Origin of the sequence: Vibrio barjaei (assembly GCF_001639065.2) — a bacterium.
Lineage (GTDB): Bacteria > Pseudomonadota > Gammaproteobacteria > Enterobacterales > Vibrionaceae > Vibrio > Vibrio barjaei.
Map to the genome: position 1 here is coordinate 57,672 of NZ_LQXO02000034.1, position 57,671 is coordinate 115,342.

52 protein-coding genes (2 of these 52 cut by a window edge) are annotated in these 57,671 nt (G+C 42.2%); 26 read left to right on the forward strand and 26 right to left on the reverse strand.

The window, feature by feature from the left end:
• On the forward strand, nt 1-1,267 hold the final stretch of the coding sequence (gene ppc / locus AWH66_RS16820; protein ID WP_063603980.1) for a phosphoenolpyruvate carboxylase. Its footprint begins 1,367 nt before the window's first position; the window shows 1,267 of its 2,634 coding nt (coding positions 1,368-2,634); its start codon lies off the left edge, out of view; it ends in the stop codon at nt 1,265-1,267.
• Between the two features lie 385 nt (nt 1,268-1,652).
• Nucleotides 1,653-2,192 carry a PadR family transcriptional regulator gene (locus tag AWH66_RS16825; protein ID WP_063603935.1) on the forward strand — a complete coding sequence of 180 codons (540 nt, stop codon included), beginning with the start codon at nt 1,653-1,655 and terminating at the stop codon, nt 2,190-2,192.
• A 122-nt stretch (nt 2,193-2,314) separates the two neighbouring features.
• Here the strand turns inward: AWH66_RS16825 and metF are convergent, their stop codons facing one another.
• The 3 genes from metF to AWH66_RS16840 form a co-directional block, all read right to left on the reverse strand.
• On the reverse strand, nt 2,315-3,205 hold the full coding sequence (gene metF / locus AWH66_RS16830) for a methylenetetrahydrofolate reductase (protein WP_006071160.1): 891 nt from the start codon (nt 3,203-3,205) through the stop codon (nt 2,315-2,317).
• A gap of 337 nt (nt 3,206-3,542) precedes the next feature.
• Nucleotides 3,543-5,969, reverse strand: a complete 2,427-nt coding sequence (locus tag AWH66_RS16835; RefSeq protein ID WP_063603934.1) for a bifunctional aspartate kinase/homoserine dehydrogenase II — start codon at nt 5,967-5,969, stop codon at nt 3,543-3,545.
• Nucleotides 5,970-5,977: 8 nt separating this feature from the next.
• Nucleotides 5,978-7,147: an O-succinylhomoserine (thiol)-lyase gene (locus tag AWH66_RS16840; RefSeq protein ID WP_063603933.1), complete on the reverse strand. Its 1,170-nt coding sequence runs from the start codon at nt 7,145-7,147 to the stop codon at nt 5,978-5,980.
• 259 nt (nt 7,148-7,406) lie between these two features.
• On the opposite strand from AWH66_RS16840, the gene metJ reads away from it, so the two are divergent.
• Nucleotides 7,407-7,727: a met regulon transcriptional regulator MetJ gene (gene metJ / locus AWH66_RS16845; protein ID WP_063603932.1), complete on the forward strand. Its 321-nt coding sequence runs from the start codon at nt 7,407-7,409 to the stop codon at nt 7,725-7,727.
• Between the two features lie 65 nt (nt 7,728-7,792).
• Here the strand turns inward: metJ and AWH66_RS16850 are convergent, their stop codons facing one another.
• Nucleotides 7,793-9,052 (reverse strand): malic enzyme-like NAD(P)-binding protein, encoded by a 1,260-nt coding sequence (locus AWH66_RS16850; protein ID WP_063603931.1) that lies wholly within the window; start codon nt 9,050-9,052, stop codon nt 7,793-7,795.
• A 286-nt stretch (nt 9,053-9,338) separates the two neighbouring features.
• Complete coding sequence (gene rpmE / locus AWH66_RS16855) at nt 9,339-9,557, reverse strand: 50S ribosomal protein L31 (RefSeq protein ID WP_006071169.1); 219 nt, start codon at nt 9,555-9,557, stop codon at nt 9,339-9,341.
• A gap of 283 nt (nt 9,558-9,840) precedes the next feature.
• Here rpmE and priA point away from each other — a divergent pair, with 283 nt between their 5' ends.
• From priA to rraA, 7 genes are all read left to right on the forward strand, one after another.
• Complete coding sequence (priA, locus tag AWH66_RS16860; protein ID WP_063603979.1) at nt 9,841-12,042, forward strand: primosomal protein N'; 2,202 nt, start codon at nt 9,841-9,843, stop codon at nt 12,040-12,042.
• A 271-nt stretch (nt 12,043-12,313) separates the two neighbouring features.
• Nucleotides 12,314-13,321, forward strand: a complete 1,008-nt coding sequence (gene cytR, locus AWH66_RS16865; protein WP_006071173.1) for a DNA-binding transcriptional regulator CytR — start codon at nt 12,314-12,316, stop codon at nt 13,319-13,321.
• Between the two features lie 82 nt (nt 13,322-13,403).
• The gene (locus AWH66_RS16870; RefSeq protein WP_063603930.1) at nt 13,404-13,952 is read left to right on the forward strand and encodes an SPOR domain-containing protein; all 549 of its coding nucleotides are present in this window, start codon (nt 13,404-13,406) and stop codon (nt 13,950-13,952) included.
• A 229-nt stretch (nt 13,953-14,181) separates the two neighbouring features.
• Nucleotides 14,182-14,715: an ATP-dependent protease subunit HslV gene (hslV, locus tag AWH66_RS16875; RefSeq protein ID WP_006071177.1), complete on the forward strand. Its 534-nt coding sequence runs from the start codon at nt 14,182-14,184 to the stop codon at nt 14,713-14,715.
• A 46-nt stretch (nt 14,716-14,761) separates the two neighbouring features.
• Nucleotides 14,762-16,096 (forward strand): HslU--HslV peptidase ATPase subunit, encoded by a 1,335-nt coding sequence (gene hslU / locus AWH66_RS16880; RefSeq protein ID WP_071487860.1) that lies wholly within the window; start codon nt 14,762-14,764, stop codon nt 16,094-16,096.
• Between the two features lie 111 nt (nt 16,097-16,207).
• A complete protein-coding gene (locus tag AWH66_RS16885; RefSeq protein ID WP_063603928.1) occupies nt 16,208-17,125 on the forward strand; it encodes a 1,4-dihydroxy-2-naphthoate polyprenyltransferase in 918 nt (305 codons plus the stop codon).
• Nucleotides 17,126-17,204: 79 nt separating this feature from the next.
• Nucleotides 17,205-17,714 carry a ribonuclease E activity regulator RraA gene (gene rraA / locus AWH66_RS16890; RefSeq protein WP_063603927.1) on the forward strand — a complete coding sequence of 170 codons (510 nt, stop codon included), beginning with the start codon at nt 17,205-17,207 and terminating at the stop codon, nt 17,712-17,714.
• A gap of 155 nt (nt 17,715-17,869) precedes the next feature.
• On the opposite strand, the gene AWH66_RS16895 is transcribed toward rraA, so the two are convergent.
• From AWH66_RS16895 to AWH66_RS16905, 3 genes are all read right to left on the reverse strand, one after another.
• The gene (locus AWH66_RS16895) at nt 17,870-19,036 is read right to left on the reverse strand and encodes a nucleotide sugar dehydrogenase (protein WP_063603926.1); all 1,167 of its coding nucleotides are present in this window, start codon (nt 19,034-19,036) and stop codon (nt 17,870-17,872) included.
• Between the two features lie 168 nt (nt 19,037-19,204).
• On the reverse strand, nt 19,205-19,765 hold the full coding sequence (locus tag AWH66_RS16900; RefSeq protein ID WP_063603925.1) for a sugar transferase: 561 nt from the start codon (nt 19,763-19,765) through the stop codon (nt 19,205-19,207).
• A complete protein-coding gene (locus AWH66_RS16905; RefSeq protein WP_240495632.1) occupies nt 19,762-20,706 on the reverse strand; it encodes an NAD-dependent epimerase/dehydratase family protein in 945 nt (314 codons plus the stop codon). Before AWH66_RS16905 ends, AWH66_RS16900 begins: the two co-directional genes overlap by 4 nt.
• A gap of 217 nt (nt 20,707-20,923) precedes the next feature.
• Here AWH66_RS16905 and AWH66_RS16910 point away from each other — a divergent pair, with 217 nt between their 5' ends.
• The 3 genes from AWH66_RS16910 to AWH66_RS25980 all read left to right on the forward strand — a co-directional run bounded on the left by AWH66_RS16910 (nt 20,924) and on the right by AWH66_RS25980 (nt 25,006).
• The gene (locus AWH66_RS16910) at nt 20,924-22,807 is read left to right on the forward strand and encodes a nucleoside-diphosphate sugar epimerase/dehydratase (protein ID WP_063603923.1); all 1,884 of its coding nucleotides are present in this window, start codon (nt 20,924-20,926) and stop codon (nt 22,805-22,807) included.
• A gap of 7 nt (nt 22,808-22,814) precedes the next feature.
• Nucleotides 22,815-23,933: a glycosyltransferase gene (locus AWH66_RS16915; protein WP_063603922.1), complete on the forward strand. Its 1,119-nt coding sequence runs from the start codon at nt 22,815-22,817 to the stop codon at nt 23,931-23,933.
• 404 nt (nt 23,934-24,337) lie between these two features.
• Nucleotides 24,338-25,006 (forward strand): glycosyltransferase family 4 protein, encoded by a 669-nt coding sequence (locus AWH66_RS25980; protein ID WP_167360966.1) that lies wholly within the window; start codon nt 24,338-24,340, stop codon nt 25,004-25,006.
• Between the two features lie 174 nt (nt 25,007-25,180).
• Here AWH66_RS25980 and AWH66_RS16925 read toward each other — a convergent pair whose 3' ends face one another.
• The 16 genes from AWH66_RS16925 to AWH66_RS16990 all read right to left on the reverse strand — a co-directional run bounded on the left by AWH66_RS16925 (nt 25,181) and on the right by AWH66_RS16990 (nt 41,871).
• Entirely contained in the window at nt 25,181-25,729 is a 549-nt protein-coding gene (locus AWH66_RS16925; protein WP_143081527.1) for a hypothetical protein, read from the reverse strand.
• 263 nt (nt 25,730-25,992) lie between these two features.
• Nucleotides 25,993-26,553, reverse strand: coding sequence for an alginate O-acetyltransferase AlgX-related protein (locus AWH66_RS26300; RefSeq protein WP_167360967.1), 561 nt, complete (start codon nt 26,551-26,553; stop codon nt 25,993-25,995).
• Nucleotides 26,554-26,697: 144 nt separating this feature from the next.
• Nucleotides 26,698-27,594 (reverse strand): MBOAT family O-acyltransferase, encoded by an 897-nt coding sequence (locus AWH66_RS26075; protein WP_206360057.1) that lies wholly within the window; start codon nt 27,592-27,594, stop codon nt 26,698-26,700.
• Nucleotides 27,595-27,599: 5 nt separating this feature from the next.
• Complete coding sequence (locus tag AWH66_RS26240; RefSeq protein WP_206360056.1) at nt 27,600-28,169, reverse strand: MBOAT family O-acyltransferase; 570 nt, start codon at nt 28,167-28,169, stop codon at nt 27,600-27,602.
• A 154-nt stretch (nt 28,170-28,323) separates the two neighbouring features.
• Nucleotides 28,324-29,145: an SDR family oxidoreductase gene (locus AWH66_RS16935; protein ID WP_063603919.1), complete on the reverse strand. Its 822-nt coding sequence runs from the start codon at nt 29,143-29,145 to the stop codon at nt 28,324-28,326.
• Nucleotides 29,146-29,577 (reverse strand): hypothetical protein, encoded by a 432-nt coding sequence (locus AWH66_RS16940; protein WP_063603918.1) that lies wholly within the window; start codon nt 29,575-29,577, stop codon nt 29,146-29,148. It lies immediately after the preceding gene.
• Entirely contained in the window at nt 29,565-30,665 is a 1,101-nt protein-coding gene (gene rfbG, locus AWH66_RS16945) for a CDP-glucose 4,6-dehydratase (RefSeq protein ID WP_063603917.1), read from the reverse strand. The genes AWH66_RS16940 and rfbG overlap by 13 nt, the downstream gene beginning before the upstream one ends.
• A complete protein-coding gene (gene rfbF / locus AWH66_RS16950) occupies nt 30,665-31,438 on the reverse strand; it encodes a glucose-1-phosphate cytidylyltransferase (protein WP_063603916.1) in 774 nt (257 codons plus the stop codon). Before rfbF ends, rfbG begins: the two co-directional genes overlap by 1 nt.
• A 6-nt stretch (nt 31,439-31,444) precedes the next feature.
• Entirely contained in the window at nt 31,445-32,335 is an 891-nt protein-coding gene (locus AWH66_RS16955; protein WP_063603915.1) for a glycosyltransferase family 32 protein, read from the reverse strand.
• Nucleotides 32,335-33,237 (reverse strand): glycosyltransferase, encoded by a 903-nt coding sequence (locus AWH66_RS16960; protein WP_063603914.1) that lies wholly within the window; start codon nt 33,235-33,237, stop codon nt 32,335-32,337. The genes AWH66_RS16955 and AWH66_RS16960 overlap by 1 nt, the downstream gene beginning before the upstream one ends.
• Entirely contained in the window at nt 33,234-34,898 is a 1,665-nt protein-coding gene (locus AWH66_RS16965) for a methyltransferase domain-containing protein (protein WP_063603913.1), read from the reverse strand. Before AWH66_RS16965 ends, AWH66_RS16960 begins: the two co-directional genes overlap by 4 nt.
• Nucleotides 34,899-36,140 (reverse strand): ABC transporter ATP-binding protein, encoded by a 1,242-nt coding sequence (locus AWH66_RS16970; RefSeq protein WP_063603912.1) that lies wholly within the window; start codon nt 36,138-36,140, stop codon nt 34,899-34,901.
• Nucleotides 36,140-36,934: an ABC transporter permease gene (locus AWH66_RS16975; protein WP_063603911.1), complete on the reverse strand. Its 795-nt coding sequence runs from the start codon at nt 36,932-36,934 to the stop codon at nt 36,140-36,142. The genes AWH66_RS16970 and AWH66_RS16975 overlap by 1 nt, the downstream gene beginning before the upstream one ends.
• A complete protein-coding gene (locus tag AWH66_RS16980; RefSeq protein WP_063603910.1) occupies nt 36,928-38,310 on the reverse strand; it encodes a phosphohexomutase domain-containing protein in 1,383 nt (460 codons plus the stop codon). The genes AWH66_RS16975 and AWH66_RS16980 overlap by 7 nt, the downstream gene beginning before the upstream one ends.
• Entirely contained in the window at nt 38,310-39,710 is a 1,401-nt protein-coding gene (locus AWH66_RS16985; RefSeq protein WP_063603978.1) for a mannose-1-phosphate guanylyltransferase/mannose-6-phosphate isomerase, read from the reverse strand. Before AWH66_RS16985 ends, AWH66_RS16980 begins: the two co-directional genes overlap by 1 nt.
• A gap of 808 nt (nt 39,711-40,518) precedes the next feature.
• Complete coding sequence (locus tag AWH66_RS16990; RefSeq protein WP_063603909.1) at nt 40,519-41,871, reverse strand: MBL fold metallo-hydrolase RNA specificity domain-containing protein; 1,353 nt, start codon at nt 41,869-41,871, stop codon at nt 40,519-40,521.
• Between the two features lie 262 nt (nt 41,872-42,133).
• On the opposite strand from AWH66_RS16990, the gene rfaD reads away from it, so the two are divergent.
• From rfaD to waaA, 11 genes are all read left to right on the forward strand, one after another.
• Nucleotides 42,134-43,078, forward strand: a complete 945-nt coding sequence (rfaD, locus tag AWH66_RS16995) for an ADP-glyceromanno-heptose 6-epimerase (RefSeq protein ID WP_006071225.1) — start codon at nt 42,134-42,136, stop codon at nt 43,076-43,078.
• A 195-nt stretch (nt 43,079-43,273) separates the two neighbouring features.
• The gene (locus AWH66_RS17000; RefSeq protein ID WP_063603908.1) at nt 43,274-45,043 is read left to right on the forward strand and encodes a bifunctional glycosyltransferase family 4 protein/polysaccharide deacetylase; all 1,770 of its coding nucleotides are present in this window, start codon (nt 43,274-43,276) and stop codon (nt 45,041-45,043) included.
• 1 nt (nt 45,044) lies between these two features.
• Entirely contained in the window at nt 45,045-46,124 is a 1,080-nt protein-coding gene (locus AWH66_RS17005) for a glycosyltransferase family 9 protein (protein ID WP_063603907.1), read from the forward strand.
• Between the two features lie 11 nt (nt 46,125-46,135).
• Nucleotides 46,136-47,164 (forward strand): lipopolysaccharide heptosyltransferase II, encoded by a 1,029-nt coding sequence (waaF, locus tag AWH66_RS17010; RefSeq protein WP_063603906.1) that lies wholly within the window; start codon nt 46,136-46,138, stop codon nt 47,162-47,164.
• Nucleotides 47,161-48,405, forward strand: a complete 1,245-nt coding sequence (locus AWH66_RS17015; RefSeq protein ID WP_063603905.1) for an O-antigen ligase family protein — start codon at nt 47,161-47,163, stop codon at nt 48,403-48,405. Before waaF ends, AWH66_RS17015 begins: the two co-directional genes overlap by 4 nt.
• Entirely contained in the window at nt 48,395-49,216 is an 822-nt protein-coding gene (locus AWH66_RS17020; RefSeq protein ID WP_063603904.1) for a glycosyltransferase, read from the forward strand. The genes AWH66_RS17015 and AWH66_RS17020 overlap by 11 nt, the downstream gene beginning before the upstream one ends.
• Nucleotides 49,217-49,362: 146 nt before the next feature.
• Nucleotides 49,363-50,139, forward strand: a complete 777-nt coding sequence (locus tag AWH66_RS17025) for a glycosyltransferase family 25 protein (RefSeq protein WP_240495633.1) — start codon at nt 49,363-49,365, stop codon at nt 50,137-50,139.
• Nucleotides 50,140-50,205: 66 nt separating this feature from the next.
• On the forward strand, nt 50,206-51,204 hold the full coding sequence (locus tag AWH66_RS17030) for a glycosyltransferase family 2 protein (protein ID WP_083400063.1): 999 nt from the start codon (nt 50,206-50,208) through the stop codon (nt 51,202-51,204).
• A complete protein-coding gene (locus AWH66_RS17035) occupies nt 51,185-51,595 on the forward strand; it encodes a GtrA family protein (RefSeq protein WP_240495634.1) in 411 nt (136 codons plus the stop codon). Before AWH66_RS17030 ends, AWH66_RS17035 begins: the two co-directional genes overlap by 20 nt.
• Nucleotides 51,596-51,609: 14 nt before the next feature.
• The gene (locus AWH66_RS17040; protein ID WP_063603902.1) at nt 51,610-53,028 is read left to right on the forward strand and encodes a hypothetical protein; all 1,419 of its coding nucleotides are present in this window, start codon (nt 51,610-51,612) and stop codon (nt 53,026-53,028) included.
• 3 nt (nt 53,029-53,031) lie between these two features.
• The gene (gene waaA, locus AWH66_RS17045; protein WP_006071243.1) at nt 53,032-54,309 is read left to right on the forward strand and encodes a lipid IV(A) 3-deoxy-D-manno-octulosonic acid transferase; all 1,278 of its coding nucleotides are present in this window, start codon (nt 53,032-53,034) and stop codon (nt 54,307-54,309) included.
• 39 nt (nt 54,310-54,348) lie between these two features.
• On the opposite strand, the gene AWH66_RS17050 is transcribed toward waaA, so the two are convergent.
• Nucleotides 54,349-55,092 carry a 3-deoxy-D-manno-octulosonic acid kinase gene (locus AWH66_RS17050; protein WP_143081529.1) on the reverse strand — a complete coding sequence of 248 codons (744 nt, stop codon included), beginning with the start codon at nt 55,090-55,092 and terminating at the stop codon, nt 54,349-54,351.
• 75 nt (nt 55,093-55,167) lie between these two features.
• On the opposite strand from AWH66_RS17050, the gene AWH66_RS17055 reads away from it, so the two are divergent.
• Together AWH66_RS17055 and AWH66_RS17060 are read left to right on the forward strand one after the other, a co-directional pair.
• Nucleotides 55,168-56,220 carry a glycosyltransferase family 9 protein gene (locus AWH66_RS17055; RefSeq protein ID WP_063603900.1) on the forward strand — a complete coding sequence of 351 codons (1,053 nt, stop codon included), beginning with the start codon at nt 55,168-55,170 and terminating at the stop codon, nt 56,218-56,220.
• Between the two features lie 214 nt (nt 56,221-56,434).
• The gene (locus AWH66_RS17060) at nt 56,435-57,220 is read left to right on the forward strand and encodes a glycosyltransferase family 2 protein (RefSeq protein ID WP_240495635.1); all 786 of its coding nucleotides are present in this window, start codon (nt 56,435-56,437) and stop codon (nt 57,218-57,220) included.
• Here the strand turns inward: AWH66_RS17060 and AWH66_RS17065 are convergent.
• On the reverse strand, nt 57,189-57,671 hold the 3' end of the coding sequence (locus tag AWH66_RS17065) for a glycosyltransferase family 9 protein (protein WP_063603899.1). Its footprint extends 552 nt past the window's final position; 483 of the gene's 1,035 nt are visible here — the last part of the coding sequence; the start codon falls outside the window, past its right edge — the gene reads right to left on this strand; the stop codon is at nt 57,189-57,191. The genes AWH66_RS17060 and AWH66_RS17065 overlap by 32 nt on opposite strands.

Below are 57,671 nucleotides of genomic sequence, written 5' to 3' on the forward strand. Positions count from 1 at the left end.
CCGTGTTATCGCGTCACAATCTCGCGAAGCCTTCGGTGCCTATGTGATTTCTATGGCACGTACTGCCTCTGATGTACTGGCCGTACACCTGATTCTTCAAGAGTGTGGCTGTAAGTTCCGTATGGACGTGTGTCCGCTCTTTGAAACGCTAGACGATCTGAATAATTCTGAAGCTGTTATGAAGCAGCTGTTCGATATCGACTGGTATCGCGGCTACATTCAAAACCATCAAATGGTAATGATTGGTTACTCAGACTCCGCCAAAGATGCCGGTGTTATGTCGGCGGGCTGGGCGCAGTACAGCGCTATGGAATCCTTGGTCGAAGTAGGCGAACAGGCCGGTATCGATATCACACTCTTCCATGGTCGTGGCGGTACCATCGGTCGTGGTGGTGCACCTGCACACGCAGCCCTGCTGTCTCAACCACCTAAGAGCCTGAAAGGCGGCTTACGCGTAACTGAGCAAGGCGAGATGATCCGCTTTAAGCTTGGTTTACCAGAGATTGCCGTAAACAGCTTTAACTTATACGCCAGCGCGATTCTAGAAGCTAACCTTCTGCCACCACCAGAGCCAAAACAGGCATGGCGTGATCTAATGGAAGTGCTCTCTGAAGTGTCTTGTGAAGCTTATCGTAAGGTAGTTCGTGGTGAACCTGATTTTGTTCCGTACTTCCGTCAAGCTACCCCTGAACTTGAGCTGGGCAAACTACCACTAGGTTCTCGTCCTGCGAAACGTAACCCTAATGGCGGCGTAGAAAGCTTACGTGCGATTCCTTGGATTTTCTCATGGAGTCAAAACCGCTTAGTTCTGCCTGCATGGTTAGGTGCCGGAGAAGCAATTCAATACTCCATTGATAAAGGTCACCAAGCTCTGCTGGAAGAAATGTGTCGTGAATGGCCATTCTTCTCGACTCGTCTTGGCATGTTAGAGATGGTGTACACCAAGTGTAATATGGAAATCTCACGCTATTATGACCAACGCTTGGCTGCGCCAGAGCTATTACCATTAGGTGATAAGCTTCGAACTCAACTGCAGCAAGACATCAAAGCAGTACTTAATGTAGAGAACCATAACCACCTAATGCAGAGTGATCCTTGGGGTCAAGAGTCGATTCGCTTACGTAATACCTATGTCGAACCACTCAATATGCTTCAAGCTGAGCTGTTGTATCGCACTCGTCAAAGCGAAGACACTGAGGTTGAACTAGAAGAAGCACTCATGGTAACTATCGCTGGCATCGCAGCAGGCATGCGAAATACCGGTTAGGCGATATATTATTTTACAAAAAAGACAAAAGGTCGCACATTGCGGCCTTTTATTTTTAGTGGCATACTTATTGAGAGTTTTGTTAGTTTTTTGAAGTGGTATCACGTTCTATTCCACTTCTTGCTTATAGAATTCGATATACTTACTTACCACTGTTCGATAAAACAAAAATACTATTATATCGACAGTGTGGGTCACGTGATCACGTGGCTTCCTAGGTGACAAAGGCTTAAAACAAGGTTACACGTGCCAACAAGATTGGCATTGCTCTTTTGCGCGAGTTTCCTGGAATCATATTTAAATTCCAAGGCGCTTTCGCAGTCGTACATCTGCGACGTGGAGCAACATAATTATTATTACGTTATTGACCATTTGGACTTAAGACATGTCACTACCACACGTAATCCTTACTGTTCTTAGCACTCGCGATGCGACCGGCTATGACATTACTAAGGAATTTTCTGCGAGCATCGGTTACTTCTGGAAAGCAAGCCATCAGCAAGTTTATCGTGAGCTAAACAAAATGGCGGACAAAAAACTGGTTACTTGCAAACTTGAACCCCAAGAAGGCAAACCAGATCGTAAAGTTTACTCAATCACTGACTCAGGCCGTAGCGCGTTAGGTGAATGGTTTGAGCAACCAACTGTGCACCCAACCGTGCGTGATGAATTCTCTGCGAAGTTAGCGGCCTGTGCGGTACAACCATCTGCTGCATTCCGCATTCAACTAGAAGAGTTGATCGAAGAGTCGAAAAAGCTTGTTGCGCACTACCGTGAAATTGAAGCGGCCTACTACGCAACACCAAACACATTAGACAAACACGCTCGACTCGAGCGTCTAACACTGCGCCGTAACCTACTTGCTCGTCAAGCTTGGTTAGAATGGGCAGAAGAAGCGCTGTCTGAATTAGAAGCGTTAGCGTAAAACAAGTAGACAAGCTAGGGTTGCTATCGACCTAGTTTGGTTCTTGAGTTCAAAAAAGCGTCAGGAGTATCGTAATACACCTGACGCTTTTTTGTTGTAATTGAGGAAGTCTTAAGAAATCACTAAACCTGAGGACGTACACCTAATGTATGGCATAGTGCGTAAGTCATTTCAGCACGGTTTAGCGTGTAGAAATGAAAGTCCTTGACCCCTTCACGGCTCAATACACGAACCATATCAATCGCCTGACTCGCACCTACTAACTGGCGAGTCACAGGGTCGTCATCCAAACCTTCAAACTGCTTCTGCATCCAACCTGGTACTTTTACTTTGTTCATGCCAGCAAAGCGTGACGCCTGCTTAAAGTTTGAAACAGGTAGGATACCCGGAACGATTTCCACATCGATACCAGCGGCCACACAACGGTCGCGGAAACGCAGGTAACTTTCTACATCAAAGAAAAACTGAGTAATCGCACGGTTTGCACCTGCATCCACTTTACGCTTGAGGTTCAGTAGATCCGCTTGAGCACTTTTCGCTTCTGGATGCACTTCTGGGAAAGCCGCTACCGAAATATCGAAATCATGACGCGACTTTAGCAGTTCAACCAGATCCGAAGCATACATATCCGGTTGGCCACCACCCGCTGGAATATCACCACGTAGCGCAACAATGTTCTTGATACCGTTGCTCCAATAATCCTCAGCAATATCGATAAGCTCATCACGAGACGCATCAATACAGGTCAGGTGCGGCGCTGCGACAAGTCCAGTCTCTGATTTAATTTCTTTGATAATTGAGTGAGTACGGTCTCGCTCGCCAGAGTTCGCCCCATAAGTCACAGAAACAAACTTAGGCTGCAGCGTTTTTAGACGGTGCACAGACTTCCAAAGGGTTTCTTCCATTGTTGGCGTGCTCGGTGGAAAGAACTCAAATGAAACGTTGATATTGTCAGAAAGCTCAGCAATATTCTGGTTCAAAGCATCGATGTGTCCAGCGTGTGTGTATCCCATGGTTCTCTCCCTAAATACCAAGATTGGTTATCCCATCCAACCTTAGATAAAACCTGTCTGTCTATATCTGAATTTTATGTTTTGACGTTTAGACGTCTATATGTCTACAGAATGAAATGAATGGCATTTAAAGTCAATAGAGTCATTATGAATTTTTTTCATGTGCTTAGTTAAGGAAACTAAAGCAGAGTCGCGCGTTTCAGGAGTTCTTCACTTTCGAGAAGGTGGTACATACTGGGGTAAAAAGGGACATAAGGAAAAAGTAACAAATAAAAAGGCTAGCGGTTACCGCTAGCCTAGAGATAAAACGAATTCAAAACCAACAATTTGCTGTGCGTTAGAAGAAACTCGACATTAGGTTTAAATCTGACTGAATCGCACCGGCAGTTACTTCACGTCCAGCTCCCGGACCACGAATCACTAAGGGGTTATCTTTATACCACTTACTTTCTATAGCAAAGATATTGTCACACGGCAGCAGATTAGCAAGCGCATGCTCTTTAGACAAAGCTTCAATACCGACACGAGCTTTACCTTGGCGATCAAGGCGCGCTACATAACGCAGCACTTTGTCTTCACGCTGAGCCTTCTCTAGACGTTCTTGTAAAATTTCACTCAGTAGCTCTGCCTTTTCAAAAAAGCCATCCAGAGACAACTCCTTAAGCTCCTCCGGAACCAGTGACTCCACCGCTACAGCATCAGGCTCAATATCTAACCCAGATTCACGAGCAAGAATAACCAACTTACGCATCACATCTGAGCCATCCAGATCGGCGCGAGGGTCCGGTTCGGTCAAACCTTGTTGCCAAGCCAAATCCACCAGCTCACTGAAAGGCACGCTGCCATCAAATTGCTGGAACAACCAAGATAACGTCCCGGAGAAAATACCGGAAATCGCCACAATATCGTCACCGCTTTCACGCAGATCGCGAACCGTATGGTTAATCGGTAACCCTGCACCTACCGTCGCGTTATATAGCCAGTGACGTCCTGTTTTCGAGAATGCATCTTGCACTGCGTGATAACTAACACTTGGTGCAGAACCCGCTACTTTGTTGGCCGAGATTAGATGCATGCCATTTTCCGCAATATTCTGGTACTGCTCTGCTAATGCAGGACTCGCCGTCACATCAAGAACAACAACTTCATCGTAACCTTGAAGATTAGCAAGCTGTTGTAACCAAACATCGCCTTGGTACGCCACAGCTTCATCCTCGTAGCGCTCCAGCACGGTTTGCTCATTAATGCCTTGGTCATCAAGCCAATACGTTTGACTATCCACCACGGCAACTAAGTTGAAACTCATTCCACGGCGCTTTTCTAGCTCGCTTTTCTGCTCTTTAAACAACGCCAGCCAACTAGAGCCAATATTACCCTTGCCACATAAGGCGACAGCAACACGTTTTTGAGCTTGGAACAGCTGGGTGTGTACTGACTTAAGCAGAGGTTGAATGTCAGACTTTCTCAATACAGCAGCAAGACTTAACTTAGATTCTGCTTCGGAGAAAAACTCTACCGGCGCATGTTTAAGTTGCTGATAAAAACCAAAACAATGGTTGGCATTCTTAGTCACGCCAGCCCCTACAGCGGCCAGCATGGAATACCCTTCTCTTAGCTTAATCTCCGCTTCAATTGCTAGGTCTTGCAACTCATTGAGTGCCCCCGACGCAATTTCTGCAGTATAAGCAAGGCGCAAACGTGCTTGATCAGACTGCGCTTCAAACGCTAGTGGCTCAAGCTGTGCTCGCTTCAAACCATTCAGCACTTCGTTTTGCGCGCGAGCAAAATCATGACCACTGGCGAATGCGAGGTCAATCAACAGCACTTCATCTAACGAGGTAATGATCTTAGCACCGCGCCCAGACGCCAGCACTCGTTCTATACGGGTAGAGCCTGACTCAGGTTGATAACTGCAACGTAAGTTCAAATCCATAACGCTTTGCGCCACAGGTTGAAGCGTGCGGCTATGTAGCACAGGGGCGGCCAAACGAGCCAACTCACTGGCTTCATCCAGCCTTAATAATGGTAGAAGACAGGCATCGCTCACCACACGGGGGTCAGCGCTATAGACCCCGGCAACGTCACTCCAAATTGTCACGCAAGAGACTTCGGCAAGTGCTCCAATCACAGTCGCCGAATAATCAGAACCATTTCGCCCAAGCAACACCGTCTCACCTTCATCGCTTTGCGCCATGAAACCGGTAATCACAATACGATGATGAGCATGCTGAGCCAACACGTCTTTAATCAAGGCATAAGACTTCGCACGATCCACTTCCGGCTGCGTGCCAAATTCTGCTCGTAAGAAAGCGCGAGCGTCTTGCGCCACCGCAGGCAAATCAGATTGACGTAAAAGCGCCGCCAGTAATCTAGAGGACCATACTTCACCGTGACCAAGTACGGCCGCACGCTGCGCCTCACTCAAGGGATAACCCAGTTCACCTAATGTACTAAACTCATCACTGAGCAGCGATTTAAGCTGTTCAGCTTCATCACCTCGCAACAGTTCATCAATGAGCTCGATTTGGAACTGTCTTAAAGACTGAAGATGTTCGTGAGCAATACGACCGTCTTTATTGAGCGCATCGAGAAACTCAATTAAACGGTTTGTGGTTTTGCCTGCAGCAGACACCACAATAAGATCTTCATTGTGTGAGTAATCTTTAAGAATAGAAACGACACGACGATAACACTCAGGATCCGCCAAGCTACTGCCGCCAAATTTATGTAGTTGCTTCTTCGCCGGAGCGGGTGTGGTACTCATAACTCAACTTATCCTTGGAACGTTATCGCTTTATCAAATGCTTGCTGTAAATCGTCAATCAGATCGGAGGCATCTTCCAGCCCCACAGACAAACGCAGTAATTGCTGAGAAACGCCCGCCTCTTCTAAAGCTGCTTCTCCCATAGCTCGGTGTGTCATAGAAGCGGGGTGACAAATCAAACTTTCGACACCACCTAGTGATTCAGCCAGTGAGAACAACTTGAGTTCACCCACAAAGTACTTCAACTGTTCAAAGCTTCCTGCAAACTCAAAGCTCAACATAGAGCCAAAACCAGACTGCTGTTTCTTGGCAATGTCATGCCCAGGATGTTCAGGCAAGCTTGGGTGATAAATCACTTTGACCAGTGACTGCTGTTTTAAGAACTCGAGAATATGTTGAGAGCTCTCTTCATGCACACGCATGCGAGCACTTAACGTACGAATACCACGTAGCGTCATATAACTATCAAACGGTGTCCCCGTTGCTCCAATACAGTTGCCCCACCACGCAAGCTCTTCCGCGTGTTCTTCTGTTTTGGTGATCACAACGCCACCAATCACATCAGAATGACCATTAATGTATTTGGTGGTTGAATGGATAACAAAGTCAGCGCCCAGCTCTAAAGGCTTTTGGTACACGGGTGTCAGAAAGGTATTATCAACCGCCACTAGTGCACCAACTTGTTTGGCTTTTTCGCAAACAGCAGCGATATCGACGACACGAACCAACGGGTTGGACGGCGTCTCAAGTAAAATGAGTTTTGGTTTCGCTTCAAGTGCAGCAGCTAACGCCGCCTCGTCGCTTTGGTCGACAAACTGAACTTTAAAATCACCCTTTTGCGCACGAGTATTGAATAGTCGGTAACTACCGCCATAGCAGTCATGTGGAGCCACAATAGTGTCTTCAGGCCCTAAGAAAGCCGACGCCCACAGGTTCAGCGCAGACGTACCACAGTTAGTAACAACGGCTCCTTTACCAGATTCGAGCTCATACAGTGCTTGCTCCAGCAAACCACGATTTGGGTTTCCAGAGCGGGTATAGTCGTAAGTAGGCACTTCTCCAAACGCAGGGAAACCATAGTTAGTAGAAAGGTAAATTGGCGGTACCACAGCATGGTGCTGGGTATCTGATTCGATACCAGTACGTACGGCTATTGTCGCTGGCTTCCGATTGCTCATAGAAACTTCCTTTATCAAATCGCATTGGGCTGAAGGGCTGTTATTCAGTGTCTACTTTTGTCAGTGAATATGGAACCAACAAAAGCGGCAAACATTAAAAAATTAACATTGCGTTAAAATGAATGTCCACTTTACTTTCCATTTTGTGAGACGTCAACACTTCTAGACGTCTATATGTCTTTGCTTATGGCAGTAAATCCCGCTAAAATTGCAGCATTCTTATTACTACTACTTATGATTAACATAGCGAAGGTGTGCAATGGCAGATTGGAACGGCGAATACATTAGCCCATACGCGGAGCACGGTAAAAAAAGCGAACAGGTAAAAAAGATCACGGTGTCTATTCCGTTGAAGGTGCTAAAGGTATTGACTGATGAACGTACTCGTCGCCAAATCAATAACTTACGCCACGCAACCAATAGTGAACTATTGTGCGAAGCCTTCCTACACGCCTACACAGGTCAACCGCTTCCAACCGACGAAGACTTGAGAAAAGACCGTCCAGACGAAATTCCAACAGAAGCTAAAGAGCTGATGACAGCAATGGGAATTGAGTTTGAAGCGTTCGATGAAGAGTAAATTCTGACAAGAATGAAAAAAGACGGCATGAATGCCGTCTTTTTTGTTTGATCGTGTATGAGAAATTAAGCCATATAATTTTCTGGCATCTCAATTCGCGCAACACCTGAATCGACTGCGGCTTGAGCAACCGCTTTGGCTACACGTGGCAGCAAACGTGGATCCATTGGTTTTGGAATGATGTACTCTTTGCCAAAAGTAAGTGATTCTACACCAGCCGCTTTAAGCACCTCTTGAGGCACTTCTTCTTTGGCAAGCTCACGAATCGCCTCAACCGCTGCTAGCTTCATTTCGTCATTAATTTCACTTGCACGTACATCAAGTGCACCGCGGAAGATAAATGGGAAACACAGAACATTGTTTACTTGGTTAGGGTAATCAGAGCGCCCCGTTCCCATAATCAGGTCATCACGTACGTCATGAGCAAGTTCAGGTTTGATTTCTGGATCTGGGTTTGAGCAAGCAAACACAATTGGCTTGTCCGCCATCAGCTTCAGAGCTTCTGGTTCAAGTAAGTCAGGGCCCGACACACCTAGAAACAGATCCGCACCTTCAATGACGTCTTCCAAGGTACGCATGTCGGTGTTGTTAGCAAACAGCTCTTTATACTCGTTCAAATCGTCGCGACGAGTATGAATTACACCTTTACGGTCAAGCATGTAGATCTTCTCACGCATCGCGCCACATTTAATCAATAGCTCCATACACGCGATAGCTGCAGCACCAGCACCAAGACATACAATGCGCGCTTCTTTCAGATCTTTACCTTGTAGTTCAATCGCGTTCAGCATACCTGCAGCCGTTACAATCGCGGTACCGTGTTGGTCATCGTGAAACACCGGAACATCACAGCGTTCAATCAGGCGACGTTCAATCTCAAAGCAGTCTGGGGCTTTAATATCTTCTAGGTTGATACCACCGAAGGTATCAGAGATGTTTGCTACCGTATCAACAAACTCATCAATCGTGCGATGTTTCACTTCGATATCAATAGAGTCTAGACCAGCAAAACGCTTAAACAGTAACGCTTTACCTTCCATAACAGGTTTCGACGCCAGTGGGCCTAAGTTACCTAGCCCCAAAATCGCAGTACCGTTAGAGATGACCGCAACCATGTTGCCTTTGGCTGTGTACTTATAAACATTTTCAGAGTTTTGTGCGATTTCACGCACTGGCTCAGCCACACCTGGGCTGTATGCTAGGGCGAGGTCAGCTGCTGAGTCAGCAGACTTAGTCAGAGCAATTTCAATTTTTCCAGGGACGGGGTTGGCATGATAATCAAGCGCCTGTTGGCGAAATTCGTCGATTTTTTGGTCATCGGACATGGTGGCAATCCTGCTTATTCTACGAGTATTAAAGACTGAATGTGTGAGTATAAACCGCTTTGTAATTATTAGCTTTGCTTCTAAAGGGTTACAGACTCAACAGAGTGGACAACACGAACGGGGATACTGACGCATGGTCTGTGTGACAGTGGTTCGTCACTCTGATTTATTAATACTACGCTAGATAGTTAGAATTTTGAATGGATTGTATACAGAATTGTTTTATTTTTGCCTCAAAACAAAAAGGACGCCGAAGCGTCCTTTTCTAGAATCTGCAAAAGTAAGATTACTTCTTGCTAGATAGAGCACCGAAACGCTTGTTGAAGCGATCAACACGGCCGCCTGTATCAACGATACGTTGCTTACCAGTGTAGAATGGGTGGCACTTGTCACATACGTCTAGGTGGATAGAATCTTTACCTAGAGTAGAGTTGAATTCGAATGTGTTGCCGCAAGAGCAAGTTGCTGTTACTGCTTTGTATTCTGGGTGGATACCAGCTTTCATGGGGAAACCTCAAAGTTTAGGCCGTGTCGCCATCCGATTCTAAGCCGGACACCACACGTAGTTTAATAAAAGACTTATGATATCGCTGTTACTGCAATAAATGTAGAATAAGCCATACCATCAAGGCGCAGTATAGTAATGAATAGTGCCTTTAGGATCAACTAAAATTGCCACTTTTTTCGCCACCTTTAGGTGGATTGACTCAGTTTATTCAATTAACGGTTTCTCCTAACGGACATAGCTAGGTAGAATGGCGCTCTCTTTGAACAATATCGATTCCACTATGCGCCCAAACGTAGCTCGTGTTGCACTGCCAGTGCCGCTGGATAAACAGTTCGATTATCTGGTCCCAACGCACCTTTTCCCTGTGGAGGGTGGGCGAGTATCTGTGCCTTTTGGACGCCAAACCTTAGTCGGTATTGTCACTCAATTCAGCCACCAATCAGACTTCCCTATTGATCAGCTCAAACCCATTAAAGCCGCACTTGATGCTAGCCCCGTATGGCCAAAACCATTGTTCGAGCTAATCTCTTGGTGTAGCCAATACTACCAACACCCATTGGGCGACACGTTAAACAACGCTCTCCCCTCGTCGTTACGCAAAGGGAAACCCGCAGAGTTCGCAGCTACCGTTGAGTGGCGTATTACAGAAGCAGGCAAAAATCAGCTCATGGCAGGGTTTGGACGTGCTGTGCAACAAGCAAAAGTCATGCATATGCTGGAGTCCGGCCCTTGTGCTCATCAGGCGTTCATTGATAATGAAGTCAGCTCTAGTGTCTTAAAAACACTTACGGAGAAAGGCTGGATTGAATCGCATGAGAAGCTAGCCCCTACTCCACGTTGGCCAGAAACGATGACTAACCCGCCGACAGAGCTGAGGCTGAATGCTGAACAAGCTGTAGCGATCGCGTCAGTGAATAGCCAAACCGAATTCGGCTGCTACCTGCTGGAAGGGGTGACAGGTTCGGGGAAAACCGAAGTTTATCTGCAAATGATCGCACCAGTACTTGAGCGCGGCCAGCAAGCGCTCGTCTTAGTGCCAGAGATTGGTTTAACACCACAAACCATTAACCGCTTTAAAAAGCGTTTCAACGTGCCTATTGAAGTAATTCACTCAGGGCTTAACGATACCGAACGGTTGAATGCATGGTTGAGTGCTCGTGATAAAGTCGCGGGTATTGTTATTGGCACACGCTCGGCGTTGCTCACACCATTTGCTGATCTCGGCATTATTATCGTCGATGAAGAACACGACACATCATATAAACAGCAAGATAGCCTGCGTTACCACGCTCGTGACGTAGCCGTCATGCGTGCCAATAAAGAACAGATTCCAATTGTACTTGGTTCTGCAACACCATCGATAGAAACTCTGCAAAATGCACTGAGTGGTAAGTACCATCATTTGATTTTGAGCCAACGAGCAGGTCTTGCTGTGCCAACGACCAACAAGGTTATCGATGTCAAAGGGCAATACTTAGAAGCAGGCTTGTCCGCTCCCCTTATTGCTGAGATACGTCGCCACTTAGAGCTGGGTAATCAGGTAATGCTGTTTCTTAACCGTCGAGGTTTCAGCCCAGCATTGATGTGTCATGAATGTGGATGGACCGCTGAGTGCCGTCGCTGCGACGCCTACTACACCTACCATCAATCTAGTAATGAGATTCGCTGCCACCACTGTGGTTCACAGCGACCCACTATTCACCAGTGTGAAAGCTGTGGCTCCAATCAGCTTGTTACCGTTGGTGTGGGTACCGAGCAGCTTGAAGCACAGCTTGAAAGTCTGTTCCCTGATTTTAATACCATTCGAATTGATAGAGACAGCACTCGTCGTAAAGGCAGCCTTGAGAGTGCGCTTGAGGCGATTAAAAAGAATGAATACCAAATACTGATTGGTACGCAAATGCTCGCCAAAGGTCACCACTTCCCGAACGTGACCTTAGTAGCATTATTAGATGTGGATGGCTCGCTATACAGCAGCGATTTCAGAGCGTCAGAAAGACTGGCACAGCTCTTCATCCAAGTAGCCGGCCGCGCAGGCCGAGCGAGTAAGCCCGGTGAAGTGCTGCTGCAAACGCACCACCCTGACCATCCTCTGCTGCAATCACTACTGCATAAAGACTATCGTCATTTTGCAGAAACCGTGATTGAAGAGCGTAAGTTAGCTATGCTGCCACCGTTTAGCTTCCTAACTTTGATTCGTGCCGAAGCTAACAACAGCAATGACGTTGAGGCGTTTTTACGTCAAGTGAGACATTCACTTGAGGCGCATCCGTTATTTGATCATCATTCGATGGTGTTAGGTCCTACACCAGCACCTATTGCTAAGCGAGCAGGGAAAGCGAGATGGCAATTGATGCTTCAAGTACCCATGCGTCCATTGATGCAGAAAATCGTCACCAGCGCTAAGCCCGTCATCGCACAACTGCCACTAGCAAAGAAAGTTCGCTGGTCGATGGATATCGAGCCACAAGATCTCAGCTAAACGGTAAGAATTGATTAATTTCAAAACTATAACTAGCTCTAGTTGTGATAAGCTTCACAATTGCAATGCAAAATATGTTAATCAGCCCGTAACTTTCCGTAGATAAATGAATAATATTTATTAATAGTTCATCATTAAAGCAAACGTTTCATTCGCGCTATTTATTAGATAAATGAAACATTTAACCAAGTTATAACCCGTTAGATTGCATAACAAAACATAATAAGTCGCAGTCTAATTAGTCACACTGAAAATAAGAGGACTCACGTTTATGGCGACAATGAAGGATGTTGCCCAGCTTGCAGGCGTCTCAACGGCTACGGTATCAAGAGCATTGATGAATCCCGAGAAGGTCTCATCATCTACTCGAAAGCGAGTCGAAGATGCCGTTCTCGAAGCTGGCTATTCTCCTAACTCTCTGGCGCGTAACTTACGTAGGAATGAATCCAAGACGATCGTTACCATAGTGCCAGACATCTGTGACCCGTACTTTTCGGAGATCATTCGTGGTATCGAAGATGCGGCAATGGAACATGGGTATTTAGTCCTACTAGGAGATAGCGGACAATCGAAAAAACGTGAAACCTCGTTTGTGAACTTGGTCTTCACTAAGCAAGCGGATGGCATGCTTTTACTCGGCACCGACTTGCCTTTTGATATAAGTAAGCCAGAACAGAAAAACTTACCTCCCATCGTTATGGCCTGTGAGTTTGCCCCTGAACTTGAGCTCCCTACCGTTCATATCGACAACCTGACCTCAGCCTTTGAAGCGGTAAACTATTTGTCGCAATTGGGCCATAAGCGTATCGCACAGATTTCAGGACCTGACACCGCATTTTTATGCCGCTTTAGACAGCAAGGTTACCAGCAAGCATTGCGAAGAGCCGGGCTGCAAATGAACCCTGCTTATACGGTGAAAGGTGACTTTACCTTTGAAGCAGGTGCGCGTTTGATTCGCAGCCTACTTGCCCTGCCGGAGCCTCCAACAGCCATTTTCTGTCATAACGACATCATGGCCATTGGCGCGATGCAAGAAGCGAAGAAACTGGGACTGCGAGTTCCTCAAGATCTTTCCGTAGTTGGTTTCGATGACATTCAGTTCGCTCAGTACTGCGATCCGCCGCTTACTACAGTCTCACAACCTCGTTATGAGATTGGCCGTCAAGCCATGTACATGATGTTAGAAGTACTGAAAGGAGCTGATGTTCGAGCGGGATCGAGGTTACTTGATACTGAACTTGTGATCCGCGACAGTGCTGCTCCTCCAAGAATCCTATAGTTAGCACGATACTGACTTGCAACTTGACCTTGTGGTATTTACCATGAGGTCAGTTATTTAATTCAATTTAGAACCTATCTTCGTGGCAAACCGAGACTATGTAAGGCGTGGCAAAGGCACCAGTCGCCGACCAGCAAAAAAGAAACCTTCCGGCAAAAAACCATGGCGCAGTGGGCTATTGGCGATCGTGCTCGCGGGCGTTTTTGGCTATGGTCTTTACACATTAAGTAATGACCCAGAGCCACCAAAACCAACACCAGCAGCGACAAAGCCAGTCACCAAGCCAAAGTCTAAACCTGCTAAGCCAATTCCACCTCCGCCAGAAGAGAAGTGGGACTATGTCGATACCCTGCCGCAGCGCGAAGTTGAAGTAAAAGCGAAAGAGCAAGTGGTTTCGAAAATTCCGTACATCATGCAGTGCGGCGCCTATAAAACCATGGCTCAAGCCGAAGCACGTAAGCTTGATATAGCTTTCCAAGGGCTCTCAAGTACCATTCGCAAGAAAGAAGGTAGCAGTTGGTTCCGAGTGGTTTTAGGCCCTTACCCACTCAAACGTGACGCTGAGCGAGACAAACACAAATTGCAACGCGCTAAAATAGAGCCGTGTGCGATTTGGAAGGATTCGCAGTAGCTTACTCCTAAACGCGACAGTTCCTGCCTCCTGTGAAAGCAGGGGGCTACTTTCCCCACGCACCAAGCCTATAGAAGATTCCTGTATGCGCAGGTGAACAACCAGTGGAATAACAAAACCTATAGAAAGCAATTCTCTCTTAGGATAACCCCACTTCCCCTTGAAATCCCTTTTCCTCGTCCACATATCCCTTTCATACCCGAATTGAAACCAATATGAGGCAAACGTCGTGACTACTATTGTATCTGTACGCCGAAATAACAAAGTCGTGATCGCTGGTGATGGACAAGTATCCCTGGGCAACACTGTAATGAAAGGGAACGCTCGCAAGGTTCGTAGACTTTATAATAACCAAGTATTGGCAGGCTTCGCTGGCGGTACGGCTGACGCGTTTACTCTTTTTGAGCGCTTTGAAAGCAAACTACAAATGCACCAAGGCCATCTAACCAAGGCCGCCGTTGAACTGGCGAAAGATTGGCGTAGTGATCGTGCGCTGCGTAAACTGGAAGCGTTATTGGCCGTGGCTGATGAAACCGCATCACTGATCATCACTGGTAACGGCGATGTGGTTCAGCCAGAAAATGACCTTATCGCGATTGGTTCAGGCGGCAACTTTGCTCAAGCAGCAGCAACGGCATTACTTGAAAATACCGATTTAGATGCACGTGAAATCGCAGAGAAATCCCTGAAAATCGCTGGCGATATCTGTGTATTTACCAACCATTATCACACTGTTGAAGAACTAGAAAGCGACGCAAAATAACGTCCAAAAAACAAAATAGTGTCTGAATTTTTGTAAGGAATTAATTATGTCTGAGATGACTCCACGCGAGATTGTTCACGAACTAAACCGCCATATTATCGGTCAAGATAAAGCAAAGCGCTCAGTAGCGATTGCACTACGTAACCGCTGGCGTCGTATGCAGCTTGAAGAGAGCTTGCGTGCGGAAGTATCACCGAAAAACATTCTAATGATTGGCCCAACAGGCGTCGGTAAAACCGAAATCGCTCGCCGCCTAGCTAAGCTTGCTAACGCACCGTTCATCAAAGTAGAAGCAACTAAGTTCACCGAAGTGGGCTACGTGGGTAAAGAAGTTGAAACCATCATTCGCGACCTTACTGACGTCGCGATTAAGATGACGCATCAACAAGCCATGGAAAAAGTCACCTTCCGCGCTGAAGAGCAAGCAGAAGAGCGCATTCTTGATGCCCTACTTCCACCAGCTCGTGATGCTTGGGGCCAAAACGAACAGCAAGATGAGAGCTCTTCTAACACTCGTCAGGTTTTCCGTAAAAAACTGCGCGAAGGTAAGCTAGACGACAAAGAGATCGACATCGAAACCGCAGCCCCACAAATGGGCGTTGAAATCATGGCACCTCCTGGCATGGAAGAAATGACCAACCAGCTGCAAAGCATGTTCCAAAACCTGGGTGGTGATACCAAGAAAAAGCGTAAGCTGAAAATCAAAGATGCCTTCAAGGCACTGACTGAAGAAGAAGCCGCTAAACTGGTAAATCAAGAAGAGCTTAAAGAGCAAGCGATCTATAACGTTGAGAACAACGGTATCGTATTTATCGATGAGATCGACAAAATCTGTAAGCGTGGCGAAGCCTCAGGCCCTGATGTGTCTCGTGAAGGTGTGCAGCGTGATCTACTGCCTCTGATAGAAGGCAGCACAGTATCAACTAAACACGGCATGGTTAAGACTGACCATATCCTGTTTATCACATCTGGTGCATTCCAAGTGGCGAAGCCATCAGATTTGATTCCTGAACTGCAAGGTCGTCTCCCTATCCGCGTAGAACTGGAAGCACTGAGCAGCGATGACTTCAAACGCATCCTAACCGAACCTAAAGCGTCATTAACAGAGCAATACATCGCTCTTATGAAGACTGAAGAAGTCGATGTAAGCTTTACGGAAGACGGTATTCAGCAAATTGCTGATGCAGCTTGGACCGTCAACGAAACCACAGAAAACATCGGTGCTCGCCGTCTACATACTGTTATGGAGCGCTTGATGGATGAGATTTCGTTTGATGCCACAGATAAACCAGGCTCAAAGCTCACTATTGATTCAGGCTACGTAAAGTCGAAGCTTGGTGAGTTTGTAGAAGACGAAGATTTAAGTCGCTTTATTCTTTAGATTTAAGCAATCTTAAGTTTGATGAGGTGTCATCTCCAAAAAGGCGGTGACACCTTTTTTTGTGCTACATTTCCCGTATACTAAAACGAACTGAAATTAGAATGCTTGGCTATGAATCAATCTGTTCGTATTTGGCTCGATGCAGCCAGACCTAAAACACTACCACTCGCTTTAGTCTCCATTATCACAGGCAGTGCACTCGCTTTCTCTACTGGCAACATGTCTTGGAGTGTCGCTATACTCGCTCTGCTTACCGCGACCCTGCTGCAGATTCTCTCTAACCTAGCCAATGATTACGGCGATGCAGTCAAAGGCACCGACAACGACAACCGCTTGGGTCCGATGCGGGCGATACAGTCAGGTGAAGTGTCACAGCAAGAGATGAAGAAAGCCATCGTGCTGAATATCATTCTGACTGTGATTGCAGGACTAGGTTTAGTCTTTCATGCGCTGGATTCAATGCAAAACATTTTGGCGTTTATCGGACTCGGTGTATTAGCTATCATCGCTGCCATTGCCTATACCGTCGGCAATAAGCCCTACGGCTACGTAGGACTTGGCGACATTTCAGTTTTCATCTTCTTTGGCCTGCTTGGTGTCTCTGGTACCTACTTTTTACACACTGGCCATATTGACTCTCTACTCTTCTTACCTGCTGTCGGCTGTGGATTACTCGCGGTTGCCGTACTTAACGTCAACAACATGCGTGACATCGAAAATGATAGCGCCTGCGGTAAGCGTACTGTCGCGGTGAGACTGGGTGAGCACAACGCTAAGGTTTACCACTTCACACTGTTATTATTCGCAGTCATCGCCTTTGCAGCTTATCTCGTTCTACAACAATCACCTTTGTGGATCAGCCTGCCTTTTGTCATCAGTCTTATCGTTGTCATTAAACACGGTAGAGCGGTTTGGCACGCAACACAGCCTGCGCAAATTGCCCCTATGATGCCGATTGTGGTGAAGTGTTCATTAGTCACTAATATCCTGTTTTCAGGAGTGGTTATAGCTCAAACTCTGATGACTTAATTGAGCCTTGTCATTGCATTGACCTATTCACCCGATATACTCGATTTATACCTTTTGTAAACTGCAAAGAAGAGTCGCCATGGAATACAGTACTTCAGCCCTATGTGATATCTACCTAGACCAAGTAGACGTTGTTGAACCAATGTTTAGTAACTTTGGCGGCCGAGCCTCATTTGCAGGTCAAATCACTTCGGTTAAATGCTTTGAAGACAACGGGGTTATCCGTGAGATCTTAGAACAAGACGGCGTTGGCCGTGTTCTCCTTATTGATGGGGGCGGTTCACTACGCAAAGCCCTGATTGATGCCGAAATTGCACAATTGGCAGAAGATAACGAATGGGAAGGTCTCATCGTTTATGGCTGCGTGCGCGAAGTGGATGAGCTGGAAGACATGAACCTCGGTATCCAAGCGCTTGCTTCTATTCCGGTAGGTGCTGCTCAATCCGATGTTGGGGAAGTGGATGTGCCAGTTAACTTTGGCGGTGTAACCTTCTTACCGGAAGATTATGTATATGCAGATAATACTGGTGTAATACTTTCTCCAGAGCCGTTGGATGTGAGTTTTGAAGATGAAGAGGCGGTTGAATAACTGTCATAGTACTTATCAGAATAGTGCTCGCTGAGGCAAGCTCCCTACCCGCGCAGGGATGACGGCAAGGTTGCTCGGTGACCATCGGTGGTAAATAGCAAATATAAAAAAACGAGAACTCTAGGTTCTCGTTTTTTTATTCAAATCAGTAACAGTTAGTCATTACCAAATAAGTCACGCGTATACACTTTGTCAGCAACATCAGCCAACTCAGGCAACATACGATTCGAGATAATCAAATCGGCTTCTTGCTTAAACGCATCGACATCTTGAATCACGCGAGAGTGGAAGAAGTGCTCTTCTTTCAGTACAGGCTCATAAACAATGACTTCAATACCTTTCGCCTTAAGACGCTTCATAATGCCCTGAATACTTGACGCTCGGAAGTTATCTGAACCTGACTTCATGATAAGGCGATATACACCAACAACCTTAGGCTCACGCTTCAAGATAGATTCAGCAATAAAGTCTTTACGAGTACGGTTAGCATCAACGATCGCACCAATGATGTTATTTGGTACTTCTTGGTAGTTAGCTAGCAACTGCTTAGTATCTTTTGGTAAACAGTAACCACCATAGCCAAAAGATGGGTTGCAGTAGTGGCCACCTATACGTGGATCCAGCGCAACACCTTCAATGATTTGGCGAGTATCCAATCCAAGTGCTTCAGCATAAGAATCTAGCTCATTGAAGTAAGCAACGCGCATTGCAAGGTAGGTGTTTGAGAACAGTTTCACCGCTTCAGCTTCAGTTGAGTCAGTAAATAACACATCAATGTTCTCTTTTTGAGCCCCTTCCACCAATAGGTCAGCGAACACTTTTGCACGTTCACTGCGCTCACCGATAATAATGCGAGACGGGTTCAGGTTGTCATAAAGGGCGCTACCTTCACGTAAAAACTCTGGTGAGAAGAACACGTTCTCAGTACCCAGCTCTTCACGAACACGAGCGCTGTAACCAACGGGTACGGTGGACTTGATAACAATGACCGCATCAGGATTAATCGCCATCACATCTTTGATCACCGCTTCAACAGAGCTAGTATTAAAGTAGTTAGTTTGCGGATCATAATCTGTCGGTGTAGAAACAATCACATAGTCCGCACCAGAATATGCTAACTCTTTGTCCAGAGTAGCCGTAAAATTTAAGTCGTCACGCTTCAAAAATGCTTCAATTTCACTATCAACAATCGGCGATTGTCCATTGCACAGCATGTCCACTTTTTCCGCGTTAATATCAACCGCTACTACCTCATGGTTCTGAGCCAGCAACATCGCATTTGATAGGCCTACATAGCCTGTTCCTGCAACCGCTATTTTCATAGTTTCATCTTACAAATTGATTATCATTTTTAGCTGGTTATCTAAGGCATCATTATTTATGTGGACACACTTAGTAAAGTCACCAGTTTCTCTAACTCTGTATTATTGACAGCGAGCGCTAAGCAATCAAGTAACACTTTGTCTCACTTGTTATTTAGACGTGCTTGGCTAACGTATACGATCTCCAGCACCCTTACCAATGGCTGTTGCGATAATTAGCCTAACGTACTGAGATAGTGAGTGGTTGCTTATCATTCTGGCATCTACTTGTGCTAACTTTTTCGGCTCAGACATATCGATGCCATTTACCTGAGCCAACCCAGTAATGCCAGGCAGTACTTTATCCACACCTAACTCGCGTCTCTCTTCAATAAGTTCTTCTTGATTAAACAAACAAGGCCTAGGACCTACAAAACTCATTTCACCTTTAAGCACATTAACCAGTTGAGGCAACTCATCAAGCTTAGTTTTTCGAAGAATAGACCCCAACTTAGTGACCGATCGAGCATCTACCATATGCGTCGCTACCGATTGTGTTGATACCACCATCGTTCGGAATTTGTACAAGGTAAAAGCTTTTCCTTCTTTACCAACTCGCGTCTGGCTGAAAATCGGAGAATCACTATCCATTCGGCCAACAAGATAGACAACAAGCATCACTGGCCATAAGAGACATAGCCCTGTTATTGCAAATACAAAATCTAAAAGTCGTGTTAAAGGTGTGTTCATTGCGCTTCGCTATCCTTTACTAATTTTAATATACCTTGCTTAAAAGAATATGGAGGGGTCCAGTTCAAAGTCTGCTTTGCATGGCTGATGTCAAACTGAAGGCTACCAAACATTCGTTCAGCAATATTCTCCTTCCCTAGTACTTTAAGCAATCCACCTAAAATAGAGGTGGGAATAGGGAGCAGCTTGATGCGATTTTCATAGGCATTAGCCAACTCTATTATCAGCTCAGTAGTAGAGACATCATCATCGTCCGAGACCAAAAATGTCTGATTAGCTGCTGAAGGGTGCTCAAGACAACAGCCAATAATATCAACCAAATTTTCAAGGGAGATAAGGCTTCGCTGATTATTGATGGCCCCGAATGGCAAAGGCAGAGCGGTTTGACTCAATTTCATTAAAGCAGCAAAGTTCGCTTTGACTCCGGATCCATAAACCAAAGGGGGACGTATGATCACAATTTCCATACCAGTCTCTTCCGCAAGTCTGGCTAGCGCAATCTCAGCTTCATACTTACTAATCGCGTATGGATCGATAGGAGACTTAACAACAAACTCCGTCATCGGATGTCCTAGTTCACTGCGTTCGCCATTCACTTTAGCAGTGCTGATGAATATGAATCGCTTTACACCTGCGGCCGCGGCTTGTTGAGCCAATCTAATTGTCGCATGTGTGTTCACTTCCCTATATTCGTTTATCGGACTCTGAGCCGTATCATTCAGAATATGCGCACGAGCAGCGCAATGAACAAGCACTTCTACTTGTTGTTCACGTAAAGCTTTCTCTACTTCAAACGAGGTAGATAGATCTATTTCGATTGTATCGTTAGCACAACCCTTTCGTATCATTGGTATTGGAATATACCTAGGAGATTGCTTTAACGTCCTCACCAGAGCTTTACCCAAAAAGCCAGAGGCTCCAGTAACTGCTATATTATTCACACCCGCCTCGCTCATTGACTACTTTGCTGAGTATTATGCCTCAAAATCAGGAATTTGCTTAACTAAGTCCTAAATCATTGAAGTTAAATGCATTTGTGAACCACTTCGTACTTCTACCTGCCCCGTAACTGCTATCATCTAGCTAGTTTGGCTGACAACAGGTAGAATATAGGAAAACATCATAACCAAAACACACTCGTTAGCGGCTAGGTTTATCATGCTATCTCACACGCCTTTCAATTTTCTCCTCTCGGCTGACAGAAAGCTAAAGCGAGCAATAACAATAACATACGACATTATTGCTATTGTTTTTTCTTTATATTTGGCAATCGCACTACGCCTAAATGAGTACTTTTTTGAACTACATGTTTCAGAAGTTCTCAGCCTTGTTAGCACCGTGATTGTTACCATTGTATGTTTCATAAATTTAGGCATGTACCGGGCAGTATTGCGTTATATGATGCTGCCTGCGTTGAGCAATATTTTCTTTGCTGTTTTCCTTTCGGCAATGACCCTTGCCCTCTCTGGTTTCTTTTTTCACACCTTTATTCCAAGAAGTGTTCCTTTTATCTATGCTGGCTTAGCTATTTTAACGCTTGGCGGACCACGAGTACTCATTCGTTCTGTGTATTATCAAGTCTACAAACGTAAAAAACCTAACGTCTTCATCTACGGCGCAGGAGCTGCAGGCCGAGATCTTGCGAGTGCACTAATTCAGGGTACTGAATTTCACCCAGTAGCTCTTCTTGATGATGACCCAGAAAAAGTTGGGCAGATATTTTACGGTGTGCGTGTTTACCACAGCTCTGACTTTGATGATTTAAAGGGGCTATATAGTCCAGTAAAAGTACTATTAGCTGTAAATAACATAGGAAAAGGTGAGCGCTTAAGATTACTCGAAAAGGTATCGCACTGGCCGGTAGAGATATTGTCCGTTCCATCGGTGGAAGATATAGCGATGGGGAAAGCAGACTCGACAGAGGTCAAGGATTTGGATATCGCGGACCTGCTTGGCCGTGAAGCTGTTGAACCTGACATGACACTTATGGCAAAGAACATTGAGGGAGCCAGTGTCATGGTAACAGGCGCTGGAGGCTCGATTGGCTCGGAGCTTTGCCGCCAAATCCTTCGCCTGAAACCTCGTTCACTGGTTATATTTGAGCTTAACGAATATAACTTGTATAAGATCGATCAAGAACTAAACAGTATCAAAGAACGTTTAAACCTCGATGTAGCTATTATTTCAGTATTAGGGTCAGTCCAACGCCAGAATCGTTTAGAAAAAACCATGTTAGCTAACAAGGTAAATACCGTTTTTCACGCAGCTGCCTATAAACATGTACCACTTGTCGAGAGCAATATTGTTGAGGGGGTGCGTAACAACGTATTTGGTACCTTATATTGCGCTCAAGCAGCGATTAACTGCAATGTGCGACATTTTACCCTGATCTCTACTGATAAAGCGGTTAGACCAACAAACGTCATGGGAGCAACGAAGCGTATGGCTGAGTTGGTTCTACAAGCACTCGCTGACAAACAGCATGGTACCACCTTCACCATGGTGCGTTTTGGTAATGTACTAGGTTCATCAGGGTCTGTGGTACCACTGTTTAAACAACAAATTCGTAAAGGAGGGCCTGTTACAGTGACCCACCCAGATATCATTCGTTACTTTATGTTGATTCCAGAGGCAGCACAACTAGTTATTCAAGCCGGTGCTATGGGTCATAATGGGCAAGTATTTGTCCTAGACATGGGAGAGCCCGTGAGAATTCTGGATCTTGCCAAACGGATGATACACTTGATGGGCATGAGAGAGCACATTGATGAATGTGGTCAGGAAGGCGATATCACTATCAAGTTTACTGGTTTGCGCCCTGGCGAAAAACTGTATGAGGAACTGTTGATTGGTGACAATGTGGAAGGTAGTGGACATAAAAAGATCATGATGGCCAAGGAAGAGATGCTAACGTGGACCCACATGGAGCCGCTTTTATTAGAGCTTGATACTTACTGTCATAATTTTGATGAAGAATGTATCATACGTATCCTCTTAGATGCGCCAACTGGATTTACCCCCAACAAAGAACCAGCTAATTGAGAACCAAATGAAAGTACTACATGTTTACCGCACTTGCTATCCTGAAACTCGCGGTGGAGTAGAGCAAGTTATCCGCTACATTACTCAAGGATGCCAACAGTATGGTGTAAAAAGCAAGGTACTTTCAGTATCCCACAACGAAAGTTATTCTGTAGACGTGCAGGGAACAGAGGTTATCCTATGCAAGGCAGATATGGAGATCGCTTCAAACAGCTTTTCTTTTCAACTCTTTTCAGAGTTCAAACGACTAGCTGAATGGGCCGACATTATCCACTTCCATTACCCTTGGCCTACTGGCGATCTGCTTTCACTTATCAACAAAGAAAAGCCTTCATTAGTAACCTACCATTCGGATATCATTAAGCAGAAGTGGTTAAAGAAAGTTTATAAACCCCTCGAGACTTTTTTCTTGTCTAACGTGGATGCCATCGTTGCCACATCACCGCAGTATCAGGCTCAAAGCGCCAACCTACTAAAATACAGCAAAAAAAACCATGTAATACCACTAGCTGTGGACCCTGAAGACTATATGTCTCCCAACACAAACTGGAGTAGCGACGATCAATATCGTTTTCTGAAGAGTGATTATTTTCTTTTTGTAGGCGTTTTGCGGTATTACAAAGGACTGCACTACCTATTGGACGCTGCAAAAAAAACGAATGCTACAATTGTTATCGCAGGTGACGGGCCACTCTACGGAGAGCTGAAGCAGAGAATTGCCAATGAAAGTATACAGAACGTAATACTAACTGGTTATATCAGTGATTCAGAAAAACTTAAGTTGCTAGCAAATTGTAAAGCTTTTGTCTTCCCGTCTCATATGAAATCAGAAGCCTTTGGCGTATCACTTATAGAAGCTCAAATGCTAAAAAAGGCAATAATTAGTTGTGAGATATCAACTGGCACCAGCTACGTAAATATTCATGGCGAAACGGGATTAGTTGTTCCTCCAGGAGATGCCGAAAGCCTGACAAGTGCAATAGAAGAACTCAATAAGGATTCTCATAAAAGAAGTAAACTCGGCCAAAACGGCTTTAATAGGGCGCTATCACTATTCACGATAGAAAAGCAGGCACAACAATATCACCTACTCTACTCAGCAATTTCAGGAAAGTCTAAGCATTGATGAAGATAGGAATAGATGCACGTCCTTTGAGCCATAAGCTCACTGGTATTGGACGTTATACATACAACGTTCTATTAAATCTAATTGAGCTCTATCCTGATGTGGAATGGTTCTTATACTCTGACCGCCCACTACTAATGGAGTTTGATTATCCAAACGTACGCTTGCGTACGGGTAAAAATACCAGCTCTTTGACTAGTACGATATTTTCTCAATCAATTTTTCCATTTTGGGCAATAAATGACAAGCTGAACACATTTTGGTCGCCCCGTCACCACTTACCTCTTTTACTTTTTTTCATAAAAAATATACACAAAGTAGTGACAATACACGATATAGTCTGGATAAGACACCCAAAGACAATGTCCAGATTTAGTCTGATTTTGGAAAGGTTGCTGTTTCCAATGTCTGTTAAAATAGCCGACATAATTATTACCGTCTCAGAATTTACAAAAAGCGAACTTTTAGGAGAGTTTAGCTCTACATGCAATAAAACATACCCTATTCCTCTGCAAAGCTTTATTAAAGATACAGATATCATTAATAAGCCACCAAGACTAATAGAAGACAGTTATATTCTCTTTGTGGGTACTCTAGAGCCGAGAAAGAACTTAGAAAATCTACTTCGCGCTTTTCGCATAGTGCTCAAAAATAATGGCGATCTGAAGTTAGTAATAGTCGGCAAAGATGGCTGGGGAGACACTAAGATATCTGACCTAGTAAAAGAGCTTGGGTTAGAGGAGTTCATCATTATCACAGGCTTTGTCTCCGACAAAGAACTTTTGTCTCTGTATATGCACTGTGATATCCTTGCGATGCCCTCGCTCTATGAAGGTTTTGGACTTCCAGCATTAGAGGCGCTATCGCTAAAAAGAAAAGTCGTAGTAAGTCAAAAAAATGCGATAGCTGAGACTAAGGGTGACAATGTTTTCATCACTGATTTAGACGACAAATCCATCGCCAATACACTTGAACGAGCCCTAAGTCACTCCTCGAACAACTATGCAAATGTAAGCAATGATTGGGCTATGGTCGCAGAAAGTACATTTAAAAGATTGAAATCAGAGCATTAACTTTTTAAAGTTCACTACCTAATAGTTTTCTTATATTAAACGAAAACTATTAGGCCTTACTCTTTAATAAAATCTTGAACCTCTCCAGTGCATATATAAATAAAATACCTATTAATAAATACTATAGAAAGCACCTAAGCTAATTAATATCACAAAAGACAAACCAATTTTACGCTATTTCAAATCATCTACCTTCTCGCCTACGGCGAGACTTTTCAATGTAAATATACTACAACCACGAGAATTACTAAAATCAATTCTCAAATAGTTGATACCCAATGGAGAAATAATATTTCCCAAAGAAATTTGATTAAGACCTTCTTGTATTTCCACTCTTAAACTTGAGTCTTCTGTGAAATGCTCTTCCTGTGTTTTCCAGAAAACTTGTATTGGATATGACTTATTAGCACTAAGTTCATCAATACATTGAAAGTCTAATTGTAAGTAAGAACTGCTTTGATTATTAACTATAGGTTTGTCAACCTCATAAATCAATAAAGGGTGTTGTCCAGATAGCTCAAACTCTATTGAATTTTCAGAATTGATAGAGTGAGATTTTGTCAATGATAAAGAAGAAAGAGAAGACAATGTAAGATCATGATAAGCATAAAGCGGTGGTTTTACAGTGAATACTTCCTCTAAAGAGGATCTTTCCACTATGGTATAAAGAACAAGATCCGGCTTCCAATTTAATATTAGTTCCGGATAATGTAGACTTCCCAACAACCTGTGACCAATGCTGCTTTAGTACACTACTAAAAGTACCTGTCATATACGGTAATAATGCATCACCAAATGAATCACTTAGCCATAGCACTTTCATATTATTGAGGGCATCTTCGTTCTCAATTAAATTGAGGAGGTGATTGTTCCCAAAGTTATTCTGACTTCCGGAATATATAATATTACCTTCATTGTAACTATACACTGTATGCTTTATATTTTTATTGATGCCTGTAAATACTTCAATATCACTAGTTACTGCCTCAATGCCAAGAAACCTTGATAAATCCCCCCCCCTTTCTTAAATTAGTGTAAGAAACTTTGCTCCAAGATGCGGGTGGGATATTTATGTGAACATCTTTTACCAATTTATCTAAATAATTCTCAAATGCTACACTTGCCCCATAATTATTCCAATGTGTATCTGTCCGGTAATATGGGTCTGCAGTATTCCTCGCATGTCTCAGATCATCGATGGAGTTGACATATATAGGACTGTTGTATAGGTGGTGCGATAAGGAGTAGTTGGGGGTTCTAGCCCACAAGGGTAGTTTGTCAGAATAAACCGTACTTTTATTTGGACCTAATATGATAGAAAAATTTTTAACTCCTTCTGTTCTAAAAAACGAGTCCCATTCTTCTAATGATCTAATGATACTTTTGGAACGTTCGATTACTTCAACATGATCTGAGCCAAGTCGATTATTCGAAATTGTTGATGCGTATTGGTCGCCCAAAAATAGCCAATTATCATAACCTACAACAACAGAATCAGGGTTAGTGCTGATTCCAAGCTCTACCAAAATTGGATTAATTCGGGACAATATATTATCTAGAGAAAAAATTGTTTTACAGAGCGTGAGTTTAGTTCGCTGAACATATTAGAATTCAGATAAAAATTAAAAGCTGGTAATATAGCCAACGTAATAAAGACTACAAATATAAATCTAATTATCATCATATAGTACTTAGAAATTAAAATAGAGAAACACCGAACTGGTTGAAGTAACAATCATATATACTGACAATGAAAACATGACACCACAAAGCAATAACTTAGTATTGGTTAATTTGTCTCCAATCAGCTCGACAGAGTTTTTCTGCGCGATGATAATAAAAGATAACATTATTAACAAAACCGCACTTAAATTTGCTGCCAATCCGAATGGAATGAATTTGCTTAGTATATCTACGTTTGTTCCCAACCAAGACAGTTGACTTGCTGGAACACTACTTCTATCTGACAACATCGAAGATATATCAAACATACCATTAATAACATTGAGTGCAATATCTATATTTTCAGCTCTGAAAAATATCCAAGTAAAACTGACAAAGAAGAATGTAATTGTCCACGCTAGATAGGAATTTAAATTTCCACCGTATCGTTTCCAGGTTCTATGGACTACCAATGCTCCACCATGCAGAGCTCCCCAAAGCACGAACATCCAACTAGCACCGTGCCATAGACCTCCGATTAGGAATGTAATGAATAGATTGAAGTACGTACTATTACCTCCCTTTCTTGAACCTCCTAATGGAATATATATGTAATCACGTAAAAACCGTCCTAATGTAATATGCCAACGTCTCCAAAACTCCTGAATATCTAACGATTTATACGGAGAGTTAAAGTTAATAGGCAATCTAATATTAAATAATAGCGTGGCTTCCATAGCCATGTCACAATAACCACTGAAGTCAAAGTACAATTGAAATGTATAGCTAAGACTAGTCACCCAAGCATCATAAAATTCAAGCTGAGAACCCGAGGAAAATCCAATGTCAGCCCAACTTGCGAACGAATCAGCTATGACCACTTTTTTAAATAAACCAAGAGAGAAAATTAAAATACCAAGACTAATGTTCTTTAGCTAGGTTTAAGGTTATGCTTTGACTCAAATTGTACCATCATTTCTTTATGATGAACGATGGGCCCGGCAATCAATTGCGGGAAGAATGTAACGAAGAGAGAGTAATTCAGAAAGTTATATTCTTTTGCTTCGCCTTTATTGCAATCGACCAAGTAAGCTATCTGTTGAAATGTGAAGAAACTAATGGCCAGCGGAAGTATTATATAGTCAACAGACCATTCTAGATTAAAAATATAATTAACATTATTAATTAAAAAGTTTGTATATTTATAATAGCAAAGTAATATCAAATTAAAAGCTATTCCAACACAAAACACAGCTTTTCTCTTAGACGATTCAATATCATCTTTCATTCTAAATAACATTGAGCCTAAGAAATAGTTAACCAGCATAGATATAACTATAATACTCAAATAACTTACTTTCCAATATCCATAAAAGAAAAGGCTAGTTATAACTAACCAAACCTTGCCTTCTGTATATTTTTCATACTTCAACAGGGTAAAATATATGACAAAACTTATTAGCAAAAAAAGGAAAATAAATTGCCAAGAACTAAATAACATTGTGAGTAAACTTCCAAAACTTTACATACCTGAAACCATGCCAACACAATAAAATAAAGCTCTAACATGATTCCAGAGCATTATATATGAAGACTCAAGAACAACAAACCTTCAATAAATTAGGCTTTGTATCTTGAATGAAAAAGTCCACATATCAATTTCTTGACATCAAAGTACTGAGCGCATCAAACCAGTGCCTCGTATAATAACCAAACTCTGTTTCGAGCCTATAGTTTACCGCAGACTCATTACTAGATACTGGAGCGGGCCGAACGAAATTAGCCTTCGGTGACGGTTTGACTATCTTACCATCTGATATAAGATCAACAATTCTTTTAACATAATCATATCGTGTAGCGACACCTTGATTTACGCAATTTATCGTACCAATAATGTTTTTATTTAAACAAAACTCCAAGCAATCTACTAGAGTTGATACTGATGTAGGATTTCCTACTTGGTATATACTTGAAGTAATTACATCTTTATTAAGAACTTCTTTCTTAATTGCTGAAATAAATCCTTTATCACTTCCAGGATCAAACAGCCATCCAGTTCTAACCACTAGGTTATTTGGATCTTTAAGAATTTCCTGTTCGGAAATAAGCTTATGTGTATGGTGGATTGTCGTAGGTTTAACTTCATCACCTTCGGTATATGGTGTGTTTTTATATTCACCATATACACCAGTGCTCGATATGTAGATGATTCGCCCTTTAAACTGATCAATTAAACACTTTGTCAATTTCACATTTGCTCTATAAGAATCATCTTGATGAAGCTCACAACGGTCGACATTTGTTAAAGCAGCACAATGAATTACAACATCTAACTCTTGCAATACCTCATAGGAACTATTATTTAAAATGTTCTCGTATTCCAACTCAGTAACTGAGTACTGAGAGTTTCTCAATTGCTTAACAAGGTATGACCCAAGAAGGCCATTGTACCCCGTCACACCTATTTTAGTTGTCATTTACCAAAGCTCCAACTCTTCTAGACTTAGATGCGATGCCTCTTCAGGATCATGAGCAAGATCTGCGATATTAAGCAATAGATTCGTACCTTCTGTTGCTCCACGAAAAGCCACCCAAATCCCTGGAGGAACAGTGAGACGGCAGTAGTCGGCATCTGCACCAATGGTAATAGAGCGACGATGTCTTTTATCAGAACTGTAGCAGTAAAAAGTGATAGCTCCCACGGGAACTATCAAATTCATTGTCATTTTATTGTGACATTTCCAACCTTTTACACAATCGAAGTCAACCATCGAAAAATAAGCTTCACCAAAGCCAGTGAAAGATTCTTCGGAGGCCTTCAAAGCATGCATAACATCCCCGTTAGGTACTGAAATTCTTCTCAAAGGCTCTACATCAAGAACTAGATCTGAATATACTACCTCGTCCATATCAAATTTCTCTCGGTTGCAAGTTGTTCGTATCGCTCTATTTGGGCATCAGTTAATATACTGGCATTTTCTTTATTACTATAAAAGTCAGCATACCAAGAGCCTACAAAGTCTACGCATTCTTTATAATACAAGTTAGGTTCCCATTTTAGGTGGAACAGAGCTTTGTCACAGTTTAGTTTTAATAATCCTGCTTCATGGAAAGGAATATTGTCTGTCACTTCAAACGGTAAGATATCCTCATTAAAGTTCCAATGCTTGCTTAAGTCTTCTATCAACTCAGTAACTTTACGATTTTGCTCAGATCTAGGTCCAAAGTTAAATGATTCACCGTTGGGTAAGCTTGATGTTTGATATAAATGTTGACCTAAGTGTAAATATCCACTTAATGGCTCTAATACATGTTGCCAAGGTCTTGTTGCATTCGGAGAGCGAATCTGCACTGTTGAATCTAAATTCCAGTTTTTAAAACAATCAACAACAATTCGGTCCTTAGCCCAGTCACCTCCTCCAATAACGTTACCAGCGCGAGCGCTTGCTATTGAGATAAACCTATGGTTTTTGAAAAAAGACTCTGAGTAAGAATGAAATATAACTTCGGCCGCTCCTTTAGATGCGCTATAAATATCTTTGCCTCCGACGGCGTCAGTTTCTTTATAGCCCCAAACCCATTCAACGTTCTCATAGCACTTATCAGAAGTAATTATTATTACCGCGCATTTTTTCGAAATACTGCGGATGCTTTCAAGAACATTGGCCGTGCCTAACACGTTAGAGGTTATGGTATCAATAGGCTCTTCGTAAGACGTAGATACTATTGGCTGAGCCGCCATATGAAATAAAAAATCAGGTTGAAAATCGAGAATTTTGGAACGTAGCTCATCTAAGCTTCTAATATCAATAAAGTTATGATCGATCTTATCCGCTAATCCGAGTTCCTCAAACATTGAAGGTTGAGTAGGTATATCTTTTGAGACACCACAAACTTGAGCTCCAAGTTTCAGAAGCCAAGACGTTAACCAAGAGCCTTTAAAGCCAGTGTGACCAGTTACTAGTACTTTTTTACCTTTGTAAATATTAGCGAACATTACCATACCTTCCACGCTGCTTCGTTGTTGTCCCACATTTCCTGCAATTGTTGCTTGTCACGCAACGCATCCATCGGTTTCCAAAAACCCTGATGCTTGAAGGTCATCATATGGCCCTCTGATGCTAAATTTCTTAATGGTGCTTGTTCAAATACACAAGTCTCATCTTCATCCAAGTAATCAAATACCATCGGTTCACAAACAAAGTATCCAGCGTTAATCCAAGAACCATCGCCCAACGGTTTTTCTTGAAAACTATTTACTTTCCCACTCTCAGAAATATCGATAGAGCCGAATCGACCCTCAGGCTGGTAACTTGTCATAGTAATACCGCATTCAGATTTTCTATGAAAATCCACCAACTCATCAATATTAATATCTGCTACTCCATCGCCATAGGTAAGTAAGAAAGTCTCATTGCCAATATGCTTTTGAGCTCTCTTAATTCTAGCACCTGTCATTGCATTCAATCCAGTATCCACTAGTGTTACATTCCAATCTTCACTCTTATTTGAGTGAACAGTCATATCACCTGTTTGTGTATTTATCGTAACATCACTTTGATGAAGAGAATAATTTAAAAAGTACTCTTTAATATAGTAACTCTTATACCCTAAAAGAATGACGAAGTCTTTTATACCATACTCAGAGTACGTTTTCATGATATGCCACAGGATTGGTTTCCCTCCGATCTCGACCATTGGTTTAGGTCGAACATCAGTTTCCTCTGCCAGTCTAGTACCAAAACCACCCGCTAAAATTACTGCCTTCATATTTCCTCACGAATTCTTAATTGTCTGAATTATTTTCTTTGGTGCCACCACCAATAGCCTGCCTAGATTAACCAAAACTCTTTTATACTTGCTTGATTCTTTTGCTTGTCCCCTATATACATTTAGTTCGACAAGTTCATTTAAAAGTGGACTGGTATGTAGGTTTGCTCTCCCTTTTAAGTATTCTGAATCCGCATCGTGCCACGAGCAGCTGAAGTGATGGCAGATCGCAGTATTTTTTGTATAACTATTTATTGTAAATGTTGAGTTACCATCGTTATCTTGGCAAGGAGTAAGTGGACTTAAATAATCTTGAGGATATACTTTTACACCCGATATTATCGTAGGCTCATTTAGACTAGGTGAGGTGCCCATTCCATCTACATTATGTCCATTCCAACTAAAGTATAAGGACGTCATCTGAGGTGACATAAAATAGAATATTTTCCTTCTCCAAACAGAGACATTACCTAAACCTTCGTACGTTTCACACATGAACTCAGCCAAAGGACTACCTTTGATACAGCCCATTGAGTGGCCGGTATACCACCCCCCCTCTTTATTATCGATGCCGATAAAAGAGTGAGTTTTATCATCGAGCTCTGATACCATTTTATCTAATAATTCGCCCGAAATGACTTCAATATCTGCATCGAGATAAACACCACCATGTTCTCGAAGAACCCACCACCTGAAGTAATCGCTCAGAAACGCATGGTCCCTTGCTTCAAACATTAACTGAGAAAACTTACAGGCATCCAAAGGCAAGTTTTCTGCATTCCAATGCATTATTTTGTATTCTGGAAGCTGTTCTTCCCAAGTCTTCAAATATCGCTCATACGGGTCTGGTTTTCCATCAAAACCGAAATAAATTCTATGTAAAATCTTACTGGTCATTAAAACCTCTCCTTAACTTTTTTAAGGAAATAAACTGGGTTTGTAATCATTACTTTAAGAGCTTTTTTCACAGAAAGCTGACCACTTTCATCTCTAAACCTGTATTTTGATGCAATATTTTCTTCACCGCAAACATTGATTTTAGCAAGATAATCACAGTACTCATGGAACCTCATAGGTTTCCTTCTGTGTTTTTCAGACTCAGGGTCTACTTTTTCAACATTAAGATTTGAGAATAAATGGTAAATGCATGTGTTTTCGCTTACGTTCATCTGTACACCCGTCGTTGTGAACTTAGGTGAGAAGTAATCCTGTGGATAGATCTTTACCCTGCCAACAATAATTGGCTTTTCTAGTTTGGTCAAAAAACCTTTAGTCTCTTCTAGGCCGTGCTCTCGAAAATATAAACTCATCAATTGAGGGCCTATTAGTCCCCTTTCTTGTCTCCAATGCCATAAAGGCCCAGATAAAGTTTCACTGTACATATTATACATAAAATCAACTAGATCTGACCCTTTTTTGGCGGCCATAGTCTGTGCTGTTGGATGACCATTATGAAACTCTTCTACACCAACGAATGCATCGTATTCATCAGAATTTTCTAATTCACGAACCAATCGATCAAAAACTTCACCATTTAACACTTCACAATCTGCATCAAGGTATACGCCTCCATATTCTTTCAGCGCATTCCACCTTACGAACTCACTCATAAAAACAGGGTCATTCTTATAATGAGACCTCTTCATCCAATCATTTGCGCCAAAGTCTACGTTTGACTTATTCCACTTTTTTATTTCATACTGGGGTAGCTGCTCTTCCCACGTTTTCAAATAATGTAGAAACGGGTCTTCGTAAGGAGGTAAATGCTCAAAGTAGCAACGGTGTAATATTTTATTCATCGGACATTCCTAAATAGACGTGCTATAAAATCAATGAGTTTTATAGATTTCCTTTCTTTAAAAATATTGAGTTCGTTAGTAATTCTCTTAGAGTTTTCGCGCTCAATGTTATTCAAACTTTCCAATTCAGCAATTTTACTTCTAGCAGTATCTAAATCAACTTTATATGTCGATAACTGTGTCACCAATCGGTTGTTCTCAGTTTCCTGTTCTAAATAACGGTTATCTTTTTCGTTCAAACAATGTTGAAAGGTAGTTGATAATAGCCTAATCTCTTCAATAAAGTACGAAAGCAAGCTATTATTTTCAATTAGTTCACTGTTTTTATTAATGCAACGCTCCTCTTCTAAATCTTTAATAATACGAAGAAAAAGTGTTTTATCCTCATAGTTTCTAAAGTTATTTTCAAGAACGTTACATATAGAATTCGGGACACTATTCAAGTTTAATTTAAATGTTCTTACTGGATCAGGTTCACTTACCTTACCAGAGAAGATCTCTATCACAAATAGAACAAAAGAGGCAAATATAGTACTAGGATTTGAGCAATCTTTCATTTCACTGCTAATTGCTCCATAATCAATTAATCTAGCTTCTAAATTGTCAGAAACTATTATATTCCAAGGTCTAAGATCATTAACATAGAGCCCAAGTTTCTCTAGTTCAGACAATTCACCTAGAATATCATCAAAGACTTTCCACCTCTGTTCATTAGTAAGATCTCCGATGACATCACTCAAAAGTTCCCCATTGTAAATTGTTCTTTTTAAGTACATTTTATTAGAATCTTCTTCAAAGCTAATCAACTTTAGAGCTTCAAATCCATTGTTATTTAAATAACTAAGCTTATCCTTTTCATTCAACAGTTCGGTAACATTAATATTGAGGCTATCTAATCTTTCCTTATCAAAGACCTTCATTATGTAATTATCAGCTAAAAAGTAGGTACGACTAGCACAATGAGCCCCATACTCAAACTTATGCGATTGCGTCAGAACTTTGTTAAAACGCTCAACACCATTACGATCCAATGTATAAAAGTTACTTGCAAAATACATCGGCCGAGAAATATGAGATAAGTGAGTTTCGAAACTTGATATTAGCTTTGTGAACCTGTATCTATTAAGGGTCTGTCTCTCATCTTTTGGTAAAGCCTCAGCCCAATACACAGGCTCTTCTTTTACAGCCAGTTCAAAAAAGGAAAATTTGGTTTTTTCGGCCAAAATCCCTAATAGTTCTTGAACAAATGATAGACCTTTCTCAGCAATTAAATGATGAAATAGTGAAAATCCTAATACAATATCAAATTGGTCTTTTTCAATTCCATTAATAAATTCAATTGCATCCGCTTGTAAGAACTGAATATCGTACTGGCTATTTTCATTAGCGAGAAACTTACAAACATTAATATTCTCTTCAAGAAAATCAACACCTGTGACATCATAACCAAGTTCAGCAAGGCTTAAACTAAAAAAACCCTGGGCACACCCTAGGTCAAGGATTTTTATCTGCTTACCTTCATCCCCATTTAATGATTTGATTATCTCGGAAATTTCTTCTAACCGATCTAAACAATTTCTGGATGTCACATCATACTCTTTATGTCCAAAAATAGGCTGGTAAACCTCTGGTAAGGATTTAATCAATTCTTTAATTTTCATCTATTCAACCAATTCTTTGAAATTTGCTTTTAAATCAATAATCCCCCAAAACTCATCCATATTCGTTACTTGGATAATTATGGAATCATAACGCCTATCTAAAGGAATCAATTCCCCCCCCTCCTGACTGGAAAGTCCAAGGGATAGCATATAACTGCCCTCATTTAAACTAATTGGCAAATCAAATTCGTACTCATTTGTTGTATTAGTAGTCGCGCTGATAGCCTCTCCATTGATAATTTTTGAATTAATGCCATATAAGAACTCTCCGGAAATTGATTTTATGAGAAAACCTACTACTAATTCACCTATGTCATCAAGAAAATCTGCTGTAAGCTTTACTTTAAGTCTTTCATTTGTTTTAAAATTATTGGTTTCAACATTGTTACTATTACTTAACTTATAGTCACTTATTTTAGCTCTACGATCTCCCCAACGATACTCTTCTTTTCGATAACCTACTCTATCGTGATATTTCTCATCCTCTTCTATCAACGCCAAATCTTTGATTTTCTCTTTTTTTCCAAATAAAGCATCCAAGTATTTATTGATAACATAATCTGACGCTCCGTAAGCATCAACTTTGCCATCTTTTAAAAATAGTGCTTTATTACAATGCTTAGTAATATCACCAGCATTGTGGCTTACTAAAAGTAATGTTGTACCTTGCTTTCTAAAATCTGAGATACGTTCATAACACTTCGCTTGAAAATACGCATCACCTACTGATAACGCTTCATCAACTATAAGGATATCAGGTCTTGCCATAGTAGCGACAGAGAATGCGAGCCTAACCATCATTCCGCTAGAATATGTTCTAACTGGTTGGTCAATATACTCTCCAATCTCAGCGAATTTTTCAATTTCATCAAACACACTAGAAATAAATTCGTTACTATAGCCCAAAATATTCCCTGCCATATAGACATTCTGCCTCCCAGTGAACTCTGGATGGAAACCCATTCCAAGCTCCAGAAGCGCAGAAACCTTCCCTTCTAAGCTAACCTTGCCATGGGTAGCATGAGTTGTGCCAGTAATGATTTTAAGCAGGGTACTTTTTCCAGCTCCATTTACACCAACTATTCCTAGAGACTCTCCTGGTTCTACAACAAAGCTAATATTTTTTAATACCGGAATAGAATTATGTGAATTTATTCCGGTAAATAGCTCAAACAGCCTCTTGTACTTGCTATCATAGGATTTGTACTCCTTTGTCAAGTCATCAACTATTATCTTTCCCATTACAACTCGTCCACTAATTCTTTATTACAGCGTAAATAAAACAAATAACCAAATATACCAACACCGATTGTTATGATCAGTACTGGTGTAAGAAATGAATAGTCTGGCATTTTATTGTGAAGGAATATTTCTTGATAACAGTGAATGATTCTAGCCATTGGGTTTATGTATATATGTTCTTTAAAGGCCACTGGTAATATTTCTGCAGAGTAAACAATAGGGGTCGCCCAAAAACCTAACTGTAAGACTACGTCAATAAATTGTCCAACATCACGAACAAATACATTGAGAAGCCCAATAAAAAGCCCCAATGCAGCACTAAATGCCAACTGCAATATTAATACTGGGAACATATACATTAACGAAAAAACATTAAACTTCCCGATTATCAATAGAAAAAATATAAACAAGGAAAATATTATTGCAAAGTTAACGACGGCAATTGACGATACAATTATAGGTAGACAAATCCTTGGAAAACTCTGTTTCTTAAGCAAATTGCTGTTTTCAATAAACATACTTCTACTGCGTAAAAGAACTTCGCTGAATAACCCCCAAGTGAGCAAACCAGAACATAAGTAAATACTAAATGCATATTCTCCTAGCTCCCCCGGTAATCTAGCCTTCATGAGATTAGAAAATACTAAAGTATAGACAGCAATCATAGACAAAGGCTGCAAAATTAACCATAACGCTCCTAAAAAACTAGACTGATACCTAGATTGGAAATCCCGTTTGATTGAACCCCAAATAAATGAACGATGGGAGTAAATTGGTTTAAAGAGGTCTAACATCCTTTAATCATCTCCGTGATAGTCGAGACCAAGTTATCTACTTTCTCTTTATCATTTCTTGATTCAACATTTAGTCGAAGTAGGTTTTCAGTGTTTGATACTCTGATATTCAATCTTGTATCTGATGTTGAAATACTGAGTCCATCTACTGTATCTATAGTTTTCTTAGTTTGTTCTAGTAGATTCATAACCTTTTGGGTCACCATCTCTACCGAAGCACCTTTAAAATTAATCTCACCACTACAAGGAAATTTTCTAAGCCTTTCATGAACTAAGTTAGATAGGGAGAGTCCCTTTAGGGACACTAGTTCAGCAACAAGCAACCATGGAATCATACCGGAATCACAATACGCAAAGTCTCGAAAATAATGATGTGCGCTCATTTCACCACCATAAATAGCATCCTCCTTACGCATTCTCTCTTTAATAAAGGCATGCCCTGTTTTTGACATGATAGGAGTACCACCCGCTTTTTCTACAATATCAACTGTGTTCCACACTAAACGTGGGTCATGTATTATTTTGGCTCCTGGCTCTTTTTGGAGAAATGCTTCAGCTAATAAGCCTACAATATAGTAACCCTCGATGAAGTCACCCTTTTCGTCAAACAGGAAACAGCGATCAAAGTCTCCATCGAAGGCAATGCCCATATCAGCTTTATGTGCTTTCACCGCGTTTGCTGTATCTTGCCGACATTCTGGTAGTAATGGGTTTGGAATACCGTTCGGAAAATTGCCATCTTCTTCATGATGGACCTTTATAATTTCCATAGGAATATTCAAAGCATTAAAACGTTTTTCCAGAGAGTCAATGACATGACCAGCGGCACCGTTACCCGAGTTGATAACTAACTTCATCGGTTTAATATTTTCTGGGTTAATGTATCCCATTAAATGATCAGTATAGTCACTAAGAATATCAATATTCGTGTACGTACCTTTTTCAGAGACATCAGCAAACACATTCTCTTCTGCAAGAGTCTGAATATCTCTCAAGCCAGTATCGCCACTGATAGGCTTAGCCCCTTCACGTACAAGTTTCATACCATTGTAATCCATAGGGTTGTGACTGGCCGTCACTTCAATGCCACCATCAACACCTAGATGAAAAGTGGCAAAGTAAACTTCTTCTGTTCCCGACAAACCGATATCTAACACGTTAACACCAGCATCCATTAAGCCGTCGCTAAGAGCCAATTTAAGTTCTTCACTTGTCAGACGAACGTCACCACCAACAACAATCGATTTCTCGCCTTCGCTATCGCTCTTTAAGAATTGCCCGTATGCACGACCAATACGATAAGCGATATCATTGTTTAACTCTTCACCTAGTTGACCACGGATATCGTAGGCTTTAAAACATGTTAACTTCGTCATTACTTACTTTCCTCTAAACGTACAACATCATCTTCGTTTAGGTATGAACCTGATTGAATTTCGATTAGTTCCAAAGGCATTTTACCTGGATTTTCAACCATATGGCTGACGCCAACCGGGATATATATTGATTGATTTTCTGTGATGATTTGCTCGTTGCCATTGCTACTCACCTTCGCCGTACCAGAAACGACAACCCAATGTTCTGCGCGATGATAATGCATCTGAAGAGACTGTTTTTTACCCGGCTGCACAGTGATTCTGTTCACTTTATAACGGTCACCGCCATCAATAGCATCTGACTTACCCCAAGGGCGATATACTTCTCGGTGTTCACGATACTCAGCTCGGTTTTCAGCTTTCAAATGCTCAACTATGTTCTTCACTTTTTGAACGTTATCTTTGTGAGCAACCAGCACTGCATCTTTGGTTTCTACAACAACAATATCCTTAACACCCACAGAGGCAACAAGCTTATTCGGTGCGTAGATGTAGCAACCCTCTGTATCTTCAATGATCGCGTCGCCATGAATGACATTTCCTGCGCTATCTTTTTCTGAAACTTCCCACAGCGCAGACCAAGAACCGACATCGCTCCATCCTGCATCCATTGGAACTACAACGGCTTTATCTGTGCGCTCCATTACCGCATAATCCACAGAGTCGTCCGGACATTTCAAGAATTCGCTCTTTTCCACGCGAATAAAGTCCATGTCTTCAACAGCACCCTTTATAGCCTTTACGCAGCAATTGTAGATTTCTGGTGAGTACTTCTTCAGCTCTTCGAGGAACACACTTGCTTTGAACATAAAGCAACCGCTGTTCCAATAATACTCACCACTGGCGACATACTGCTCGGCCACGTCAAACTGAGGTTTCTCTACGAACTGATCAACAACATAAGCAACATCACCTTGATTCTCTCCGCGCTTAATGTACCCATACCCTGTTTCTGGTGCGGTTGGAACGATACCGAATGTCGCTAGTTTGCCCTCTTCGGCAACGACTTGCGCTTTACGAATAGATTTCTGGAAGGCTTCTGTATTTTGCACCACATGATCAGCAGCTAGAACAAGCATGACAGGATCGTCACCGTGAATCACAGCTTGCATCGCTGCCAAAGCTATCGCCGGAGCTGTATTTCGACCAGCTGGTTCCAATACGATTCTCGCTCTCTGCCCATAAGTACGAAGCTGCTCCGCTACTACGAAACGATGGTCTTCATTGGAAATGATGATTGCTTCTGATGAAGACATGCCGTTAATTCGCTCTAGTGTCGACTGCAACATGGTCAGTGAATTGTGATTATCTAGTGCTAAGAATTGCTTAGGAAATGCAGAACGAGAGAGTGGCCATAGACGTGAGCCAGATCCCCCAGCCATAATGACAGGTATAAACATAGAATTTTGCTTCTTAATTGTTGTAAATTGCACTAAAAATCCATGAACACCCGCACTAGATCGAAATTGAAGGTTAGGCAGAAATGTTGTTCCTGCCACTAAAAAAGAGTCGTATAAAACCGAAAGCTATAACTTTTTTGATTACAGTACAGTCAGCCTTACGTAAATATACTAATCTGAAACCCGAGGTTCTCTCTGTTGACTCTTTTTTGAATTACCGACAATCCTCCTAGAATGGATATGTCCGTGATTTTTCCATGACGTTCTTTAGAATTTGGATACGCTACCGCCCTTGAGTCAAGCCCTCAAAAGCTTAGTCTTTATATTTTGGGTCCTCATGACACAAGGGCCATAAAGATAATTTGCGGAGATTATATAGGAAACCAAGTTGATTCGCGATAGCACCAACGTTAAACCCCAAGATAGGAAAACAGGCTCACATAACGCCAATGAATACTACTTATTAACTTTCGAATGAAGAGAGGAGAGAATTACATAACTAGCTACAACTGACTGACATCATTTCAAGCTCAAACGCAATCATCCTTCTAAGCTCGCTCTATCGCTTGAGTTTTTCCTTCTGGGCAATTGGCACTTGTATGCTCTTTTCGCCCTCAAATTTCCATTTCTGCGAGTATTGTTCATTAAAAAAGGCGCAAGATAAAGATAAATCCCTCTCTCTATATAGACTGGCTTTATGAAAGTATGAGGTAGTTCAAATTTACACAATTATGACATTAAAGCATAAAATCAACACGCTGCTGTCATTAATGTAGGCCAGAGCAAGAGTCTGATTTATATATGATGTTCATTTAACCACTTCCACATTCAATAGTTCTTTTTTGAGCAACCGTGCAAAATCCGCTTTAACTTCACTATCTCCATGAATCAGATGCAATTGTTTTAAGTACTCCCTGCAACCTTTTACAAACATTATGAGATCATCTCTATCGGCGTGCGCTGAATAACCTGATACTGTATGGACCATTGCATTCATTTCGATACTAGTCCCGTCTATCCAAACTTGTTCCTTACCTATTTGAATATCACGACCTAACGTTTCGTTCGCTTGATAACCACAGAACACTATGTCTGTTCGTCTGTCTGGAAGTAAAGCTTTTAGATAATCAACTACTCTGCCTCCTTGGCACATACCAGATGCCGAGATGACAATCGCAGTCTCTCCTGTCGATGCTAGTCTATTCACCACTCGACAATGTTCTTGATGACTTTCAATAACTACACACTGCGAAAAATTCAAAGGTTGGCGACCTTGCTGAATCTTCTGCTTCGCTTCTTTAGACCACAACTTACGATAACGACGATAAGCCTTAGTGACTTTGGCTGCCATGGGAGAGTCAACAATGATAGGAATCGTCGATTGCAGTTGGTGATGATGCAGTAGTGACTCAATGTCAAACAACAACTCCTGTGTTCGGCCAACACTAAAGGCAGGCACAATGATCGCGCCTCCATCTTTTAAACTTCGTTTAATAATGGCCAATAACCTTTCAGTGCGTTTATCGATCGATTCATGGCATTTGTTACCGTAGGTAGATTCTAGAAATAGGTAGTCAGCACGTTTGGGGGGAATGGCGTCTGGTAGTAATGGCGTATGATTAGGTCCTAAATCTCCAGAGAATACCGCTATTTCATCTTTTGGCAGTTTTAACTCAATATAGGCACTACCTAAAATGTGTCCGGCGGGATTGAATCTTACATAAGTGAAATAACCTCCATAATTCGACTTAATAGGTGTCCATTCTGAGTAGTTTATAGGTTTCAGATGCTTAAAAATTAAATCAATGAATTGCGTTCTTTTGCTTTTAGATAGATCCAGCGTTAGTTTAAGACCATCGGATAACATTAATGGAACTAAATAAGCCGTTGCCTGGGTGCAATAAATAGGCCCACGAAACCCTGCGGCAAACAACCACGGTAACCTACCAATATGATCGATGTGGGCATGCGTCAGAATCAAAGCACGCACATGCTTTAAGCTGAAATCGATCTTCAGCGTCTGATTGTAAGAATCCGCTCCTTGAAAAAGCCCACAATCAATTAGCACAGATTCACCATTTATTGCCAATTCATGACAGGAACCTGTCACTGTGTCTTTGCCTCCATGATGTGTCACTTCTACATTTGGTGCTAACTGCATACCTATCTCCAGTTGTCATGCCTATCAACATAGACCTACTGTAGGCCGGTAGCGAACGTCAATGCTCTAGTTCATAACATTCTAACTTCTGTCGCATAGAACCAAACAATTGTCAGTCTCAGAGTAGAACCTGCGTCAACATGCTTTAGAAAAGCATTAATTTCTACTCTGGTACTTCCTGAGAACTTAGTTCCCTTGCTTTGAAGCTACGTGGAAATCTTATATACTCAACTGAATTATCCTATTCAAATGGAACCGTTTTATGATCATTGTAACTGGCGGTGCTGGCATGATTGGCAGCAACATTATCAAAGCGCTTAACGAAGCAGGCTTAAACGATATTCTGGTAGTCGACAACCTTAAAAATGGACGTAAGTTCAAAAACTTGGTTGACCTTGATATTACTGACTATATGGATCGCGATGACTTTTTAACGCAAGTTATGGCTGGCGATGATTTTGGACCTATCGAAGCGGTATTCCACGAAGGAGCATGTTCAGCTACGACAGAGTGGGATGGTAAGTATGTGATGTTGAATAACTATGAGTATTCAAAAGAGTTACTTCACTACTGTCTAGAGCGTGAAATTCCGTTCCTTTATGCCTCTTCTGCGGCAACTTATGGTGAGACGACTGTATTCAAGGAAGAGCGCCAGTATGAAGGTGCGTTAAATGTTTACGGTTACTCCAAACAACAGTTTGATAACTATGTCCGTCGTCTAACTGCTGACGCGGAAGCACACGGCGAAAAACTGTCACAAATTACTGGATTCCGTTACTTCAACGTTTATGGCCCACGTGAGCAGCACAAAGGCAGCATGGCTTCTGTGGCATTCCATTTGAATAACCAAATGAATGCTGGAGAGAATCCAAAACTATTTGAAGGTAGCGCCCAGTTTAAGCGCGACTTCGTTTATGTTGGTGACGTAGCTAAAGTAAATCTGTGGTTTATGGAAAATGGCGTTTCGGGCATTTTTAACTGTGGTACCGGCAATGCAGAGACGTTTGAGGCTATTGCCGAAGCGGCGATCAAGCATCATGGTAAAGGGGAAATTGAAAACATCCCATTCCCTGACCATTTAAAAGGTGCGTACCAGGAATTTACCGAGGCTGATTTAACCAACCTGCGCGCTGCGGGTTGCGATGTGGAGTTTAAGACTGTAGCTGAAGGTGTTGCTGAGTATTTGGCGATTGTGAACGGTAAGTAGCAGGGTCATATCGTTAAGCGATGTGCAATGACCACTCTCTACGTCATTCCCTTGAAAAAGGGAATCTCATAAAGCGCGCAGTGAAGTAATATGACCTTGCGTGATTCAGTCTTATTCAACAAATTCACTTGCTGTGGGAGATCCTCGCATTCACGAGGATGACGCAAACGTTAACAACATAGAAGATATTTATTAATGAACATTCTGATGGCCCTTTCTCAACTTGAGGTGACTGGAGCTGAGGTTTATGCGACAACAGTCGGAAACGAGTTAACCGCTCGGGGTCATAATGTGTTTTATGTCTCTGATACGCTAACGAAGCCCTATGATGGGCCCTTTTTCTCATTGCGCTTTAACAAACGCAGTGTGCCACGCCGTTTTTGGCATGTTGGTTATCTTATTTATCTAATTAAGAAGCATAATATCCAGTTAGTGCATGCTCACTCTCGTGCATCAAGCTGGAGCTGCCATGTAGCTTGTAAGCTAACTGGTACCCCTATGGTAACAACCGTGCATGGTCGTCAACCCGTGCATGCTTCGCGTAAAAAGTTTCATGCTATGGGTGATAGAGCGCTACCTGTTTGTGAGGCGATTCGCGATCAACTACACAACGATTTAGCAGTCCCTTTAGAGCAGATGGAGGTGAGTCGCAATGGTATTGAGACTGACAACTTCAAATGGGTTGAAGCACCTTACAACGCAAAACCCGTGATTACTATTGTGGGTCGTTTGACGGGGCCGAAAGGTGACTTATGTTATCGTCTGCTTGATGAGTGTTTAAACGCTGACGAATACGACATTCGTGTGGTCACTGGCTCTAAGTTTGAAACGAGATTCGAAAAGTTTAAATCAACTGTCAACTTTGTTGGTTATACCAATGATGTACCGGCAATGCTAAGTGAAGCTGACTTAGTGATTGGAGCTGGACGCGTTGCGATGGAATCCTTGCTTTGTGGCCGCCCTACTCTGGCTATCGGTGAAGCGAAGTGCATTGGTATGGTCGACGAAACAAATGTTTCAGAGGCGATGGCCACAAACTTTGGCGATATAGGGCCAAAAGATCTCGATATCGACTTTGGCTCGATTTCTTCCTTTGTAGAGCAAGGACTCACGACTGCACATTGCTCAACGGCCACCAGCGATACTATACGCGAACACTATACTCTCTCTTCGATTGTTGACCAAATAGAGAGCATTTATCAAGACGTCTATGTCACTACACTAAAGCGTGAAATGCCTGTAATCATGTATCACCGCTTTATTAAAGATGACAGTGGCAAAGGCGTTCACGGTACCTACCTGCATATCGATATGTTTGATAAGCATATGGCTCTATTGAAAAGGATGGGATTTGAAACACTGACGTTTGAGGATCTTCAGGATGGGCGTTTAATTCGCAGGCTCGAAGCGGGTAAACGTTACATCATGTTGACGGTCGACGATGGCTATGTTGATAACTTAGATCTAATGCTTCCTGTTTTACAAAAGTACGACTTCAAAGCTGTAGTTTATGTGGTGACGGGTGAAACTTTTAACCGCTGGGATGTTGAAAACCCAAGCAATCCTGAAAAGTCTGTGCCATTAATGAACAGTGAGCAAATATTACAGCTCGCAAAATCTGACCATATTGAAATTGGCGGACATACACTTTCACACCCAAAACTTGATACGCTGAGCGATGAACAGCAGCGCCACGAGATTGTTGAGAATAAGCGAGGGCTAGAATCCATCTTAGGTAAAACCATAACCTCTTTTGCCTATCCTTTTGGTGAGCATAATCAAGCCTCAAAAGATATAGCTAAAGAGGCCGGTTATCGATATGCGGTTGCGACCAATTCAGGGCCACTGCAGTTTCATAAAGACCCCTATCAAATCCGCCGTATTGCTATTTTTCCAAAAACTGATGTGTTTGGGTTATGGCGTAAAGTTCGTGGAAACTATCTATTTAGAAAGGTAAAGCAATAATATGAGAAAGCTTATCTCTCGCTTACAGCTTTTAAGAGATCAAATTCGACGCCATTTAGGGGTGATGTTGTTTGATAAAACACGGCAAACTTCGGCTGTACAGCCGGATTCCTTCAAGCACATTGTTTTTTTGCGTACCGATGCCAAGCTAGGCGATGCTTTTGTCTCCTCCTTTGTGTTTAGAGACATCAAAGCTCACAACCCCAATATCAAGCTCACCGTCGTAACAACACCCAATATGCGTTCGCTTTTTCAAGAACATCTAGGCGCCGATAACGTTATAGAGCTAAAAAAGCGACCAAGTTATAGCGAGATAACCAAAGCCTGTATTGCAATTGGGCCTTGCGACTTGTTGGTTTCACTCAACCTAAATCCAAAAATGAAGGATCTGTTCTTTCTTAGCCAATGTAAGGCAAAGCATATTGCAGGGCTAGATGACTCACTACAAATAGTGGACATAAAGCTTGGAGAAAAGACTCGTGACTTACATTTTGCTGAGCGATTTGCAACACTCCTTAAAGAGATTGGTATTGAAGCACATCATCAGAACTATATTATTCCACAAACGACTGAGTCTAAACAAACCGCACAGAATTTCATCGAAAGGCATGGATTAACAAATTTTGTCATCATTAACGCTTATGGTAGTGGCAATTCTCGAAAACTGAATGCTCAGTCTATCGAGAGACTTGTTGGCATAATTCATCAACATGCCCCTGAGCTCATTATTGTTTTACTTTCATCGCCAGAAACTTATCAGCAAACTAAACAAGCTATCGAGAACCATAGTTTAATAGCCATCCACTATGACACGAGCAAAAACATCTTTGATGTAGTAAGTTTGGTTGCTCGTGCGAAATTTACTGTTTCAGTGGATACTGCCATAGTTCACATGGCCACAGGGTTGAAGGTACCACAGCTAGCCTTATATAATCCTGATCCTGAAAACTTCGCACAATGGCATCCAAATTCTGTTCAAGCTTTGACGAGTAAAGCAAACCATAGTTCAGTACCTGATATTAATAGGCTAAACTGGCCAGATGTAGAGCAAAAGCTATTGCAGCTTATCCAAGAGAAATAAGATTTATAACTATGAAAATCCTTGTTATAGGCCCTTCCTGGGTAGGCGATATGGTAATGTCGCAAAGTTTCTATAAAGAGATCAAACATCGCCATCCAAATGCAGTTATAGATGTTCTTGCCCCAGCTTGGTGTGAGCCTATCCTTTCTCGAATGCCCGAAGTTAATCGCTCGCTAGAAATGCCAATTGGTCATGGCGCCTTTGATCTAAAAGGCCGCTGGAAGATAGGTCGAGAACTTAAGTCTGAAGGCTATACTCATGCGTATGTCTTACCTAACTCTGCAAAATCAGCGTTGATCCCACTTTTTGCTGGCATCCCACATCGCATTGGTTGGAAAGGTGAAATGCGTTTTGGGTTATTAACAGACCTTCGACCAAATAAACGTATATTCCAATATTACGTCGAACGCTTTGTTGCTTTGGCTAGCAGCAAAGAAACAATGAAACAAGAGGTGCAATTGGAACATTGTCCTCGTCCTGAACTAGAGGTAGATGAAAGCTTACAGAAGCAGACTTTCAAAAAATTCCAGCTCGATATTTCCCGCAAAGTTGTTGGCATGTGTCCTGGCGCAGAATTTGGACCAGCGAAGCGCTGGCCAGACATGCATTATGCGGAAGTAGCTCAACATGTTATTGATAGTGGCTATCAAGTCTGGCTGTTTGGTTCGGGTAAAGACCGAGAAGTAACAGAGAAGATACGCTCTGCACTGACACTCGAAGCCCAACAATACTGCTTCAACCTGGCAGGCACTACCTCACTTATCGAAGCGGTGGATTTGTTGGCTGCCTGCCATACTGTTGTGAGTAATGATTCTGGTCTTATGCATATTTCAGCAGCAGTAGGCTGTAACGTAATAGCAGTGTATGGTTCAAGCTCACCAGATTACACGCCTCCTCTCACTGATAAATTACATATTGTTCACACAGATATAGACTGCCGGCCTTGTTTTAAAAGAGAGTGTCCTTTGGGCCATCTAGATTGTTTACAAAAACTAAACCCACAACGTGTTATCGATTGTATTAATAGAGAAAATCAATGATAAGTAATCGTCTTTACTCTCGCTTGACCTGCTTTACGGTTTGCTTCACTTTCCTCACTTTGTTTACCTCCAAAGCCGGGGTAAACATCGCTTTTGCACTTATTTTATTAACAGCAATCGCAGGTGGTGTAGGTAGGCAGCCAATTCTCTCTAAAAATTCAATGTTGAGAAGAATCTCTTACATGAGCTTTGCATTATATGCGTTGGGCCTGACTGTTACTTTTGTTACTCCTTTTGGCTTTATGGATCTATCATGGTTTGCTCGAAAAGGTGCTTTTTTTCTCTTAATTCCACTTTTATTTCCGATGTTGGAAACTCATCACCAAGAAGCTATGAAAGCCTTATTATTAGGCGCTCTTGTTGCGATGGCCTATGCCCTTTATCTTTATTTAACCAATCAAGAAACTATCTCTGGTAGGATCAATAGTTTTTGGGATATAGGTCGCTGGGGAGAAATTCTTACCTACCTTTGGGCTATTTTACTCCCCTCCATTTATTTCAGCGACTTAGAACATAAGAAAAGGCGTATAGTGTTAGCTACTATCGCTGTCTTCACCTTAATTGCCTTGCTCGCTACTGGCTCACGAGGGCCAGTGCTTTTCGCGACATGTTCAACTCTATTATTCTTGTTATTTACCAATAGAAAGCTATTTTGCGGAGTAGTGGTTCTTGGCATTATTTCAGTGTTGCTGATGAAGGATTCCATCTACTTCCACTCAGCTTATGAGAAAATCGCAAGTATTACAGCGAGCAACAATGACTCAAACAACGCACGATTTGCGATGTGGCACTATGGCCTAGGTATGACCGGGAAGCACTTGGAGACGAACATTCTCCTTTTTTTGTTTGGTACAGGTGACACCGAATTGCCAACTATATTTACTCACTATCTAAACAGCATTGTTTCACTAGAAGCTATCCAACAATCGGTTGGTAATCAAATGTCTTACAGTGATCTTCATAGCCTCTATATTGATAATTTAGTCCGTATGGGATTGGTATTCAGCTTATCATATTTAGCTTTTATTTCTTTTTTACTGTATCAAGCTATTAAACTTGCCAAACGAGGCTCTCGAATAGCTTGGGGAATGATCAACCTAATTACCACATATTTAGGGATCGGCTTGGTCTATAGTAACAATCTTGAGTTCCAAACGGCCATATTCTTCTTTATCTTAGCTCTCTGTTGGGTTAAATGCGTTCAGAATAAAGAACACAAAGAGGCCAGCTATGATTCATAACGTAGAGGTTATTATGGCTGCATACAACAATACCAAAGATATGAAACTGGTATTGGATGGTTACCTGCGTCAAACCGACAGTGCCTTCAGTGTGTGTATTGCTGATGACGGTTCTACCAGAGAAGTGGCTGACCTAGCGCGCTTATATGCCAACCTAGGACTGTCTATCCGACATATCTGGCAGGAAGATAAGGGATTTCGAAAAGCAGAAATCGTAAACAAAGCAATTGCAAGCTCAGAAGCTAGCCAAATAATCCTAACGGACAATGACTGCATTCCTTCTCGACGCTTTATTGGTGACTACAAGAAAGTCTTCTCTGAAGACCCAGACAAAATTATATTGGGACGTCGAGTTGACATGTATGACGGTTCAAGCGCCTTGTTTCGAAGTGGAACTGTATCTTTTGAAAGTCTCGAAAACCCGTTTTGGCTCCTATCCCAAGCGGCAAAGAAAGGACTGAAACGACCAGAGATGGCCATTCGCTTCCCTGAATGGATTTGTAATATTTGGAACAAAAAGAAGCGAGGTGCCATTGGGGCTAACATGGGCGTGCCCAAAGAAGCCCTAATGAAAGTAAACGGCTTTGACGCAGATTTTCAAGGCTATGGTATGGAAGAGACCGACTTGCTTAGAAGACTTAATGCTGCTGGATACCAAAATCGTACGGTATTGGGTCGATGCGCTTTATTTCATCTCTACCACGTCGAAAAAGTACAAAGTAATGAAGCCACCGTTATGTTTGTTGAGAAAAGAACGCAAGGCAGCATTGTGTGTGCTAATGGAATAAAAAAGTACAAAGCCAACGAATAATACTAACGCCGTATTCATTGATGAAAGCTCCGATTAAGCTATGTTTGAATAACGGGGTAAGACTAACGAATCCATCTTCATCGCTGAAGCGGCCTCTCTACTAACTAATTAATCAAAAATGTGTATTGGAAAAGAGTGTATTTGAAATGAATCCGTCGAGTGTTGTTCAAAACCAAGAAATGCGAATTTTTGTCATCAGTCTTCCCGATGCAACTGAGCGACGTGAACGAGTAAAGCGCATATTTAGTGAAACAAACTACCAGTTTACCTTTTTTGATGCAATCAATGGCAGGGAAGGCTTGCCTGAGCGACTAGAAAGAAGAGTCAATGACACATATCGCAAAGTATTCAGAAGCAGACCTCTGTCTCCAGGAGAGAAGGGGTGCTTTGCTAGCCATCTACTACTCTGGGAAAAATGTCTAGAGCTCGACGAGCCTATTGTTCTTCTTGAAGATGACTTTCTACCAACAGAGAGTTTCGAAAACGCCTTTAGTCAATTACCATTACTTATTAAGGATATAGAGTACTTAAGGCTAGAAAAGAGGACTTCAAAGTGGTTCCCTATAAACTCTGTTGGTGGCTTTGAACGTCGATTTTTGTTTGATAACTCATGTGGAACAACAGGGTATGTTCTTACTCCACAGGGGGCACAAAAGCTTCTTCAGCACAGTGAAGAATGGTTGTGCGCAGTCGATAATTATATTTCAGAATCTTTCCGTCATGGTATGTACAGCTTCAACATTTCCCCACCAGCTATTGAAGCCCCTCATGATATGGGTTCCCTTATTCAATGCGAAGAAAAGACTCGTGTTCCTTTGTACTTCAAACTCACAAGAGAGTTGAATCGTTTCTATAGATTCGTACGAATGACAGTAAGCAATAGACAATTTATTAACAAACTTCAAAATAAAGTGTCTGATTAGAGCAATAATAACGCCTGACTCTATGTGTTATTGATTGATAATGAAACTTACCAGCAAGGCATTAGCATGTTGACCAAGAATTTAAATAACAATCCAACCATTTCCATAGTTTGCCCTTGCTATAACGAGCAAGAGGTTTTAGGGAGCTTTATGAAGCGTATCAGCCAAGTCCTAGCTGATACTAGCTACTCGTACGAGGTAATACTAATTAATGATGGTAGTACAGATAGTACCCTAAAGGTCATGAAGCAGCTTCATGAACAGTACCCACAAGTTAGAGTTATTAACTTATCAAGAAACTTCGGTAAGGAGGCAGCGCTGACAGCTGGAATAGATGTCGCTCGCGGCGAAGTGTTGATTCCAATTGATGCAGATTTACAAGACCCACCGGAGTTGATACATGATTTCTTGCAAGAATGGGAAAAAGGGTTTGACGTAGTGGTAGCTAAGCGAGTCGATAGAAGTACCGATTCGTGGGCAAAAAAGCTAACTGCTGAGCTGTTTTATAAATTTCACAACGCCGTAGCACAAGTTGAAATTCCAGAAAATGTGGGGGATTTTCGCCTTATCAACCGTAGAGTGGTCAATGCGATTCAATTGCTACCCGAAAACCAGCGTTTTATGAAGGGCATCTTCTCATGGGTTGGATTTAAAACTTCAGTAATCGAATACAAGCGTGAGGCTCGCGAGGCAGGTGAGACTAGTTTTAACGGTTGGAAGTTATGGAACTTCGCCTTAGACGGCATCACTAGTTTTAGTACAGCACCTTTGCGAATCTGGCTTTACATTGGTTCGTTAATTTCAGCTCTTGCATTTATTTATGGGAGCTTTACCGTAATTAAAACATTGATGTATGGGATTGATGCACCGGGTTATGCGTCTACAATCACTATAGTGCTATTCCTTGGTGGCGTGCAATTAATTGGCATAGGTGTCATGGGAGAATATATTGGTCGCCTGTACATGGAATCAAAGCGTAGACCAACTTATATCATCGAAGAAGACAGCTACCTCAATAATACGCCAACCAATAAAAATAGCAAAAATGATGTCCACTCTGATTGAGCGTCTATTACAGTATAGGCTTGTCCGATTCGCATTGACCGGTGGCATAGCGACTGCTATTCATGTTGGCGTTGCTTTTATGTATTTGCACCTCATGCAAGATAACGTATTTGTCGCAAATGTCTTTGGGTTCAGTTTAGCGTTTGTTTTTTCGTATTTTTCGCAAACTCTACTGGTCTTCAAAAATCGCATAAACTTTGGAAACGCACTACGCTTCTTCATAGTTCAATTTGGTGCATTACTAGTGGCTCAAGGAATCAGTGAAATGTTCTCTGACCTCAATAGTTATCTGAGAGTAATTATGGTTGTGTTTATCCTACCAATCGTAACCTACATCATCCATAAGGTTTGGACATTTTCAGACAACCAGCCTTCACAACACACTAAATAAGTGAGAACAATCGAATGTCGTTAAACTCAAAAGTCGATCGCGCTTTTACTTGGCTTTATGCATTAGGATTTTCTCTAGGTCTGCTTTTTTGCTTTATGTACGCTCAAAACCAGATCATTACGGGCGACCAAACCCAGATGCTCTACAAGGGCTATTTGGGCGTCTACCAAGGCACCTGGCTAAACTTTGGCAATGCAGCAAGCGCTGTAGGGAACGTTCCAGGTTCACTATCTACTTGGTTAATTGGAGGTCCATTATTATTGTGGGATTCACCATGGTCGCCTATGTTCCTCTTAATAGCTTTACGCGTTGTTTCTTTGATATTGCTTGATAATGTTATTAAAAATACGTTTGCCGGTAAACACTGTCAGCTTGCCCGACTAATATTTCTGGCCTTATACTGGTTAAACCCTTGGTTTCTTTACGATAGCATTCTTTATAACCCTTCATACCTCTGCTTATTTGCTGCCATGCATTTATGGTCAGCTTCCAAAATGAGGATAACCAAATCTTTTGGTTATACATTCATACACGTCCTCTCTATCGGCCTTGCAATGCAGCTCCACTATTCTTGGCCAATTTTAGCAGTGATATCGGGTTATCTTCTGTATCGTGATATGGGAAAAGTCTCTTGGTTTGGCGCTATTGCAGCAGTTCTTACAATTGCAGCATCACTGATACCCTACTTACAAGAAATTGCGAATCAGAGTTCCACCTCTCATGAAAGTGACCGCTATATCGGTTATGGCCTAGTGCATGTTTACCCAGTCCTTAAAGCTATACTCTATTGGCTACGTTATGGTTCAATGCTGTTTTCTAACAAAGTAATTGCTTATAGTGAGTTTGATTGGTTGACACAGATTGAACTCCTTAAACTGACCGCCTTAACTTTGTGGAAAGTATTTATATTCTTGGTCGGCGGTATCAGTGTAATTGTTTCAGCTCGATTAAATTGGCTTTGGTGGAAACGGATAAAACCAATTATTCTACGTTCGAAAGATGACATCACCTCGATCGCTTGGCTAGAGCTTTATGCCTTTGGGGCAATTGTTGGGGTCATTATAAGCGCAGCGCTCTCTCCAATCACTTTCTCATACTGGCATCTAATTCTTGTTTACCCATTTGCGATTATTCCTATTTCGAGTGGCGTTTTCAGATTTCTAACCCAGCAAAAGCGAGCAAACATAGAAAAAGTTTACTCTGACTCGAAGTTCTCACGTTGGGTTGAGCGGTACAGGTTTACTAGAGCAATTCGAGACACTTTCTCAAGTGATAAAAAGCTGCGAATTATGCTAATAGCAAGCTTCGGCTACTTACTAGCACTTAACGTGCTAGCCTCTCAAGATAGCCTAAAGTATTCATATAAGAGTGACTATGTGTCTCAGGTAAACAATTACTTGCTCAAAGAACGGTTATTACCTAACAGGAAGTAATATATGCTACGTTTTATATATACCGTACTGTTAACTTTGGTCTCTCCTTTTTTCTTATTTAGTTTATTTAAGAAAAAGCACGGCAGGCCGAGTGTAGGAAAAAGGTGGCGTGAGCATTTTGGCCTAACGCCACCATTGACAAACAAATCGTTTCAGCCCGTAGTTTGGTTTCATGCTGTCTCGGTTGGGGAAGTTTTAGCTGTTACTCCTTTAGTGCGCCAATACGCTTCCGAGAATCCAGAACATAAGATCCTCGTGACTACAACAACCCCAACAGGCGCAGAACAAGCGCTCAAACTTTCATCCATTGCAGAACATCGTTATATGCCGCTCGATTTTGGTTTTGCTATTCGTCGTTTCTTGAGAGTAGTAAAACCGATTAAATTGGTGATTATTGAGACAGAACTTTGGCCAAATACACTCACCGAAGTGAGCAAAGCCGATATTCCTATTATTGTGATAAACGCAAGGCTTTCCGAGCGTTCATATCGAAGCTATAGCAAAGTTCGCCCTTTCTTCTGGTTAGCCGCTCAGCACATTACTCGATTGTGTTGCCAGTTCAAGGAGGACGCTGAAAGATTCCGGCGATTAGGAGTGACATCAGACAAAGTATCTATCACCGGTTCAATTAAATTTGATATAAAAGTCAATGAACACACGCTTTATCAAGGAAAAGAACTACGTACAATTTTGGGTTCCAATAGACCAGTTTGGATTGCAGCAAGTACCCATGAAGGTGAAGATATTCAAGTGCTGGCCGCTCACAAAAAGATACTAGAAACAAATCCTAATATATTGCTTGTTTTAGTACCCCGCCACCCTGAAAGATTTAATGACGTTGAGCAACTTTGTAAGAAACAAAATCTCTCAGTAGTACGACGCAGTCAACACCTACATAAACTTCCAGAACACGCTCATGTGTTTTTGGGTGATACCATGGGTGACATGATGATGTATCTCGCTGCAAGTGATGTATGCTTCATGGGAGGAAGCTTATTGGGTAATAAAGTAGGAGGACATAATCTCCTTGAGCCCGCAGCAATCGGAGTTGCGACTGTTACTGGGCCTAGTTACTTCAACTTCTCTCAGATAGTAAAAATGTTATTGGAAGTTGATGCTCTAGAGGTCATCAATGATGAAGATGAGCTAGCGGAGAGTGTTGAGAAACTGCTCAATGATGATAGCCTCCGTCTAGGGCGAGTAAACGCAGCAAATAAAGTTGTAGAAGAAAGTGTCGGCGCACTTAACAGTACCTTGTCATACATTAGAGAAATGCCCTAACTTGCGGTAAATGATACAGAGCTACTTTTCAGTCCTGTATCATTGCACTTCTTTAAGTAGCACAGAAAAACAATCCGGAGCAAAGTGTATACTTTCCCTAGCCACTTCCTTATCAAAGGAACGACGTAATCTTCTCAAGTTATCCTGCTTCCAGGTATTACCTGATTGTTGGCGACATTTATCAAAGTCAATAATCCAAATTCTCCCCTGATCATCAATTAAGATATTATGGATATTGAGATCTGTGTGATTCACCTGTGCTTGATGCATCTTGCGAATTTCTTTACCAATCTTACGATACATTGACTTTGGCAACGCCTGCTCCCGCAAAATAGAAACAAGATCTCGAGCATTGGGGATTCTTTCACTCAACAAATCAGCTTTGTAATAAAAGCCTATTTTAGTTGCCTGTGCAGCGATCGGTCTTGGCACATTGACCCCAGCTTTAATCAAGGTTTGAAGCAATTGAAACTCTTGATAGCTGCGAGTTTTGTCCCAGCTCGAAAACCAATACTGGTCTTTCACCAATTTACCGAACAAGCCTCCACGGCGATAATGACGCAGCGCTCCCTCAATAGTTTGTGTTTCTACAAACCACGTTGTTCCGCGCCCTTGAGCGCTACCAATGACTCGGTTATTGTCTTGCCAATATTTAGGGTCAAACACCTTTTCGATAGGCTCCTTTAGCAAGCTTTCATCAAACCAGTAAGTTGTGTTGTTGTTTTGAACTGTTTTCAATTTCTTGCTCCAATATAAGGGGGCTACATGCAGGTGGAGAGTCATTTTCCATCCATCTGATTTTACATTCATTCCGCCCCCCTGCATAATCTTTACATCTGTCTCTAGCTTTGCGATTTTATGGCACTTTTTGATACCCCACCTCAATCTATCTGCGTTTTACGCCTGTCTGCCATTGGTGATGTCTGTAATACCATTGCAGCCGTGCAAGCCATTCAGACCTATTGGCCCGAGACTAAAATCACTTGGATTACTGGTAAGCTTGAGGCTCAGTTGTTAGAGAGCATTACTGGTATCAAGGTTGTTGTATTTGATAAGAAAGCTGGTTGGCAAGGCTACAAGCAGCTTTGGCAGCAATTGAAAGGACAGCAATTTGACGCTCTGTTACACATGCAATACGCATTTCGCGCTAGCATTGCGACGCTAGGCATCAAGGCAAAATATAAACTTGGTTTTGATGGAGAGCGTGCGCAAGACTTTCAAGGACTGTTTACTAATGTAAAAGTGCCTTCCCCAGGAAAAATGCACGTTCTTGATGGACTGATGGCTTTTGACGAAGCGCTGGGTATACCAGCCACAGAACCTACATGGCAACTTCAATACTCTGAAGACGATCATGCCTGGGCTAAGCAATATATTGCTAATAGGCGCAATTTGGTCATCGTGCCCGCGGCAAGTAAAGGCTATAAGAACTGGACCGCCGAAGGCTATGTGGATGTAATAGAACATGCGATACAGTTAGGCTGGAATGTACAACTCGCGGGGAGCCCTGCTCAGATCGAAATTGAGCTTAGTGAAAAGATTGAGAAAAGCCTCTCATCGCCTATTACTAATCTGGTTGGTAAAAGTAGCTTACTCCAAATGCTTGCCCTTCTTGATCTAGCCGATTTAGTTATTGCGCCAGACACTGGCCCTACTCATATGGCTAACGCCATGGGAACTCCAGTTATTGGCCTGTATGCTCACCATAACCCTAAGCGCACTGGGCCGTATAACTATCAGGATTATGTAGTGTCTGTCTATGAAGAGGCGATTTTAGCTGAGACGGGAAAACCTAGTGCAGAACTGAGTTGGCGGGCTCGAGTTAAGGATAAGAAAGCAATGCAGCGAATTTCGTCAGATAACGTGATTGAAATGTTCGATCGGGTTATCGAGGCGGAAAGATTAGGTTAATCCAAGGAGTAAACCCACTGTCATCCCCTTGAAAAAGGGGAACTCATGAAGCGCGCTGCGGAGTTGAGTACGCTTTAATTACTATGCCGTTAATCACGTAGTCGCTCGCTTTGGGAGATCCTCACTTTCGTGAGGATGACGAGATAATTGGGGACGGCGAAAATTTACGAATTACATTATCCCTCTATAATAACCGGGGTACAAACCAAGGACCATTACCGTGACCAAACCAACACTTGCTGTCGCAATGATTGTAAAAAACGAATCCAAGCACCTGCGTGCCTGTCTCGAGTCTGTGCAAGGCTGGGTGGATGAAATCGTCATTATGGATTCTGGTAGTACTGATGATACCGCGGAAATAGCAGCGGAGTTTGGTGCGAAGTTTCACGTAAATCCTGAGTGGCCAGGATTTGGACCGCAACGACGTTTGGCACAAAGTCATGTAGAGTCAGATTTTGTATTCTGGCTTGATGCCGATGAGCGAGTCACGCCAGAGCTTAAGCAAAGTATTGTAGAGGCTGTAGAAAAGAACCTACCCTCCACTATCTACCAATTTGCCCGCCTTAGCTGGGTATTTGGGCGCTTTATCAAGCATTGCGGCTGGTATCCTGACAAAGTATTGCGTCTTTATCCAACCAAACTAACTCAATACGATGATTCTTTGGTTCACGAAAAAGTTGAAACAAATGGCCACATGCAAGTTGAGACGTTGAAAGGTGACTTAATCCACTACACCTACGATGATATCCATCATTATTTAGTCAAATCGGCTGGCTACGCAAAAGCTTGGGCAGAACAACGAGAGAAACGCGGAAAACGCTCAAGTATCTCCCAAGGGATTATTCATGCCATTGCGTGCTTTGTAAAAATGTACATTATTAAAGCCGGATTCTTGGATGGTAAGCAGGGATTTTTGTTATCAATTTTGTCAGCGCACTCCACCTTTGTGAAATACGCTGACTTGTGGGTTAGGACAAGTACTGAGCCGCCCAAGGATTAAGTTCAGCAATCACCTTAACTAAATCAATGCGAGTCATATTCTCTTGGCTCGCTTTGTCCTCAGCTTTAGGTGGGCAGAAAGCAATGTGCCTACCGTCTGAGTTTAAAGGTTTCCAACGCAGCGGAGTTGCCGAACGCTTCGCAGGGAAAAAGCCGACGGTTGGAACGTCAAGAGCAGCCGCGATATGTAACGGGCCTGTAGAGCCTGCGATAAACAAACTCGCACACGCGAGTGAGCATGAAAAGTCCACCAGCCCATCATTTTTGTCATAAACAACACTTCGAATACTGTTGCTCGCAAGCAGCTGTTGCAGTTCTCTTGCTTTGTCTTGCTCTCCAGGACCCGCTGTCAGCACGATTTCTGCACTTTGTTCGATACTAGTAATCAATTCACAATATTGATCTAGAGATAGATTATTGGCTGAGCCACCACTTCCCGCATGTACGTAGAT

Bases quoted from the DNA above. Each gene is read 5' to 3' on its own strand.
- AWH66_RS16825 (WP_063603935.1), top strand. From the start codon at position 1,653: ATGTCACTACCACACGTAATCCTTACTGTTCTTAGCACTCGCGATGCG.
- metF (WP_006071160.1), bottom strand. From the start codon at position 3,205: ATGGGATACACACACGCTGGACACATCGATGCTTTGAACCAGAATATT.
- AWH66_RS16835 (WP_063603934.1), bottom strand. From the start codon at position 5,969: ATGAGTACCACACCCGCTCCGGCGAAGAAGCAACTACATAAATTTGGC.
- AWH66_RS16840 (WP_063603933.1), bottom strand. From the start codon at position 7,147: ATGAGCAATCGGAAGCCAGCGACAATAGCCGTACGTACTGGTATCGAA.
- metJ (WP_063603932.1), top strand. From the start codon at position 7,407: ATGGCAGATTGGAACGGCGAATACATTAGCCCATACGCGGAGCACGGT.
- AWH66_RS16850 (WP_063603931.1), bottom strand. From the start codon at position 9,052: ATGTCCGATGACCAAAAAATCGACGAATTTCGCCAACAGGCGCTTGAT.
- rpmE (WP_006071169.1), bottom strand. From the start codon at position 9,557: ATGAAAGCTGGTATCCACCCAGAATACAAAGCAGTAACAGCAACTTGC.
- priA (WP_063603979.1), top strand. From the start codon at position 9,841: ATGCGCCCAAACGTAGCTCGTGTTGCACTGCCAGTGCCGCTGGATAAA.
- cytR (WP_006071173.1), top strand. From the start codon at position 12,314: ATGGCGACAATGAAGGATGTTGCCCAGCTTGCAGGCGTCTCAACGGCT.
- hslU (WP_071487860.1), top strand. From the start codon at position 14,762: ATGTCTGAGATGACTCCACGCGAGATTGTTCACGAACTAAACCGCCAT.
- AWH66_RS16885 (WP_063603928.1), top strand. From the start codon at position 16,208: ATGAATCAATCTGTTCGTATTTGGCTCGATGCAGCCAGACCTAAAACA.
- rraA (WP_063603927.1), top strand. From the start codon at position 17,205: ATGGAATACAGTACTTCAGCCCTATGTGATATCTACCTAGACCAAGTA.
- AWH66_RS16895 (WP_063603926.1), bottom strand. From the start codon at position 19,036: ATGAAAATAGCGGTTGCAGGAACAGGCTATGTAGGCCTATCAAATGCG.
- AWH66_RS16900 (WP_063603925.1), bottom strand. From the start codon at position 19,765: ATGAACACACCTTTAACACGACTTTTAGATTTTGTATTTGCAATAACA.
- AWH66_RS16910 (WP_063603923.1), top strand. From the start codon at position 20,924: ATGCTATCTCACACGCCTTTCAATTTTCTCCTCTCGGCTGACAGAAAG.
- AWH66_RS16915 (WP_063603922.1), top strand. From the start codon at position 22,815: ATGAAAGTACTACATGTTTACCGCACTTGCTATCCTGAAACTCGCGGT.
- AWH66_RS25980 (WP_167360966.1), top strand. From the start codon at position 24,338: ATGTCTGTTAAAATAGCCGACATAATTATTACCGTCTCAGAATTTACA.
- AWH66_RS26240 (WP_206360056.1), bottom strand. From the start codon at position 28,169: ATGTTATTTAGTTCTTGGCAATTTATTTTCCTTTTTTTGCTAATAAGT.
- AWH66_RS16935 (WP_063603919.1), bottom strand. From the start codon at position 29,145: ATGACAACTAAAATAGGTGTGACGGGGTACAATGGCCTTCTTGGGTCA.
- AWH66_RS16940 (WP_063603918.1), bottom strand. From the start codon at position 29,577: ATGGACGAGGTAGTATATTCAGATCTAGTTCTTGATGTAGAGCCTTTG.
- rfbG (WP_063603917.1), bottom strand. From the start codon at position 30,665: ATGTTCGCTAATATTTACAAAGGTAAAAAAGTACTAGTAACTGGTCAC.
- rfbF (WP_063603916.1), bottom strand. From the start codon at position 31,438: ATGAAGGCAGTAATTTTAGCGGGTGGTTTTGGTACTAGACTGGCAGAG.
- AWH66_RS16955 (WP_063603915.1), bottom strand. From the start codon at position 32,335: ATGACCAGTAAGATTTTACATAGAATTTATTTCGGTTTTGATGGAAAA.
- AWH66_RS16960 (WP_063603914.1), bottom strand. From the start codon at position 33,237: ATGAATAAAATATTACACCGTTGCTACTTTGAGCATTTACCTCCTTAC.
- AWH66_RS16965 (WP_063603913.1), bottom strand. From the start codon at position 34,898: ATGAAAATTAAAGAATTGATTAAATCCTTACCAGAGGTTTACCAGCCT.
- AWH66_RS16970 (WP_063603912.1), bottom strand. From the start codon at position 36,140: ATGGGAAAGATAATAGTTGATGACTTGACAAAGGAGTACAAATCCTAT.
- AWH66_RS16975 (WP_063603911.1), bottom strand. From the start codon at position 36,934: ATGTTAGACCTCTTTAAACCAATTTACTCCCATCGTTCATTTATTTGG.
- AWH66_RS16980 (WP_063603910.1), bottom strand. From the start codon at position 38,310: ATGACGAAGTTAACATGTTTTAAAGCCTACGATATCCGTGGTCAACTA.
- AWH66_RS16985 (WP_063603978.1), bottom strand. From the start codon at position 39,710: ATGTTTATACCTGTCATTATGGCTGGGGGATCTGGCTCACGTCTATGG.
- AWH66_RS16990 (WP_063603909.1), bottom strand. From the start codon at position 41,871: ATGCAGTTAGCACCAAATGTAGAAGTGACACATCATGGAGGCAAAGAC.
- rfaD (WP_006071225.1), top strand. From the start codon at position 42,134: ATGATCATTGTAACTGGCGGTGCTGGCATGATTGGCAGCAACATTATC.
- AWH66_RS17000 (WP_063603908.1), top strand. From the start codon at position 43,274: ATGAACATTCTGATGGCCCTTTCTCAACTTGAGGTGACTGGAGCTGAG.
- AWH66_RS17005 (WP_063603907.1), top strand. From the start codon at position 45,045: ATGAGAAAGCTTATCTCTCGCTTACAGCTTTTAAGAGATCAAATTCGA.
- waaF (WP_063603906.1), top strand. From the start codon at position 46,136: ATGAAAATCCTTGTTATAGGCCCTTCCTGGGTAGGCGATATGGTAATG.
- AWH66_RS17015 (WP_063603905.1), top strand. From the start codon at position 47,161: ATGATAAGTAATCGTCTTTACTCTCGCTTGACCTGCTTTACGGTTTGC.
- AWH66_RS17020 (WP_063603904.1), top strand. From the start codon at position 48,395: ATGATTCATAACGTAGAGGTTATTATGGCTGCATACAACAATACCAAA.
- AWH66_RS17025 (WP_240495633.1), top strand. From the start codon at position 49,363: ATGAATCCGTCGAGTGTTGTTCAAAACCAAGAAATGCGAATTTTTGTC.
- AWH66_RS17030 (WP_083400063.1), top strand. From the start codon at position 50,206: ATGTTGACCAAGAATTTAAATAACAATCCAACCATTTCCATAGTTTGC.
- AWH66_RS17035 (WP_240495634.1), top strand. From the start codon at position 51,185: ATGATGTCCACTCTGATTGAGCGTCTATTACAGTATAGGCTTGTCCGA.
- AWH66_RS17040 (WP_063603902.1), top strand. From the start codon at position 51,610: ATGTCGTTAAACTCAAAAGTCGATCGCGCTTTTACTTGGCTTTATGCA.
- waaA (WP_006071243.1), top strand. From the start codon at position 53,032: ATGCTACGTTTTATATATACCGTACTGTTAACTTTGGTCTCTCCTTTT.
- AWH66_RS17050 (WP_143081529.1), bottom strand. From the start codon at position 55,092: ATGACTCTCCACCTGCATGTAGCCCCCTTATATTGGAGCAAGAAATTG.
- AWH66_RS17055 (WP_063603900.1), top strand. From the start codon at position 55,168: ATGGCACTTTTTGATACCCCACCTCAATCTATCTGCGTTTTACGCCTG.